The 54,256-nt window shown below is 55.5% G+C and carries 61 protein-coding genes and 5 pseudogenes (1 of these 66 cut by a window edge); 40 read left to right on the forward strand and 26 right to left on the reverse strand.

Features of this window, described 5'->3' with window-relative positions:
* The 5 genes and pseudogenes from ACN1C3_RS23645 to ACN1C3_RS23665 all read left to right on the forward strand — a co-directional run.
* A pseudogene (locus ACN1C3_RS23645) lies at window positions 1–218 on the forward strand (urocanate hydratase); the annotation flags it as partial.
* Window positions 219–419: 201 nt separating this feature from the next.
* Window positions 420–1,277, forward strand: a complete 858-nt coding sequence (locus ACN1C3_RS23650; RefSeq protein WP_419118168.1) for a transporter substrate-binding domain-containing protein — start codon at window positions 420–422, stop codon at window positions 1,275–1,277.
* A gap of 67 nt (window positions 1,278–1,344) precedes the next feature.
* The gene (locus ACN1C3_RS23655) at window positions 1,345–2,061 is read left to right on the forward strand and encodes an ABC transporter permease (protein WP_419118169.1); all 717 of its coding nucleotides are present in this window, start codon (window positions 1,345–1,347) and stop codon (window positions 2,059–2,061) included.
* Window positions 2,062–2,082: 21 nt separating this feature from the next.
* The gene (locus ACN1C3_RS23660; RefSeq protein WP_419118170.1) at window positions 2,083–2,820 is read left to right on the forward strand and encodes an ABC transporter permease; all 738 of its coding nucleotides are present in this window, start codon (window positions 2,083–2,085) and stop codon (window positions 2,818–2,820) included.
* An 18-nt stretch (window positions 2,821–2,838) separates the two neighbouring features.
* Window positions 2,839–3,630 carry an ABC transporter ATP-binding protein gene (locus ACN1C3_RS23665; RefSeq protein ID WP_419118171.1) on the forward strand — a complete coding sequence of 264 codons (792 nt, stop codon included), beginning with the start codon at window positions 2,839–2,841 and terminating at the stop codon, window positions 3,628–3,630.
* A gap of 222 nt (window positions 3,631–3,852) precedes the next feature.
* Here ACN1C3_RS23665 and galU read toward each other — a convergent pair whose 3' ends face one another.
* Window positions 3,853–4,692 carry a UTP--glucose-1-phosphate uridylyltransferase GalU gene (galU, locus tag ACN1C3_RS23670; RefSeq protein ID WP_123424852.1) on the reverse strand — a complete coding sequence of 280 codons (840 nt, stop codon included), beginning with the start codon at window positions 4,690–4,692 and terminating at the stop codon, window positions 3,853–3,855.
* Window positions 4,693–4,985: 293 nt separating this feature from the next.
* Here galU and ACN1C3_RS23675 point away from each other — a divergent pair, with 293 nt between their 5' ends.
* The gene (locus ACN1C3_RS23675; protein WP_419118172.1) at window positions 4,986–5,174 is read left to right on the forward strand and encodes a hypothetical protein; all 189 of its coding nucleotides are present in this window, start codon (window positions 4,986–4,988) and stop codon (window positions 5,172–5,174) included.
* A gap of 128 nt (window positions 5,175–5,302) precedes the next feature.
* Window positions 5,303–5,587, forward strand: a complete 285-nt coding sequence (locus tag ACN1C3_RS23680) for a hypothetical protein (RefSeq protein WP_419118173.1) — start codon at window positions 5,303–5,305, stop codon at window positions 5,585–5,587.
* Window positions 5,588–5,610: 23 nt separating this feature from the next.
* Here the strand turns inward: ACN1C3_RS23680 and ACN1C3_RS23685 are convergent, their stop codons facing one another.
* Both ACN1C3_RS23685 and ACN1C3_RS23690 read right to left on the reverse strand, forming a co-directional pair.
* Window positions 5,611–5,841, reverse strand: a complete 231-nt coding sequence (locus ACN1C3_RS23685; protein WP_419118174.1) for a hypothetical protein — start codon at window positions 5,839–5,841, stop codon at window positions 5,611–5,613.
* A gap of 192 nt (window positions 5,842–6,033) precedes the next feature.
* Window positions 6,034–6,384 (reverse strand): hypothetical protein, encoded by a 351-nt coding sequence (locus ACN1C3_RS23690; RefSeq protein WP_419118175.1) that lies wholly within the window; start codon window positions 6,382–6,384, stop codon window positions 6,034–6,036.
* 209 nt (window positions 6,385–6,593) lie between these two features.
* Here ACN1C3_RS23690 and ACN1C3_RS23695 point away from each other — a divergent pair, with 209 nt between their 5' ends.
* The 5 genes from ACN1C3_RS23695 to ada all read left to right on the forward strand — a co-directional run bounded on the left by ACN1C3_RS23695 (window position 6,594) and on the right by ada (window position 9,883).
* A complete protein-coding gene (locus ACN1C3_RS23695; protein WP_419118176.1) occupies window positions 6,594–6,896 on the forward strand; it encodes a DUF1883 domain-containing protein in 303 nt (100 codons plus the stop codon).
* A 52-nt stretch (window positions 6,897–6,948) separates the two neighbouring features.
* Complete coding sequence (locus ACN1C3_RS23700) at window positions 6,949–7,119, forward strand: hypothetical protein (protein ID WP_419118177.1); 171 nt, start codon at window positions 6,949–6,951, stop codon at window positions 7,117–7,119.
* Window positions 7,120–7,339: 220 nt separating this feature from the next.
* The gene (locus ACN1C3_RS23705; protein WP_419118178.1) at window positions 7,340–8,056 is read left to right on the forward strand and encodes a 2OG-Fe(II) oxygenase; all 717 of its coding nucleotides are present in this window, start codon (window positions 7,340–7,342) and stop codon (window positions 8,054–8,056) included.
* A complete protein-coding gene (alkB, locus tag ACN1C3_RS23710; RefSeq protein WP_419118179.1) occupies window positions 8,046–8,726 on the forward strand; it encodes a DNA oxidative demethylase AlkB in 681 nt (226 codons plus the stop codon). Before ACN1C3_RS23705 ends, alkB begins: the two co-directional genes overlap by 11 nt.
* A gap of 89 nt (window positions 8,727–8,815) precedes the next feature.
* Entirely contained in the window at window positions 8,816–9,883 is a 1,068-nt protein-coding gene (ada, locus tag ACN1C3_RS23715; protein WP_419118180.1) for a bifunctional DNA-binding transcriptional regulator/O6-methylguanine-DNA methyltransferase Ada, read from the forward strand.
* On the opposite strand, the gene ACN1C3_RS23720 is transcribed toward ada, so the two are convergent.
* The gene (locus ACN1C3_RS23720) at window positions 9,880–10,338 is read right to left on the reverse strand and encodes a GyrI-like domain-containing protein (protein WP_419118181.1); all 459 of its coding nucleotides are present in this window, start codon (window positions 10,336–10,338) and stop codon (window positions 9,880–9,882) included. The two genes, ada and ACN1C3_RS23720, sit on opposite strands and share 4 nt — an antisense overlap.
* An 18-nt stretch (window positions 10,339–10,356) precedes the next feature.
* Window positions 10,357–11,340, reverse strand: coding sequence for an MDR family oxidoreductase (locus ACN1C3_RS23725; RefSeq protein ID WP_419118182.1), 984 nt, complete (start codon window positions 11,338–11,340; stop codon window positions 10,357–10,359).
* A gap of 209 nt (window positions 11,341–11,549) precedes the next feature.
* Here ACN1C3_RS23725 and ACN1C3_RS23730 point away from each other — a divergent pair, with 209 nt between their 5' ends.
* From ACN1C3_RS23730 to ACN1C3_RS23765, 8 genes are all read left to right on the forward strand, one after another.
* Complete coding sequence (locus tag ACN1C3_RS23730; RefSeq protein WP_419118183.1) at window positions 11,550–12,614, forward strand: NAD(P)H-dependent flavin oxidoreductase; 1,065 nt, start codon at window positions 11,550–11,552, stop codon at window positions 12,612–12,614.
* Window positions 12,615–12,809: 195 nt separating this feature from the next.
* A complete protein-coding gene (gene modA / locus ACN1C3_RS23735) occupies window positions 12,810–13,577 on the forward strand; it encodes a molybdate ABC transporter substrate-binding protein (RefSeq protein ID WP_419118184.1) in 768 nt (255 codons plus the stop codon).
* A complete protein-coding gene (modB, locus tag ACN1C3_RS23740; RefSeq protein WP_419118185.1) occupies window positions 13,578–14,258 on the forward strand; it encodes a molybdate ABC transporter permease subunit in 681 nt (226 codons plus the stop codon). It abuts the gene before it with no gap.
* A gap of 3 nt (window positions 14,259–14,261) precedes the next feature.
* A complete protein-coding gene (modC, locus tag ACN1C3_RS23745) occupies window positions 14,262–15,350 on the forward strand; it encodes a molybdenum ABC transporter ATP-binding protein (protein WP_419118186.1) in 1,089 nt (362 codons plus the stop codon).
* Between the two features lie 64 nt (window positions 15,351–15,414).
* A complete protein-coding gene (locus ACN1C3_RS23750; protein ID WP_419118187.1) occupies window positions 15,415–16,458 on the forward strand; it encodes a DNA topoisomerase IB in 1,044 nt (347 codons plus the stop codon).
* Window positions 16,459–16,647: 189 nt separating this feature from the next.
* Window positions 16,648–18,294: an ABC-F family ATP-binding cassette domain-containing protein gene (locus tag ACN1C3_RS23755; protein WP_419118188.1), complete on the forward strand. Its 1,647-nt coding sequence runs from the start codon at window positions 16,648–16,650 to the stop codon at window positions 18,292–18,294.
* 106 nt (window positions 18,295–18,400) lie between these two features.
* A complete protein-coding gene (locus tag ACN1C3_RS23760) occupies window positions 18,401–18,616 on the forward strand; it encodes a hypothetical protein (protein WP_419118189.1) in 216 nt (71 codons plus the stop codon).
* A gap of 153 nt (window positions 18,617–18,769) precedes the next feature.
* Window positions 18,770–19,000: a hypothetical protein gene (locus ACN1C3_RS23765; RefSeq protein WP_419118190.1), complete on the forward strand. Its 231-nt coding sequence runs from the start codon at window positions 18,770–18,772 to the stop codon at window positions 18,998–19,000.
* Window positions 19,001–19,153: 153 nt separating this feature from the next.
* Here the strand turns inward: ACN1C3_RS23765 and ACN1C3_RS23770 are convergent, their stop codons facing one another.
* The 5 genes from ACN1C3_RS23770 to ACN1C3_RS23790 form a co-directional block, all read right to left on the reverse strand.
* On the reverse strand, window positions 19,154–19,504 hold the full coding sequence (locus tag ACN1C3_RS23770) for a hypothetical protein (protein WP_419118191.1): 351 nt from the start codon (window positions 19,502–19,504) through the stop codon (window positions 19,154–19,156).
* A 147-nt stretch (window positions 19,505–19,651) separates the two neighbouring features.
* Window positions 19,652–20,467 carry a class I SAM-dependent methyltransferase gene (locus tag ACN1C3_RS23775; RefSeq protein WP_419118192.1) on the reverse strand — a complete coding sequence of 272 codons (816 nt, stop codon included), beginning with the start codon at window positions 20,465–20,467 and terminating at the stop codon, window positions 19,652–19,654.
* A 487-nt stretch (window positions 20,468–20,954) separates the two neighbouring features.
* Window positions 20,955–21,197, reverse strand: a complete 243-nt coding sequence (locus ACN1C3_RS23780) for a hypothetical protein (protein WP_419118193.1) — start codon at window positions 21,195–21,197, stop codon at window positions 20,955–20,957.
* Window positions 21,198–21,352: 155 nt separating this feature from the next.
* The gene (locus ACN1C3_RS23785; protein WP_419118194.1) at window positions 21,353–21,565 is read right to left on the reverse strand and encodes a DUF6021 family protein; all 213 of its coding nucleotides are present in this window, start codon (window positions 21,563–21,565) and stop codon (window positions 21,353–21,355) included.
* A gap of 118 nt (window positions 21,566–21,683) precedes the next feature.
* Window positions 21,684–21,920, reverse strand: a complete 237-nt coding sequence (locus ACN1C3_RS23790; protein ID WP_419118195.1) for a hypothetical protein — start codon at window positions 21,918–21,920, stop codon at window positions 21,684–21,686.
* Between the two features lie 214 nt (window positions 21,921–22,134).
* Here ACN1C3_RS23790 and ACN1C3_RS23795 point away from each other — a divergent pair, with 214 nt between their 5' ends.
* Both ACN1C3_RS23795 and ACN1C3_RS23800 read left to right on the forward strand, forming a co-directional pair.
* Window positions 22,135–22,548 (forward strand): DoxX family protein, encoded by a 414-nt coding sequence (locus ACN1C3_RS23795; RefSeq protein ID WP_419118196.1) that lies wholly within the window; start codon window positions 22,135–22,137, stop codon window positions 22,546–22,548.
* 231 nt (window positions 22,549–22,779) lie between these two features.
* Window positions 22,780–23,496, forward strand: coding sequence for a class I SAM-dependent methyltransferase (locus ACN1C3_RS23800; protein ID WP_419118197.1), 717 nt, complete (start codon window positions 22,780–22,782; stop codon window positions 23,494–23,496).
* A gap of 834 nt (window positions 23,497–24,330) precedes the next feature.
* On the opposite strand, the gene ACN1C3_RS23805 is transcribed toward ACN1C3_RS23800, so the two are convergent.
* A complete protein-coding gene (locus ACN1C3_RS23805) occupies window positions 24,331–24,636 on the reverse strand; it encodes a hypothetical protein (protein WP_419118198.1) in 306 nt (101 codons plus the stop codon).
* Between the two features lie 53 nt (window positions 24,637–24,689).
* Complete coding sequence (locus ACN1C3_RS23810) at window positions 24,690–24,917, reverse strand: hypothetical protein (protein WP_419118199.1); 228 nt, start codon at window positions 24,915–24,917, stop codon at window positions 24,690–24,692.
* Between the two features lie 198 nt (window positions 24,918–25,115).
* Here ACN1C3_RS23810 and ACN1C3_RS23815 point away from each other — a divergent pair.
* From ACN1C3_RS23815 to ACN1C3_RS23825, 3 genes and pseudogenes are all read left to right on the forward strand, one after another.
* A pseudogene (locus ACN1C3_RS23815) lies at window positions 25,116–25,196 on the forward strand (integrase); the annotation flags it as partial.
* A 490-nt stretch (window positions 25,197–25,686) separates the two neighbouring features.
* The gene (locus tag ACN1C3_RS23820; protein ID WP_419118200.1) at window positions 25,687–26,700 is read left to right on the forward strand and encodes an efflux RND transporter permease subunit; all 1,014 of its coding nucleotides are present in this window, start codon (window positions 25,687–25,689) and stop codon (window positions 26,698–26,700) included.
* A gap of 11 nt (window positions 26,701–26,711) precedes the next feature.
* Complete coding sequence (locus tag ACN1C3_RS23825; protein WP_419118201.1) at window positions 26,712–27,020, forward strand: hypothetical protein; 309 nt, start codon at window positions 26,712–26,714, stop codon at window positions 27,018–27,020.
* A 3-nt stretch (window positions 27,021–27,023) separates the two neighbouring features.
* Here ACN1C3_RS23825 and ACN1C3_RS23830 read toward each other — a convergent pair whose 3' ends face one another.
* The gene (locus ACN1C3_RS23830; RefSeq protein ID WP_419118202.1) at window positions 27,024–27,731 is read right to left on the reverse strand and encodes a hypothetical protein; all 708 of its coding nucleotides are present in this window, start codon (window positions 27,729–27,731) and stop codon (window positions 27,024–27,026) included.
* Between the two features lie 562 nt (window positions 27,732–28,293).
* Between ACN1C3_RS23830 and ACN1C3_RS23835 the strand changes: the two genes are divergently transcribed.
* Window positions 28,294–29,073, forward strand: a complete 780-nt coding sequence (locus ACN1C3_RS23835) for a DUF2786 domain-containing protein (protein ID WP_419118203.1) — start codon at window positions 28,294–28,296, stop codon at window positions 29,071–29,073.
* An 11-nt stretch (window positions 29,074–29,084) separates the two neighbouring features.
* Here ACN1C3_RS23835 and ACN1C3_RS23840 read toward each other — a convergent pair whose 3' ends face one another.
* Window positions 29,085–29,327, reverse strand: a complete 243-nt coding sequence (locus ACN1C3_RS23840; protein ID WP_419118204.1) for a hypothetical protein — start codon at window positions 29,325–29,327, stop codon at window positions 29,085–29,087.
* 85 nt (window positions 29,328–29,412) lie between these two features.
* Here ACN1C3_RS23840 and ACN1C3_RS23845 point away from each other — a divergent pair.
* Window positions 29,413–30,337 (forward strand): annotated as a pseudogene (locus tag ACN1C3_RS23845) (DNA cytosine methyltransferase).
* Here the strand turns inward: ACN1C3_RS23845 and ACN1C3_RS23850 are convergent.
* Entirely contained in the window at window positions 30,338–31,039 is a 702-nt protein-coding gene (locus ACN1C3_RS23850) for a hypothetical protein (RefSeq protein ID WP_419118205.1), read from the reverse strand.
* Between the two features lie 98 nt (window positions 31,040–31,137).
* Here ACN1C3_RS23850 and ACN1C3_RS23855 point away from each other — a divergent pair, with 98 nt between their 5' ends.
* Window positions 31,138–31,572 carry a hypothetical protein gene (locus ACN1C3_RS23855; protein ID WP_419118206.1) on the forward strand — a complete coding sequence of 145 codons (435 nt, stop codon included), beginning with the start codon at window positions 31,138–31,140 and terminating at the stop codon, window positions 31,570–31,572.
* Between the two features lie 36 nt (window positions 31,573–31,608).
* Here ACN1C3_RS23855 and ACN1C3_RS23860 read toward each other — a convergent pair whose 3' ends face one another.
* Window positions 31,609–32,220, reverse strand: coding sequence for a hypothetical protein (locus ACN1C3_RS23860; protein WP_419118207.1), 612 nt, complete (start codon window positions 32,218–32,220; stop codon window positions 31,609–31,611).
* Between the two features lie 119 nt (window positions 32,221–32,339).
* Between ACN1C3_RS23860 and ACN1C3_RS23865 the strand changes: the two genes are divergently transcribed.
* From ACN1C3_RS23865 to ACN1C3_RS23875, 3 genes are all read left to right on the forward strand, one after another.
* Window positions 32,340–32,720 (forward strand): hypothetical protein, encoded by a 381-nt coding sequence (locus ACN1C3_RS23865; protein WP_419118208.1) that lies wholly within the window; start codon window positions 32,340–32,342, stop codon window positions 32,718–32,720.
* Between the two features lie 44 nt (window positions 32,721–32,764).
* Window positions 32,765–33,007: a DUF4224 domain-containing protein gene (locus tag ACN1C3_RS23870; RefSeq protein ID WP_419118209.1), complete on the forward strand. Its 243-nt coding sequence runs from the start codon at window positions 32,765–32,767 to the stop codon at window positions 33,005–33,007.
* 679 nt (window positions 33,008–33,686) lie between these two features.
* Window positions 33,687–34,337, forward strand: coding sequence for a hypothetical protein (locus ACN1C3_RS23875; protein WP_419118210.1), 651 nt, complete (start codon window positions 33,687–33,689; stop codon window positions 34,335–34,337).
* A gap of 37 nt (window positions 34,338–34,374) precedes the next feature.
* Here the strand turns inward: ACN1C3_RS23875 and ACN1C3_RS23880 are convergent, their stop codons facing one another.
* From ACN1C3_RS23880 to ACN1C3_RS23890, 3 genes are read right to left on the reverse strand one after another with little or no spacing between them, the layout of a single operon-like run.
* A complete protein-coding gene (locus tag ACN1C3_RS23880) occupies window positions 34,375–35,541 on the reverse strand; it encodes a hypothetical protein (RefSeq protein ID WP_419118211.1) in 1,167 nt (388 codons plus the stop codon).
* Window positions 35,542–35,549: 8 nt separating this feature from the next.
* Window positions 35,550–37,139: an MAC/perforin domain-containing protein gene (locus ACN1C3_RS23885; protein WP_419118212.1), complete on the reverse strand. Its 1,590-nt coding sequence runs from the start codon at window positions 37,137–37,139 to the stop codon at window positions 35,550–35,552.
* Between the two features lie 4 nt (window positions 37,140–37,143).
* Window positions 37,144–37,638 (reverse strand): hypothetical protein, encoded by a 495-nt coding sequence (locus tag ACN1C3_RS23890; RefSeq protein WP_419118213.1) that lies wholly within the window; start codon window positions 37,636–37,638, stop codon window positions 37,144–37,146.
* 518 nt (window positions 37,639–38,156) lie between these two features.
* On the opposite strand from ACN1C3_RS23890, the gene ACN1C3_RS23895 reads away from it, so the two are divergent.
* The 5 genes and pseudogenes from ACN1C3_RS23895 (at window position 38,157) to ACN1C3_RS23915 (ending at window position 41,695) form a co-directional block, all read left to right on the forward strand.
* Window positions 38,157–38,342 carry a hypothetical protein gene (locus ACN1C3_RS23895; protein WP_419118214.1) on the forward strand — a complete coding sequence of 62 codons (186 nt, stop codon included), beginning with the start codon at window positions 38,157–38,159 and terminating at the stop codon, window positions 38,340–38,342.
* 274 nt (window positions 38,343–38,616) lie between these two features.
* Window positions 38,617–39,836: pseudogene (locus tag ACN1C3_RS23900) on the forward strand (IS3 family transposase).
* A 173-nt stretch (window positions 39,837–40,009) separates the two neighbouring features.
* The gene (locus tag ACN1C3_RS23905; RefSeq protein WP_419118215.1) at window positions 40,010–40,231 is read left to right on the forward strand and encodes a hypothetical protein; all 222 of its coding nucleotides are present in this window, start codon (window positions 40,010–40,012) and stop codon (window positions 40,229–40,231) included.
* Between the two features lie 14 nt (window positions 40,232–40,245).
* Window positions 40,246–41,013 (forward strand): DUF4238 domain-containing protein, encoded by a 768-nt coding sequence (locus ACN1C3_RS23910; protein WP_419118216.1) that lies wholly within the window; start codon window positions 40,246–40,248, stop codon window positions 41,011–41,013.
* 190 nt (window positions 41,014–41,203) lie between these two features.
* A complete protein-coding gene (locus ACN1C3_RS23915; RefSeq protein ID WP_419118217.1) occupies window positions 41,204–41,695 on the forward strand; it encodes a hypothetical protein in 492 nt (163 codons plus the stop codon).
* A 590-nt stretch (window positions 41,696–42,285) separates the two neighbouring features.
* Here the strand turns inward: ACN1C3_RS23915 and ACN1C3_RS23920 are convergent.
* Window positions 42,286–44,589: a hypothetical protein gene (locus tag ACN1C3_RS23920; protein WP_419118218.1), complete on the reverse strand. Its 2,304-nt coding sequence runs from the start codon at window positions 44,587–44,589 to the stop codon at window positions 42,286–42,288.
* A 163-nt stretch (window positions 44,590–44,752) separates the two neighbouring features.
* A complete protein-coding gene (locus ACN1C3_RS23925; protein ID WP_419118288.1) occupies window positions 44,753–45,112 on the reverse strand; it encodes a histone-like nucleoid-structuring protein, MvaT/MvaU family in 360 nt (119 codons plus the stop codon).
* Between the two features lie 275 nt (window positions 45,113–45,387).
* Between ACN1C3_RS23925 and ACN1C3_RS23930 the strand changes: the two genes are divergently transcribed.
* The 3 genes from ACN1C3_RS23930 to ACN1C3_RS23940 all read left to right on the forward strand — a co-directional run bounded on the left by ACN1C3_RS23930 (window position 45,388) and on the right by ACN1C3_RS23940 (window position 46,258).
* Window positions 45,388–45,621 (forward strand): hypothetical protein, encoded by a 234-nt coding sequence (locus ACN1C3_RS23930; protein ID WP_419118219.1) that lies wholly within the window; start codon window positions 45,388–45,390, stop codon window positions 45,619–45,621.
* Window positions 45,622–45,800: 179 nt separating this feature from the next.
* Window positions 45,801–46,019: a hypothetical protein gene (locus ACN1C3_RS23935; protein WP_419118220.1), complete on the forward strand. Its 219-nt coding sequence runs from the start codon at window positions 45,801–45,803 to the stop codon at window positions 46,017–46,019.
* Window positions 46,019–46,258 carry a hypothetical protein gene (locus ACN1C3_RS23940; protein WP_419118221.1) on the forward strand — a complete coding sequence of 80 codons (240 nt, stop codon included), beginning with the start codon at window positions 46,019–46,021 and terminating at the stop codon, window positions 46,256–46,258. The genes ACN1C3_RS23935 and ACN1C3_RS23940 overlap by 1 nt, the downstream gene beginning before the upstream one ends.
* A gap of 572 nt (window positions 46,259–46,830) precedes the next feature.
* Here ACN1C3_RS23940 and ACN1C3_RS23945 read toward each other — a convergent pair.
* Both ACN1C3_RS23945 and ACN1C3_RS23950 read right to left on the reverse strand, forming a co-directional pair.
* Window positions 46,831–50,697, reverse strand: a complete 3,867-nt coding sequence (locus ACN1C3_RS23945; RefSeq protein ID WP_419118222.1) for a hypothetical protein — start codon at window positions 50,695–50,697, stop codon at window positions 46,831–46,833.
* Between the two features lie 143 nt (window positions 50,698–50,840).
* Complete coding sequence (locus tag ACN1C3_RS23950) at window positions 50,841–51,458, reverse strand: recombinase family protein (protein WP_419118223.1); 618 nt, start codon at window positions 51,456–51,458, stop codon at window positions 50,841–50,843.
* A gap of 172 nt (window positions 51,459–51,630) precedes the next feature.
* Between ACN1C3_RS23950 and ACN1C3_RS23955 the strand changes: the two genes are divergently transcribed.
* Window positions 51,631–52,287 carry a DUF4145 domain-containing protein gene (locus ACN1C3_RS23955; RefSeq protein WP_419118224.1) on the forward strand — a complete coding sequence of 219 codons (657 nt, stop codon included), beginning with the start codon at window positions 51,631–51,633 and terminating at the stop codon, window positions 52,285–52,287.
* Window positions 52,288–52,470: 183 nt separating this feature from the next.
* On the opposite strand, the gene ACN1C3_RS23960 is transcribed toward ACN1C3_RS23955, so the two are convergent.
* The 3 genes and pseudogenes from ACN1C3_RS23960 to tnpC form a co-directional block, all read right to left on the reverse strand.
* Complete coding sequence (locus ACN1C3_RS23960; protein ID WP_419118225.1) at window positions 52,471–52,899, reverse strand: hypothetical protein; 429 nt, start codon at window positions 52,897–52,899, stop codon at window positions 52,471–52,473.
* A gap of 69 nt (window positions 52,900–52,968) precedes the next feature.
* Window positions 52,969–53,091: pseudogene (locus ACN1C3_RS23965) on the reverse strand (tail assembly protein); the annotation flags it as partial.
* 281 nt (window positions 53,092–53,372) lie between these two features.
* Window positions 53,373–54,256, reverse strand: the end of a protein-coding gene (gene tnpC / locus ACN1C3_RS23970) for an IS66 family transposase (protein ID WP_419118226.1). It continues 916 nt past the right edge of the window; the window shows 884 of its 1,800 coding nt (coding positions 917–1,800); the start codon falls outside the window, past its right edge; it ends in the stop codon at window positions 53,373–53,375.

Here is a 54,256-nt window from a genome sequence, read left to right on the forward strand (position 1 = left end):
TTTCCCTGCACCACGGCGGCGGCGTCGGCATGGGCTTCTCCCAGCATTCGGGCATGGTGATTGTCTGCGACGGTACTGACGAAGCGGCCGAGCGTATCGCTCGCGTGCTGCACAACGACCCGGCCACCGGCGTCATGCGTCACGCCGATGCGGGTTATCAGATCGCGATCGACTGCGCCAACGAGCAAGGCCTCAACCTGCCGATGATCACCGGTTGATCTGTCGGTCAGGGGCACATGGAGATGGGGAAGCTGTCCAGGCTGAAGCCATTATGGGTGCGAATTAACCGGCTTAACTGACGGTTGGCTTTTATGGTTTTGTCTTGTGTGCACAAAAATAGTTGCGCGCACAGACATTGGAGATTCGGCCTGAGCCGGATCAGTTCGCAACACTCCATTGATTAGGCAGGAAGTATCAAGATGTCGAAGAAATCAAGCTGGTTGGGTTCTGTAGCGCTCAGTGCAATGGTTCTGGCCTGTGCTCCGGCACTGCAGGCCAAAGAGTGGACCTCGGTGAATATTGCAACAGAGGGCGCCTATGAGCCCTGGAACCTGACGCTCCCGGGTGGAAAAATCGGCGGCTTCGAACCGGAGCTGATGGATGTCATCTGTCCGCGCATGCAGCTCAAGTGCAACATCGTCGTACAGAACTGGGACGGGATGATCGCCAGCCTCAATGCTGGTAAATTCGACGTGCTGATGGACGCCATTGTCATCAACGACGAACGCCAGAAGGTCATGGCCTTCTCGACGCCTTACGCCCAGACACCGGCCAGTTTCGTCGCGCTGAAAGCCGATCTGTTGCCGGGCAAAACCGGTGCCGACGCCGCCATCACGCTGGGTACCGATGCCAAGGAAGTACGCACCGGCGTTGAAGAGCTGCGCAAGGCACTCAAGGGCAAAACCATTGGTATCGCCTCGGGCACGATTTACACGTCATTCATTGATCAGAACTTCAAGGATGTGGCGACCATTCGTGAGTACGGCAGCTCAGCCGAAGCCATTCTCGATCTGCTTGCCGGCCGTATCGACGTAGCATTCGATGACGTAACGTTCTTCAACTCGGTCATGGACAAGCCCGAGAACAAACCGCTGGTCTTTACCGGTCCGGTCATCAAAGGCCCGATCTGGGGTGAAGGCGAAGCGCTGGGCTTCCGTCAGAAAGACCCTGAGCTGAAAGCCAAGTTCGACATAGCCCTCAAGGAAGCCATGGCTGACGGTACGATCAAGAAACTGAGCGAGAAGTGGTTCAAGGCAGACCTTACCCCTAAGCAATGATTCTGAATGGCCCGACACTGTAAAGGTTGCCGGGCCTGCTTAAACCTTTTCATAAGTGGGACCCTCTATGAACCTCTTGCAGCTACTCAGTTTCGGTGACTCAGGCTGGGGAATGGCGTTGCTCAAGGCAGCGGGCATGACCGTGATATTGACCCTGGCAGCCCTGCTGGTGGGTGCGGTATTTGGCAGCCTGGTCGCTGCCGCCAAGCTATCCCGTCAGCGCAGTTTGCGCTGGCTGGGGGATCTGTATTCGATACTGTTCAGGGGGATCCCCGAGTTGCTGGTGATCTACCTGTTCTACTTTGGCGGTGCCAGTGTGGTTACGGCGGTTGGCCACTGGTTCGGTGGCGAAGGCTATATCGACGTGCCGCCTTTTCTAGTCGGCGCATTGGCGGTCGGGCTGATTTCCGGCTCCTATCAGGCTGAAGTCTACCGTGGCGCTTTTCTCGCGGTATCGCGGGGCGAACTGGAAGCTGGACTGGCCATCGGCATGACCCGTGCGATGCGCTTCAAACGTATTCTGGTCCCCCAGGTGCTGCGATTTGCGCTGCCCGGGCTGGGCAATGTCTGGCAAATGAGCCTGAAAGACTCCGCGCTGATTTCAGTCATCGGCCTGGTGGAATTGATGCGTGCCAGTCAGGTTGCTGCCGGGTCGACGCGTCAATATTTCACGTTCTACATCATCGGGGGCATCGTGTACCTCATTCTCACTGGCCTGTCCGGTCGGCTTTTCCACATCGCTGAGGCTCGCGTGCGTCGCACGCGGCAACGCAGCCCAGTCTAGTTCGAGTCGGGAGCGCCACTTATGATCGATTTTCCGTTCCTCGCTGACACCATGCTCAAGCTTTTGGCAGCGTTACCCACAACGCTGACGCTATTTTTCAGCTCATTGGTGATCGGCCTTACCCTGTCCGTAGGCATTGTCAGCCTGCGGGTCAGCCGCTGGTGGTTTTTCAGCTATCCGGCGCGGTTCTACATCATGTTGTTTCGCGGTACGCCGCTGCTGATTCAAATGTTCCTGATTTACTACGGGCTGGGCCAGTTCCCGGCTATTCGCGACAGCTTCGCCTGGGTACTGCTCAAGTCGCCGTATGGCTGCGCGGTAGTCTCACTTGCCTTGTGTACTGCTGGTTATACCGCCGAAATTATTCGTGGAGGGCTGCTTAGCGTGCCATCGGGGCAGATCGAGGCGGGCAAGGCCGTAGGCATGTCGCCTTGGGAACTACTGCGACGGATCATCGCTCCGATCACCCTGCGCCAGGCCCTGCCGGCCTACTCCACCGAAGCCATTTTGCTGGTCAAGTCCACGGCGCTGGCCAGCCTGGTGACTGTCTGGGACGTCACTGGCGTCGCGCAACAGATCATCCAGCGCACCTATCGCACGATGGAAGTGTTCATTTGCGCGGCCTTGATCTACCTGGTGCTGAATTTCCTGGTCGTCCGTGCGGTCGCTTGGCTCGAGCATCGTCTGTCGCCGCACTTGCGTGAACGGCCAGTCGACGCCATCAAAAAAGGCAGCCCCTCGCTGCCTACCCATTCCTGATTTGATACGGAGCATGCCATGAGCACTCAGCCCGCTTCAGCCTTGTCGGTAACTAACATTCAGAAGTCCTTCGGTAGCGCACATGTCCTCAAGGGCATTTCACTGGAAGCCCACAAGGGCGACGTGATCTCGATCCTCGGTGCCAGTGGATCCGGCAAAAGTACCTTCCTGCGTTGCATCAACCTTCTGGAAACGCCCGATCAAGGCATCATCAGCGTCAATGGCGAAACGATCGAAATGAAGCAGCATGCCGACGGCCGCCAGACCCCGAGCAACAGCCGCCAGGTCGAGCGCATGCGCAGTTGCCTGGGTATGGTGTTCCAGAGCTTCAATCTCTGGTCGCACATGACGGTGCTGCAAAACGTCATTGAAGGCCCGATGCGGGTGCTCAAACGTTCCCGCGCCGAATGTGTCGAGGAAGCCGAGGCCCTGCTGCACAAGGTCGGTCTGTACGATCGCCGCGACTATTACCCCGCACACCTGTCCGGTGGCCAGCAGCAACGCGTAGCAATAGCCCGCGCGCTGGCGATGAATCCACAAGTCATGTTGTTCGACGAACCAACCTCGGCACTTGATCCTGAACTCGTTGGAGAGGTGTTGCGGGTGATGCGCTCTCTGGCCGAGGAAGGCCGCACCATGCTTGTCGTCACGCACGAGATGGGCTTTGCCCGGCACGTGTCAAATCGGGTGGTGTTCATGCACGGTGGCCTGATCGATGCCCAGGGCACGCCAGCAGAACTATTCGAAGGTTTGCCCACCGAACGCTTTCGGCAATTCGTCTCTAGCCATCATGAGAGAAGTACCGAATAAGCATCGCCCAGGATGCGCGCCTTGGCGCGCACCCTGCCTGTGCGCTTCAGACCGGGCGAAGAGCGAAAGCGCGGACGATTACCGCCTGGAGCAAGTCACTGGTCAACCCCATCTCCGAGTCAGCTTACGGCGAGACTTTCACCCGCAAGATTGCGCCCATGCTGGGCGCACATGAAAAAGCCACCCGAGGGTGGCTTTTCAGTACAGAACGGTGAAGCGCTATCAGTAAGCCTTGCCCGTCTTGTAGAAGTGTTCGAAGCAGAAGTTGGTTGCTTCGATGTAGCCTTCAGCACCACCGCAGTCGAAACGCGTGCCTTTGAACTTATAGGCAATCACACAACCGTCCTGCGCCTGCTTCATCAGGGCGTCGGTGATCTGGATCTCGCCACCTTTGCCCGGGTCGGTTTCTTCGATCAACTTGAAGATGTCCGGGGTCAGGATGTAACGACCGATGATCGCCAGGTTGGACGGGGCATCTTCAGGTTTTGGCTTCTCGACCATGTTACGTACGCGATACAGGTCATCACCGATCAAATCGCCGGCGATCACGCCGTATTTGTGGGTTTCCTGTGGGTCGACTTCCTGGATCGCTACGATCGTGCAACGGTATTGTTTGTACAGTTTGACCATCTGGGTCAGTACACCGTCGCCTTCCAGGTTGACGCACAAGTCGTCCGCCAGCACTACCGCGAACGGTTCGTCACCGATCAGCGGGCGGCCAGTCAGAATCGCGTGGCCCAGGCCCTTCATTTCAGTCTGACGAGTGTAGGAGAACGAGCACTCATCAAGCAGCTTACGGATGCCGACCAGGTACTTTTCCTTGTCGGTACCTTTGATCTGGTTTTCCAGCTCGTAGCTGATGTCGAAGTGGTCTTCCAGGGCACGCTTGCCACGACCAGTAACAATGGAGATTTCTGTCAAGCCAGCGTCCAGCGCTTCTTCTACGCCGTACTGGATCAGTGGCTTGTTCACCACCGGCAGCATTTCTTTAGGCATGGCCTTGGTCGCTGGCAGGAAGCGAGTACCGTAACCGGCTGCTGGGAACAAGCATTTCTTGATCATATGAGTCCTTAAAAGGGCTGTACGTACGAATTTTGGCGCAGTCTAATCAGGCGGCGAGCACCTTTCAATGCCCGACACGGGTTAACCGATGCCATCATAGAGAAATATTAGGTGCGATAGTTCCGCAGCATCTTATATATCGAGCCTGCCGTAAATCACCTTCTCACCGTCAGGCCCTGTTTTAAAAGGGATGCGCAGGTTCCCGGGGACCCGCTGACCTGACCGACAGCTGTGCTTCCAAACCCCGTTTGGCGCTATCATTGCGCACTTGACCCAGCCAGCGAGGCAGATAGATGTCGGCAGTAAAAAGCGTGAACGGTTACCTGATCAATCAGGCAAAAGATGGCCAGTGGTGGGTAGACAGTGTCGGTGGCGAAAACGTTGCCGGGCCTTTCCCGACAGAAGCGTTGGCCATTGAAGTTGCAGAGGTACTGCAGGATCAGCCGGCGCCTCCTGCCCGGCGACGCAACGCCAAACCCTGAGACAGTGGCCCTGCCTTTGTGCAGGGCTTTCTGGTGTTTGCCTGTACCAAAATGGCCTTTCGCTATAATCTCTCGTCACGCTTGGCTGTACCCCGCTCTACATCAACACTTTGACGACGATAAACGACATGAAAAAAGTTCTGGTAATCAGCGCGATACTGGCAGCTCTCAGCGGCTGTGCCACCGCCGAAAAAACTTATCTGAACAACGGCCAACAAGGGCTGGCCATTGACTGTTCCGGAGAGGCCAACTCGTGGGCCACTTGCTACGAAAAAGCCGATGCCTCATGCGCCGGCACCGGCTATAACATCATTGGTACCGACGGTACGCCTTCACCCAAGGAAAGCGAGAAAACCCTGGGGGTCGACGTTGGTAACTTCAAGAGCCGCAGCGTGGTGGTGACCTGCAAGTAAGCGTGCGACCCGCCTCGACGTGATTACATATGAATTTCAGCGAATTTGATCCCGAGCCCGCGAATGGTCTCGATCAGGTCATCCAGCCGTCCGAAAGATTCAACCTCGTCGCTGTCATCCACCAGGAAAAAGCTGCGCCCTGCACTTTTCTTGAAAAACACAATCCACTCGCCCGAATTGGCCGGATTTTGAATCACATGGGTCGCCGAAATATTACCCTCAGCATGCTTCTCCCTTACCTGCTCACGCTTCATCACTGACTCCAAAAATGACAATGCTGCCGAAATGCAAGCGTCGACAGCATCTGTATCGATTGGCCACAGTTTATCGGATGCCAGAGCCGGCTATCTCACAGAAACCAAAAAAGCCCGAAAAAGTACAAACATCAGGTGTTCGTACCTCCTTGGGCTTTAAAAATAGCGGATCGTTATCAGGTCACGTCGCAATCAGCCGGAAATACACTCCTCGGCCGCATTGCGTACATCCCGGGGGCGCATCGGCACATTGGACATCCGTTCAAACAGCTTGATGCTGCTGCCACTGGATCGATCTTCAATATCGAACACTGCGGCCGGCCCCGAAGAAAATTTTTGCGGGACGATAACCCTCACGCCATCCTTGTGCGGCTCGATCTGCAAGGCACCACGGCTACTGGCCAGTTTTTCGGTCACACAGGTGGCGTAGTCCTGCGGACTTTTTCCGGAGATCACGACCATGGTTGGCGGCGTCTGCTTGATGTCCGCGACCGTGGCACAACCACTCATAGCCAAGGCCAGAATCCATACAGCCCACTTCATAAAAAACCTCCGATAAAGACGGTCCGACAGCGCAAATGCGGTTTTTCTCCGGGACGCAGGGGTTTATCGCTCATAAAATCCCAAATAACTGTTTTTAATTGTCAAAGCCGTCCACCTCAGTCCGATAATAAACCCTTTGGGCTGATAAACTGCGCCATTGCCCATGCTATCGTTTTGATTTTGTAGAAAAAGCCCTTCTGGAGGCGCCCATGAAATTTATCCACCAGCGCGAGCACCTCAATGAAGACGATATCGTCGTCATCGAATGCTCCCAGGTTTGCAACATTCGGCTGATGAACGACGCCAACTTCCGCAGCTTCAAAAATGGCGGTCGTCATACCTATCACGGCGGCGCGTTCGACAAGTTCCCGGCGAAGATCACTGCACCCAGCACCGGTTTCTGGAACATCACCATCGATACGGTCAGCAACAGAGCGATCAGCGTAACCCGCAAACCGACCCTGACCCATTCGATCAAGATCATCCGCCGCTCCAGCTCGAAACTGCGCTGAAACCGGCTCCCGCATTGCCCCGCCCCACGACTGAAAAGGAACAGGAACGACCGTGACCCAAACGACCAAGTACGTCATCAAATACAAACTCAATGGCGAACGTCGTTTCGAATTCGCTCAGCTTGAGTCCGGCACCGTTGAAGAAGCCAAAGCCGCACTGGCGGTCATTCATGGCCAGACCGACGACATCATCAGCGATGTCAACGTGAGTAAGGCACTGTAACGCGACGCAAGCACACAGGAGCAACATGGACGTCACGCTCCCCGTGTCTTGATTGACTACCCTGCGCACCTCATCGGAATTCGACCGCAAGCACCGGAGTGTCAGCAGTATCAACGCTCCCTAGACTGGCAAACCTAAACCTCTGGTTCAGGAGTCAGACCATGCCCCTCGCACACCCCTCAACGAATCACCTTCCAACTGTTCGCCGTGGGGCACAAAGATGAGCCAGCAGGTTCTTGGCCAGCATCTCGCCGCTCTGGACTGGGCTGCTATCGAGCAAAGTCTTGACCAGAACGGCAGCGCCATCCTTACCGGACTCCTCGACGCAACCGACTGCGACAACCTGAGCGCCTTGTATGACCATCAAGCGCTGTTCCGCTCCCACGTGCTGATGGCCCGGCACGGCTTCGGTCGAGGCGAATACAAATATTTCAGATATCCGCTACCGAGCATCGTTGCCCAATTACGGGGTGCGCTGTATCCAAAACTGGTTGCGCTGGCCAACCGCTGGAATGAACACATGAACCTGCCCGTTCGCTATCCGGTAGAGCATGAGGACTTCCTCCAGCTCTGCCACGAAGCCGGCCAGCAGCGACCGACACCCTTGTTGCTGCAATATGGACCCGAGGACTACAACTGCCTTCATCAGGATCTGTACGGCGAGCACGTATTCCCACTGCAGGTGGCGATTTTGCTGTCCGAGCCCGGAGAAGACTTTACCGGTGGTGAGTTCGTCATCACCGAACAGCGCCCCCGCATGCAGTCACGACCGCAGGTTATTGGTCTGAAGAAAGGTGATGCGGTTATTTTTGCCGTGCATCACCGGCCGGTACAAGGCGTTCGTGGCTTCTACAGAGTCACCTTGCGTCACGGTGTGAGTCGCCTGCTCACAGGTAAACGGCATACGCTTGGAGTCATATTTCACGATGCGCAGTGATGACATGAGCTCGACAACCGATGATTTGTTTGCTGACGCAGACGTTCAACAACCTGCCAAAACCGAACGGATCGGCGAACAATCCTTCGTGCTCAGAGGTTTTGCCCTGCCGTGGACAGATCGATTGTTGCCTGCGCTGGAAAGGGTTCTGCAGGTAGCACCGTTTCGGCAAATGATTACGCCCGGCGGCTTTACCATGTCGGTCGGCTTGAGCAGTTGTGGCACGCTCGGCTGGACCACTGATCGAAACGGCTACCGCTACACCCGCATCGATCCACAAACCGGTCAGCCATGGCCCGACATGCCTGCCGTGTTCCTGGAACTGGCTCAGGCAGCTGCACTGGAAGCCGGATTCAACGATTTCATACCGGACTCCTGCCTGATTAACCATTACCTCCCGGGGGCCAAAATGTCCTTGCATCAAGACAAGAACGAACGCTCTTACAGTGCGCCGATCGTTTCGGTATCCCTTGGTTTACCGGCCATGTTTTTGTTCGGCGGTCATGTACGCAGTGATAAAAGCCAACGGGTGCCGCTGCTTCATGGGGACATCGTGGTGTGGGGCGGAGTGGATCGCTTGCGTTATCACGGCATACTGCCGCTGAAGGACGGCGTGCATCCGCAACTGGGTGCCCAACGCATCAATTTCACCTTTCGCACCGCTGACTGATGAAAAACGGAATTTGACCGCAAGACCCGGAGTGCCCTCGCCCTGCTTGCTCGCTAATCTGACCTGAACCTGTAAACGAGTTGAACCCCATGACATCCGTCTGCGCAAAAACCACGACAGAGAACGATCCCCGCTGGTCAGCGGTGCTGGCACGAGATCCACGCGCGGACAGTCAGTTTGTCTATGCGGTGAAAACCACCGGAATCTATTGCCGGCCGAGCAGCCTGGCGCGCCTTCCAAAACCTGAAAACGTCGAATTTTTCGACACCGCCGAACAGGCCCAGGCCGCCGGTTATCGCCCGAGCAAACGCGCCGCGGCTGACCAGACGGATATCGCCGCGCAGCACTCAGCGCTGGTCGCAACAGCCTGTCGCCAGATTGAATCCGCCGAGACCCTGCCCAGCCTGAAAGAATTGGCACAGGTGGCGGGTATGAGCGCCTTTCATTTTCACCGGGTCTTCAAAGCCGTTACCGGCCTGACACCCAAGGGCTATGCCACCGGTCACCGCTCGCGCAAAGTCCGTGAGCGGCTCGAAGATGGTAATTCGGTGACAGACGCGCTGTATGACGCCGGCTTCAATTCCAACAGTCGCTTCTACGAGTCAGCCGATAACCTGCTCGGCATGAAACCCAGTGACTACCGCGCCGGCGGGCTGAACGCCGACATCCGTTTTGCTGTTGGCCAATGCTCACTGGGCGCGATATTGGTGGCACAAAGCAATCGCGGGGTCTGCGCGATTCTGCTGGGGGACGATCCCGATGCCCTCCTCCATGACCTGCAGGACAAATTCCCCCGCGCCAATCTGATTGGCGCCGATCATGATTTTGAGCAATTGATTGCCAAGGTGGTGGGTTTTATCGAAGCGCCAGCCATTGGCCTGGATTTGCCCCTGGATTTGCGCGGCACGGCTTTTCAAGAACGAGTATGGATGGCGCTGCGGGAGATTCCGGTGGGCAGCACCGCCAGCTACGCCGAAATCGCACAGCGCATCGGCGCACCGAAATCGTTCCGCGCCGTGGCACAAGCCTGTGGTGCCAACAGTCTGGCGGTGGCGATCCCCTGCCATCGGGTGGTCCGCAGCGACGGCAACCTCTCGGGCTATCGCTGGGGTGTAGAGCGCAAACGCCAGTTGCTGGAGCGTGAGACCCAAGCTTAGAAAATCCCGATATGGACCGCCACGCTGTCAGGACCGGTATAAGCCTCAAAGTCCGTAGCGAATTTGCGTTTAGTCTGCGGATTTTCGTTGAACCAGGCCCATATCTGTCCCCAGGCCTCGATCACACAACCCGGCATGGGGCCCTTGGCTTCGAAGACCAGGTATTGGCCGCCCTGCACCTCGATGGTTTCGAATTCGGCCGCGGGTGCTGCCACTGCAACCCCTGCGGTAACATCAAACGGGCCCGAGGCATCGGACTCATAGTTGGAGTACACGCCATAAACCAGTGACTCCGGTTGCTTGTGGGCAATTTTTTCGAACAGGCCCTCGGCAAAAAAACGCCCCCACATCGGGCCAATTCTGGCGGTACCTGCCTGCTGTTCGGCGCTGTTGAACGTACGCACACGCAGGCCCGACACGGTAAAAGGTGACACTTCCAGCTGTTTGATTTCCATTGAGCAAAAACTCCCTGATTAACGATTCACATCCACCACAACCCGACCACGCAACTGACCGGCGAGTAACCGCGGTGCAGCTTCTATAGCTTCACTCAAACCAATTTCATGGCTGATCAGCGGCAGCAAAGCGAAGTCCAGATCCTTGGCCAGGCGATCCCAGGCAACGATACGATTGGCCTTGAGTTGGGTCACGCTATTAATCCCGGCCAATGTAACACCACGTAAAATGAAGGGTGCCACAGACGCCGGAAAGTCCATGCCTTGCGCCAGTCCACAGGCCGCCACGGTGCCATTGGCTCGGGTGCTGGCGCAGGCATTGGCCAGGGTGTGACTGCCGACTGAGTCAATCACCGCCGCCCAGCGTTCTTTAGCCAACGGTTTGCCAGGTTCGGACAGACTGGCCCGGTCGATGATTTCGCTGGCCCCCAACTGGTGCAAATAGGCGTGCTCTGAGGTGCGACCTGTGGACGCCACCACTCGATAACCGAGTTTGGCCAACAAGGCGATGGCAAAACTGCCAACCCCGCCGTTAGCGCCAGTCACCAGCACCTCGCCCTGATCCGGTCTCACGCCATTACGCTCCAGCGCCAGGATACTCAGCATCGCCGTGTAACCCGCAGTGCCGATCGCCATGGCCTGGGCCGGAGTAAACGCCGCCGGCAACGGAATCAACCAGTCGCCGTCAAGCCGTGCCTTCTGCGCCAGCCCGCCCCAATGGCCTTCGCCTACGCCCCAGCCATTAAGCAGGACTTTGTCCCCCGCCTTGTAGTCTGGATGGCTGCTGACTTCGACAGTCCCGGCCAGATCAATCCCCGGCACCATGGGAAATTTACGCACTACCGGGTTGCTGCCAGTGATGGCCAGTCCATCCTTGAAGTTCAAGGTGCTATACGCCACGCGGACTGTGACATTCCCCTCCGGCAACTGGTCTTCGCTGATTTGAGTCAAATTGGCCCGATAACCACTTTCATCTTTCTCGATCAAAATAGCCTTGAACATAGCGCCTCCTGGTAGGGCGGTGGTGGGAGAGGAACGCGTTGGCTGACGTGGCGTTCATCGTCATGACTGGGACATTAGACTTCTCGTCCCTCAAGTCAATCAGCCGAAGGTAGAACCCGGCTGAAAGTCGACTGGCCTTGTGGCAGTCACTCCTGATACAAACGTCCCGTTGCCGTCCTTATCTTTTTTGACGTCGGAGAAGACCCAAAATGAGCCAATGGCCTGATACCCGCATTCTTGACCTGCTTGGCATCGAACTGCCGATCATTCAAGCGCCCATGGCCGGTGCGACTACTTCAGCGATGGTCATCGCCGCCAGCAACGCCGGAGGTCTGGGCTCCTTGCCTGCCGCCATGTTGAGCATCGAGCAGCTGCGCGAGGAGTTGAAGGTTATCCGCCAACACAGTCAGCGCCCGCTGAACGTGAATTTCTTCTGCCATCAAACACCGGTCGCCGATGCAGATCGCGAACGTGACTGGAAGAACCTGCTGGAACCCTATTACCGCGAACTGGGTGCTGATTTCGATGCGCCTACGCCTGTCTCCAACCGCGCGCCGTTCGATAACGCTGCCTGCGAAGTGGTCGAAGAGTTTCGCCCGGAAGTGGTCAGCTTCCACTTCGGCTTGCCTGAAAGGTCGCTGCTGGACCGCGTCAAAGCGACCGGCGCAAAAATCCTTTCCTCGGCAACCACTGTCGATGAAGCCATCTGGCTGGAGCAGCACGGCTGCGATGCAATCATCGCCATGGGTTACGAAGCGGGCGGACATCGTGGGATTTTTCTAAGCGATGACCTCAACAGCCAGGTCGGGACCATGGCCCTGGTGCCGCAAATCGTCGATGCCGTCAGCGTCCCGGTCATCGCAGCGGGTGGGATTGGCGACGCCCGAGGAATCGCCGCAGCGTTCCTCCTCGGCGCCTCAGCGGTTCAGTTGGGGACGGCCTATTTGTTCACGCCAGAAGCGAAAGTTACGGCGTCTCATCACAAGGCTTTACGCACCGCCAAAGAGAGCGAGACGGCACTGACCAATGTCTTCACCGGTCGCCCGGCTCGGGGGATTCTCAACCGGGTCATGCGCGAACTCGGCCCGATCAGCGCAGCGGCGCCGGCCTTCCCTCTCGCTGGCGGCGCCTTGATGCCCCTGCGCGCCAAAGACGAGGCCGACTTCAGCAACCTCTGGTCCGGACAGGCAATACGTCTGGGCGTCGAACTGTCGACCGCTGAGCTGACTACACGCCTGGCCGCACAGGCGCTGGCTAAATTGACTGCGCATTAACACGCACAAGGCCGCGATCCAGATCGCGGCCTTCCTTACTTGATCCCCGCTGCAAAATCCTTGCGTCAACACCTCCAGTTCCGTTCGTCGCCGATTCGCTATATATTCGACTATATAGCGTTTAACCCCCAAGCCTCGGCGCAGTCCACTTCCAATAACAAACTGCCCACCGCACTCGACCCACGGAGCCGCTACATGTCTATTCGTGTCCCACGTTTTGCCCCTACCTGCCTGGCATCCTTGCTCGCAGTCTTCGCTTTCGGATCGGCTCAGGCCGATGAGGTCCAGGTGGCGGTCGCGGCCAACTTCACCGCACCGATTCAGGTGATCGCCGCCAATTTCGAAAAGGACACTGGCCACAAGCTGGTCGCCTCTTTTGGTGCTACTGGGCAGTTCTATACCCAGATCAAAAATGGCGCGCCGTTCGAAGTGTTCCTCTCCGCCGATGACAGCACCCCGCAGAAACTCGAAACCGAAGGCGACACCGTCAAGGGCTCGCGCTTTACCTACGCGATCGGCACCCTTGCACTGTGGTCGGCCAAGGACGGTTACGTCGATGCCAAGGGCAAAGTGCTTAACGACAACCAGTATCAGCACCTGTCCATTGCCAACCCGAAAGCGGCACCTTACGGCCTCGCCGCCACTCAGGTGTTGGCCAAACTGGGCCTGACTGACAAGGTCAAAGACAAGATCGTCGAAGGCCAGAACATCACCCAGGCCTATCAGTTCGTTTCCACCGGCAACGCCGAATTGGGCTTTGTTGCCTTGTCGCAGATCTATAAAGACGGCAAAGTCACCAGCGGCTCAGCCTGGATCGTTCCGGCCGCCATGCACGACCCGATCAAACAAGACGCGGTGATCCTCACTAAAGGCAAGGACAACCCGGCCGCCAAGGCACTGGTTGACTACCTCAAAGGTCCGAAAGCCGCTGCCGTCATCAAATCCTACGGTTACCAACTCTAAATGCCGCTATCGAGTGCCGATTTATCCGCCATTTGGCTGACCCTGAAACTGGCATCCCTGGTCACGCTCATCCTGCTGATTATCGGCACTCCGATTGCGTTATGGCTGTCGCGCACCCGCTCATGGCTGCGCGGCCCGGTCGGTGCGATCGTCGCCCTGCCGTTGGTGCTGCCGCCGACGGTTATCGGCTTTTACTTGCTGCTCGCCCTCGGCCCTCACGGGTTTGTCGGTCAATTTACCCAGTCTCTCGGGCTGGGCACCCTGACCTTTAGCTTCAGCGGTTTGGTGATCGGCTCGGTCATCTATTCGATGCCCTTTGTCGTGCAACCGTTGCAGAATGCATTTTCAGCCATCGGCCCCCGTCCACTGGAAGTCGCCGCGACATTGCGCGCCAATCCTTGGGACACCTTTTTCAGTGTCATCCTGCCGTTGGCCAGACCCGGCTTCATTACTGCGGCGATTCTCGGCTTCGCTCATACCGTCGGCGAGTTCGGCGTGGTGCTGATGATCGGCGGCAATATCCCGGAGAAAACCCGCGTGGTGTCGGTACAAATCTATGACCACGTCGAAGCCACGGAATATTTACAGGCACACTGGCTCGCGGGCGCCATGCTGGTGTTCTCGTTCCTGATACTGCTCGCGCTCTACTCGAGCCGCAAAACCAAAGCTGCCTGGAGCTGATTGATGACCTCGTTGATTCATGCTCGCTTGCAACTGAACTATCCCGGTTTCTCGCTGGACCTTGACCTGCAACTGCCTGGGCGCGGCGTCACTGCGCTGTATGGCCATTCTGGCTCGGGTAAAACCACCTGTTTGCGCTGTATCGCCGGCCTTGAGAAAGCCGAGCAAGGCTTTATCCAGATCAACGACGAGGTCTGGCAAGACAGCCGTAAAAAGCTTTTCGTCGCCCCCCATAAACGGGCGCTGGGCTACGTCTTTCAAGAGGCCAGTCTGTTTCCCCATCTGTCGGTGCTGGCCAACCTCGAATTCGGCCTGCGGCGCATTGCGCGTCAGCAACGGCGAGTCGATATGGCCCATGCCACCGAACTGCTGGGGATCGGCCACTTGCTCGATCGCCATCCACTGAATTTGTCGGGGGGTGAGCGTCAACGCGTCGGCATTGCTCGCGCCCTGTTGACCAGCCCCAGGCTATTGCTGATGGATGAGCCATTGGCAGCGCTGGACACCCAACGCAAAAACGAAATCCTGCCCTACCTCGAGCGCCTGCATGACGAACTGGACATCCCGGTGCTGTATGTCAGTCACTCGCAGGATGAGGTTGCGCGCCTGGCTGACCACATCGTCCTGCTCAGCGAAGGTAAGGCCTTAGCCAGCGGCCCCATCGGCGAAACCCTGGCTCGGCTCGACCTGCCAATGGCACTGGGCGACGATGCCGGCGTGGTGATCGAAGGCAAGGTCAGCGCCTATGACGCGCCCTATCAGCTCCTCACCCTACAACTGCCGGAAAGCCTGCTGAGCGTGCGGGTCGCACATTCTCCATTGGCGAACGGAAAGACCCTACGTTTCAAAGTCCAGGCTCGCGACGTCAGCCTGAGCCTGCAAGACACCGAACACAGCAGTATCCTCAATCGCTTGCCGGTCACGGTGATCAGCGAAGTTCCCGCCGATAACGCGGCCCATGTACTGATACGCCTTGATGCCGCGGGCACCGCGTTGCTGGCGCGGATCACCCGTTACTCTCGAGATCAGTTGAACCTGCATCCTGGCCAGCAACTCTGGGCACAGATCAAAGCGGTGGCAGTCCTGGCTTAAAAATCGGGCACGACCGCAATGGCTCGCGGTCAATGGCAATACAGGCCCTGATTCATTGAACGGAATGACCGCCATGCCAGAGATGCTGCCACCCGATCTCCCTCGTGACCTGCACTATGTCGATGACACCCAGCCCGGTATTCGCCGAAAACTGCAACGGGGAAAATTCAGTTACTTCGACGTGCACGGCCAGCGCATCCGCGACCCGAAAGAAATCAAACGCATCAACGCATTGGCCGTGCCGCCGGCCTACACCGATGTCTGGATCTGCGCCGACCCGCGTGGCCACCTTCAAGCCACCGGACGCGACGCTCGCGGCCGCAAACAATACCGCTACCACCCGCGCTGGCGTGAAGTGCGTGACGCCGACAAATATTCACGCTTGCTCGAGTTCGGCATGGCCTTGCCGAAACTGCGCAAACAGCTTGAAACTCTGTTGGCTGCTCCGGGTTTTAGTCGCGACAAGGTCATGGCCACGGTCATCACCTTGCTCGATGCCACGCTGATTCGCGTCGGCAACACTCAGTATGCCCGCGACAACCGCTCATACGGGCTGACGACCCTGCGCAACAAACATGTCGAAATCAACGGCAGCGCCGTTCTTTTCCAGTTCCGCGGCAAGAGCGGCGTCGAGCACCAGATCACTGTAAAAGACCCGCGTCTGGCGCGGATCATCAAGCGATGCCTGGAACTGCCGGGGCAAAATCTGTTTCAGTATCTGGACGAACAAGGCGAACGGCATAACGTCAGCTCATCCGACGTTAATGCTTACCTGCAGGCTCTTACCGGCGCTGAGTTCACCGCCAAGGACTACCGCACCTGGGCCGGCAGCGCGCAGGCATTGGCGGTACTGCGAGAACTGCATTGGCAACCCGAATCCGACGCAAAAAAACATATTGTCGAGATGGTCAAAAGCGTCGCTCAACAACTCGGCAACACTTCGGCGGTCTGCCGAAAATGCTACATCCACCCGGCACTGCTGGAAGGATTCGTGCTCGGCGCACTGGCCGATTTACCCAAACCCCGGGCACGCAAAGGCTTGAAAACAGAGGAAGTCGGGCTGGCGATGTTTCTGGAACAGTTGGCTGAAAAAACACCGAATACCTGAAGATCGAGAAATCATGCATCTCTAGAAATGTCATGAGTCCTTGTACGAAAAAAGCATCATGGGCTAGGCTAGCCATCTTCCCCTTACGCTGGACGACCGCAGAAGTGAACAACTAAGCCTTCCAAAATGTATTCGCAACAAGCCGCCATTGGCGCTTGTTGGCCTTTCCGACATTTTTTGGAGGTGCTGATGACTCACGTCACCCGGCTACCCGCGCTCGTATCCTTGAATCAGGTGTGTTTCCAGTTCGCCGATGGCGAGACACTGCTCGACTCACTCACTCTCAGTTTCGATCATTGCCCCACCGGTATTGTCGGCCGCAACGGCATGGGCAAAAGCGTACTTGCTCGCCTGATTGCAGGCCGGCTCAACCCATCACTCGGAAAAATCACTCGCTTTGGCGATGTCGCTTACGTGGCTCAAGATCACTTTGCCCTGACCGGGCAAACTGTGGCCCGGGCCCTCGGAGTCGCCGATGCGCTCGACGCGTTGAAACGCTTGGCAGCGGGCACGGCCTCGGCCGAGGATCTGGAGCGGGTGAATGATCGTTGGGACTTACCCGAACGATTGCGCAAGCTTTTGAACGAAGCCGGGCTGCCCGGCGTTGATCCGGAACATCAGACAGACTCACTCAGCGGCGGCCAACTGGCGCGGGTCGCGTTGATGGGTGCGTTCCTGACAACCGCCTCCCTGCTGGTTTTGGATGAACCCACCAACCATATGGATACCGAAGGTCGCATCTGGCTGCTTAACGCACTGAAGAAGTGGCATGGCGGTTTGATCGTCGTCAGCCATGATCGACAGTTGCTCAATAGCATGCAACGAATCGTCGAGCTTACCGCCCTCGGCCCTCGAGTCTATGGCGGTAGCTATGAGGCCTTCCATGCCCAGCGGCAGATCGAGCATGCGGCCGCCCAGGCGGCCCTCGAACAAGCCCGCACCGAGCGCACGCGGGAGCAAAAACGTCAGCAGCGCGAACACGACACCCTCCAGCGACGCGCAGCCGTTTCACGTAAAAAAGCCGACACCGCCAACGTCTCGCGATTCGAACGTGCCGACATGAAAGGCACTGCAACAGAAGTAATGGGGCATGTCCGTCAGACCCATCAGACGCACAAGGCCGAACTCGATGTGCATGTACGTGAAGCCAATGCGCGAGTGCTGTCGAAAAGTCCGACCTTAGTATCACTGCCGGGAACAAACGTGCCCGCGAGTCGACAGGTATTCACCCTGATTGATGCACAACTGCCTTGGTTACCCGCCAACGTCCCGACGACCTACTTGACCTGCTCGGCTATCGGACCGATGCGCATCGCCGTCAGTGGTCCCAACGGATGCGGAAAATCAACCCTGCTCAAAATGCTTGCCGGTGGCGTAGCGTGGGTACCTCTGAGTGGCACCTGCGCAACTCACGTACCGTGCGCCTATCTGGATCAACACCTTGAACTGCTTGATGATGAACGCTCCATCGTCGAACAACTGAACCTGCTCGACACGCCACTGACCGAAGGTGAACTGCGCAGCCGGCTGGCCATGCTGCAACTCGACACCCGGAGTGTCGTTCTGCCCAGCCGCCAGCTGAGCGGCGGCGAACGTCTCAAAGCGGCCATTGCGGTAGCCCTCTGGAAAGCAACTCCCGCGCAGTTGCTGTTGCTCGACGAACCGACCAATCACCTGGATTTAGAGTCGGTAAAAGCCTTCGAGAGCGCATTGCGAGACTTTCCGGGGACTATTGTGGTGGTTTCCCATGATGCGGACTTTCTGGCGGCGCTAGAACCCACACACGGCTTGAAGTGGGAGGTGACAGGATGGTGTTTCCAGCGTTTGAGTGACTAGTCAGGCCTTTTTCAGCGTTTCTATCAAAAGACCGCTTGGCGCAGTTTTTTGCACGTTTCAAACTTGCTTCTATAGTTGTTCTGACACGAGTCATACCGGTGACGCCATGGAAGACATTTTCGTTGTGAAGCGCTGCAACAAGATCATCATCCAGGGCCGCAGAGCGGGAGAGGCTTCTCACCTCGTTCCAGCAGCCGACTGGTACCGGATCGCCGATACCCGCACAGGCGGTTTTATCGGGGACGGTTATGATCACGAAGAGGACGCAGGCCGTGAATGCGGGCGGCTTAATGCGGTCAGCAAGCGCGCTTCATCTCGTTAGCATTGACCGATGCCACTCTCATTTACCGGGTCTATACTGATTTCAGCTGAAGGATCAGCAGCCCCATTGGCAGAAATCGAGCGTCGAGCGGCTGCTCCTCGCGGGCTTTTTGCTGCGTCCTGTCAGATTCCTTCTCTCATGGAGGTGTTCCAAATGTCCGAAAAAGAATCCATCACCACACTACTGACACTCCTCGACTCTCGTCAGGTCCGACTGGCCGCTGCCTGCAAAGAAATCGCAGACTGGGTCGACCACCAAGGTGGCCATCCCACAGCGCTCAGGATACGAGACCGTCTCAGAGAGATAGAGACCGAAGCTCCACTCGTTAGAAGTGCCCTAACGTCATTGAAACCTATTGAGCGCCCTCTTCCCCGGTTCAGGTAGCCAGGTATCTACCTGGTGCGCAAGGTTTGCATTCTCGGTGACGGGTGCAGCATGAGACAGAAGGAATCAACGTGACGCAGACAGAAAATACCGTTTGTGAGAAACACGAAAGGCTTGAGTGAGACACTTCACCCAAGCCTTTCGTTTTAAGGGTTACAGGCAGGTTGCCAGCGCGGCAAGTCTGCGCTTGGCGACCCAGCTGTCCGATGCCGCGTAATAGTTTGTGGTCGTGCCCGATGCAGTGCTCTGCACGTCGACGAAGTATTGCGCTCCGGTCGTGTAAACCGTATAGCCACCGGGCTCACCCGGTTGCATAAATGCCCCGGCATCGACACCAAACACCGACTCATCCTGCCACGCGAACTGGATGCACTGGGCCACAACTTTTTCCGGTTTGTTCGAAGAAAGCGTCTTGTACGGGCTTTTTGAGCGCGCCTCGTTCATCGCGGGCGTCGTGCACCCTGCCAGCAGAACCATCGCAACAGCCCCTATCAAAATCCGCATGACCTTCCCTCATTATAAAAAGGCGACTGTATCATTGGGCAGGCACAGATGAGAGGTTTGCAGCAATCTCTGGCAGGCATAGCCTCCCGGATTCCCGGGCGCCATAAATGAAAATGCCCCGCACATGGCGAGGCTTGTTGGCGACACTCAGCCTTGACGCTTGATTGCCGTCAGCGTGAAACACAGAGGTAGCTGCGCTTGCTGATTCTCGTAGAGGTCGTATTTTTCCTCACGATTGGAGTGCGGATACTCCTTCAAGTGTGCGATCTGAAGCCCGGCCTCGATTGAGCCCGTGACGATGTCACCCAGCCGATGGACAAACCAATAGAACGGAGAAATCTTCGCCTCGGTTTTGCCCTCATAGACAATCGCGTCGTCTTCGACAAAGGGCTCCACACGAAAGTAGGAGCTGTCTACTCGATAGGGATCAGGCGAATCAGGATCGAACATCTCGAGGAACGGATGCGTCTCATAAACCACCAGAGTGCCACCCACTTTGAGCGTCTTCGCGACATGAGACAGGAAGTCTGCAATATCGGGCATCCAGTTCAATACACCAATCGTAATCAATGCAACATCGAAACGACTGTGTAGTGCAGGCGACAAGCAATGAATGTCGGCCTCTATGAACTCGGGTTCATGGGGGGAATGAGATGCCAGCTCGCGCGCCTGATCAAGAAAGGCGCTTGATTGATCGATTCCAACCACCGAGCGGGCGCCAAGCGCAAAAAGCGAAAGGCTCTCTCGACCATTGTTACAGCCCAACTGCACGACATCTTTGCCATCAACGCCAACACTGAGAAGCAAGGACGTAATGGTCTGATCCAGACACGAGAAATCCGCGCGACCAACCGCGCTTAGGTGTGCCCGCCATTGATCAGTATTCTTATGATGTTTTGCAGAGTCATTCCATGCATCCCTATTGCTTGCAATCGCATTTTTAGTTGTTGCTTGCATTTCCATTGCGCTCTCCGATCCTGACCAGACATGACGTTCGCTGAATATTCACTGCGAGCCAAGTGCTGATTTCCCCCGCATTGATACAGCTGGCAGGAGTCTACCTCACAGCTCACGAAAAACTGAACCCACACAAACTGGCTCGTATCCGGTCACGGAGGGAGGCGCATAGACAGAGAGTGCGAAATTTACAGGAAGGAAAAGAAAAGGGATCAATGAGCCCTATGCACAGGTGCGCGAGCAGTTGGCCAGATGCGCAGCGATTTACCCGAAGGTTGGCGGTCAGACTCATTGATCATTGCCCAACTCAATGTTGGACGGTTTCCATTTAGATAAATGGAGGTCTTGCTACCCGCTCTCACCCTTACCTGTTTCCTTCAGGGTGGGCGCCAGGTAGTTACAGTTCTAACAAAGCCCACCCTGATGGTCTAATAACATTTTGTCCTGGCTTTATGACCTCAGGAAATAACCGCAACGCCAAACAACTGGGCAATCAGTGCAGTCGACCCAGCCATTGATTGGCTAAAGCAATACCGAACCGCAGAGCCTCGCCATACGTGCGCCATTCACCCATCTCCTCACCGAGCTTGACCCTGTCTTTCCCGGTCTTGAGCCAGATAGTTACTCCGGTAGGTGACAGGCTTTTGGGATCACCCCACATGAAATCGATCTGTGCTTGCGATCCGTTTGGATGGATGTAATCCACGGGATAAGGTCTTTCCACAACCAAATGCATGGAGATCTCCCTGAACCGGCCCCGCGCCGGAATATTAGAAATAGACCATTCATTCAACTCATGCCAGTTGCCGGGCTCTGCCCCATGCAACAGAAAACCGAAAGCCCGCCTACATTCAGGGTTTAAAAAGCCCGACTCAGTGGCCGGGCTTCAGATTACATTTTCAAATTACCAAGTGGATCATAGGGCTTCGGCACGGGCTTCTGCCTGTCAGCGCCGTGATCTTTACCAGGAATTTTAGCCGGACCTATAGGATCGACTTGAGGGTCGGAGACATCCGGCGAATCAGGATCAAAACCCAACTCTTCTTCGGCCGATAAGGGGGCAGGTAGTGGTGGGTCATTGAGAGTATTCGGATTGTTAGCCATAGCCACCTCGTGGTCGCGGTCCAGACGGCTGCTCCTCATAGTTTAGAAACCGACCGGACTTCAAAGTGCAAAGCCGCTGACGAATGGCATACAAGCCCCCGGCGTAAAGGCTCGAACCTTACTGAGGTTGGTGGCCGTTACCCACGCTTCGAGCAGTCACGATCCCCCACTCAAGAGCGGCCTCCATGTCCAGCTGATTGGGTGCTGGATTGTTGTTCTCAACGATAACAGTGCCGTCAGGCCTGTACACGCCTACGAACATCTGCAACGAACCGTCCCTCAGTATTTTGGCTTTTACCTCAATCTTGCAGCCGTTCGATAGGGTTTCTACGTGATTCAAATGGCGCTCAGTCATTGCGGCGTCCCTTCTGAATATGAAGCCTGAGTAAGGCACATATCACTGCATCACGCTAGCGGCTCTTTCCCAATACCCTACCGATGAACGATTGGAAAAGCTGGTGGCAAATTTGATCCCGATTGAAAACGATAAACCCCGTGTTTTGGCCCGCCCCGGCGAACTTGCTGGCAGCTGCTAATGTAAAACTGCCCACCATAAAAGGAAGGTCGCCATGAGATACAACCTGTTCGAAAACCAGAGAAACGAAATCATCCTGCTCGCCCGCATAATTATGATGATTCTTTTCATCATGTCCGGTTGGAGCAAGCTGACAAACTTCGGCGGTACCGTTGCCTACCTGACTTCACTCGGCGCCCCCATGCCCATGGTTGCCGCCGGGATTGCGGTGGTAATGGAGTTCTTCGTTGCTATAGCGATTATCGTGGGTTTCTACACCCGCCCGCTCGCCTTTCTATTTGCCTTGTTCGTGCTCGGCACCGCCCTAATCGCGCATCACTTCTGGACGATGGCTGACCCGGAGCGCGCGGCCAACACGATCCAGTACTTCAAGAACCTCAGCATCATGGGCGGCTTTCTGCTTCTGGGAATTACAGGTCCGGGCAAGTATTCGATTGATGGCCGATAGCGGCGCGCACATCAATCGATCCACACTGTTGCCTCTTTCCCTGGTTCAGCTCGCCATGATCGGTGGCTGCATCAGTGCGTAACCGTGCTGCTCGTCGACAAGGAAGACTTATGGAGGTCCCGCGACGGGCACGCAACATTCCTTCAAGGAATGCATTCTATTAATTATATGAATTTCATTTATTCGTAAGTAAGCGCTAGGGTTACTGCACGTCCCCGGAAGAGAAATCCAATGCCCTCCTCACGCTCCAGTTCCGCGCAAAAGTTCGATGCCTCTCGTGCTGGCGAATACGCTCAGCAAAGTCGCATTGCATTAGCAGGTTATGAGGCATGCCATGAGTTAGTTGCGTGCATGCTCGCCGCGAGCCTTGGTGCGGAGAAAACCGCGCGTATTCTGGTGGTGGGTGCAGGTGGTACTGCACAGGAAATCCTGAGCGCGGCGGCGCTGGAGCCGACATGGCGCTTCACAGCGGTTGATCCTTCCCCCTCGATGCTTGATCTGGCCGTTGCGCAACTGCAAGCAAGCGGATTTCTGGAGCGTACCGAGGTTCATCTGGGTACCGTCGAAGACCTGCCACCCAGTGATCTCTACGACGCTGCAACATTGATTGGGGTACTGCATCACCTACCCAGTGATGAGGCTAAGCAAAACATTCTCCAATCCATTGCCAGGCGCATCAAACCAGGGGCTCCGTTAGTATTGGCGGGAAACCATCATGCCTATTCCAGCCAACCACTCTTGTTGGCCGCCTGGGCTGAGCGCTGGCGACAGCAAGGCGCAAGTGCGGACGAAGTGCACGCCAAGCTCGGTAAAATTCTACAGGGCGCCGATCCTCCGCATTCGGAAGCGGCAGTACAGCAATTGCTCCACGACACCGGATTCGGTGATGCAACCCGGTTCTTTTCCAGCCTTTTCTGGGGAGCCTGGTTAGCTCGAAAACAAGTCTGAATTGGCGGATCAGTCGATTGAGCTTCCCGCCCCTATGCAACCGGAGAGGAAGGATCGCCAACGACGTCCATGCGAAGCAACGCTGTCATTACGGAGCAAACAAAAGGGCCTGCATGAGGTATCTCATGCAGGCCCTTGATATGTATGGCTGAAGCCGGAATCGAACCGGCACGTCAATTGAACTGCCGAGATTTGAGCCTAAAAACTGACGACTGGATCTATCCCGGCTCTGCTTCAGTGATGTTACTGGCGATACTCTTGCCCCCTATGATCACCACTGTAGTAACGCCCGTGATCACGTCCGTGCCCATCATGGTCATGCCAATACGGCCAGCACCCACCGAGCAATAGCGCTACTGACATCACTAAAATCAAAGTAGTTGTGCGTTTCATTTGATCGTCTCCTGGCAGGCAAAGCCTGACGCTATGTTCGTTTGAACCCCTCAAATTGAGGAGGTTCAAAACGCCAGATCACCTGATTCCCCTAGCGCCTGAATCAAATGAAGAGTCGCGAGAGAACAGATCGCCACCAAGATCAATCTGGGCGAACGGCTGTTGTAGCGGGAAGAGTCGTAATGACAGTCGATTGCAGTTCCAGGCAGCAGCAAATTTCAGGCAAAAAAAAGCCCAAGCAGCTGATGGACGCTTGGGGCTAAAAATGCATAAACCGTGGTGGTGAACGCAGAGCAATATTAACTGATTTCGAGAACTTGTAACAAGACATTTACATCCGTCCGTCCGATTAAAAATCGCCTAACCCCTTCAATAACCACACTTTTTTCAAGGCCGCGCCTCGGTGCGGTGGGAGAACAGCTGTGTCCGATTAGTCACGATTTAAAACCTTGGCAGGTTAATGATCATTCTGCCTGGATTAGCACGCTCTTCGGTTACGGTCACCTCACCACTTGGCAAGTGACCCTCCAGAAGCTTTCCACCTGACACCGTCCCGATGCCCGCTTCGAATGTCATCTCAACAACGTCGCCATCGCGAATAGCCGCAATGATGTCCTCCATCGAAGCTATATGCGGCTTTTCAAGAAATATTCCCCTGCTGACGCTGGGGTCAACCTTTGCCCACATGAAGAGCTCTATTTCGTCATCATCGTTGATGCGAACGGCTGTAACCACATAATGCGCCATAGGCTCACCTTGAAGGATTTACCTTCTCGATCTACTCAAACCTCACCCCTCACCTATTGCGCTGAAGGCAGAGGCAGGCGCGCAATGTCAGCCTGGGCCATTTCAATCTCGGCGATGGCATTCTGAACATGGTCCGCCTTCACCCACTTCATGGCTGGGTCACCGATTATTGCGCCAATTGACTGTCTGCACAGTTCATCCGCATCAAACCCTTGATTTCTGGCGATAGCCATCACCGTTTTCAGTGCTATTTCAAGCGCAACCACTCGATCTTCGCTCATGACACATACCTCTCTGTGGAACGTTAAGCGTAGTTCAACCCTTCACTTCAACGAATCACGCCAACCGCCGAGAGATCAAACACGTCTTGTCGCATCCAGTCACAGAGGGCGGCGCCTGACTGGAGATTCACTATGAGAATGATCGTTGAGATCGAGGATGGCTTGGCGCAAGCGCTGGCCGATGCTCACCCAGGGCTTCGATTTGGGCATACGACGGTTGTTATGACCGAACAGTACATACGCAACCGGAAAGGAAAAAAAGTATCGCCAACAAAGTGAATTGCGGACCAGAAACGAACAAGGGCCTGCATGAGGTATCTCACGCAAACCCTTGATATATATGGTGCCCGAAGCCGGGGTCGAACAACCTACCTAAAGACCCATATATCACTGGTTTCCACTAATATCATATTCGTCACATATACCTAAACGTATACCTAAAACGGGAAGTACCCTGGTCTTCTTCGTCTCCAGCCGGTCGCCTATCGTGCAGACGCCCTCCCCCGTTTTGCCGTCGCCGGGTGGCGCTTGTGATCATCATTGCTCTCCCCGTTTAGGGATGGTGATTACGTGCAAGGCCACAACGCGGTGTGGATCTGCCGGCGCGAAGAGATTGCCAGGCACTGGATAGCCCAATTCCCCGCCTGAGTGGTAAATGGTTCGGAACGGCCTGAGCCACGCTGGCGTATCAACATCACCCGTTCTGCATCAGGCGCTCAGCTCCTCCTCGAATATCGCCAAGGCATCCTTCAGGCAATCGATACCACGCATGGACCGCGTGAAGGCGGCCGCTTTCTCCTATCAATCCACCGCCATGCCGCGCCTGACCGGCGCACTCATCACCGTCGTGGGCTTCCTGCCGATCGGCCTCTCGAAGTCCACCACCGGCGAGTACGCGGGTGGCATTTTCTGGATCGTCGGCGCCGCGGTGCTGTTCTCGTGGACCTGCTCCGGCATCTTCACGCCGTACCTGGCGGTCAAGATGCTGCCCAACGACTTGGGCAAGCACCAGCATGGTGATCCGTACGACACGAAGTTCTACCGCAGCCTGCGCCGCCTGATCGACGTCGCCATCGAGCGCCGCTGGGTGGTCATCGGTGCGACGTTTGGCGCCCTGGTGCTTGCTCTGGCCTGTATCAAGCTAGTGCCGCAGCAATTCTTCCCCAACAGTTCGCGTCCTGAACTGGTCATTGACCTGCGCTTGAAAGAGGGTTCGTCCATCGCGGCGACCACCGAGCAGGTCAAGCACATGGAGGAGATTCTGGCGAAGGACGAGGACGTGCGTTTCTATACCGCCTACACCGGTGCCGACGCACCGCGCTTCTATCTCTCGCTCAACCCCGAGCTGCCGAATCCGGGATTTGCCCAGCTCGTTGTGATGACCAAGGACCTGGATGCACGCGAGCGGGTACGTGCGCGGCTGGTGACCTCGGCTGACCAACAATTCCCGCAGGCGTGGGTGCGCGTGACCCGGCTCGAGTTGGGGCCGTCCGTCGGCTACCCGGTGCAGTTCCGCGTCGTGGGGCCCGATACCCAGGAGGTGCGCAAAATCGCCCACGAGGTGGAGAAGGTGGTCGCGTTGAACTCGAAGGTGCGCGACCTCCAGCTCGACTGGAACGACCCGGTTCGCGCGCTGAAAGTGGAGCTCGATCAGGACAAGCCAAGCGCGCCCGCCTCATCGCCCGTGAAAACGGCTTCAAGTTCACATCATGAGGCGCCTCAGCAACCAGGTGCGTCAGCGCCGACGACAGGCATGGCTGGATCTACCGGCCCACGGAATTGAGGAGGCAGGCCATGGCCAAAGACAATGCGCAAATTCAGCGGGAAAAGCGCGCCAAGGAGAAAGCCCTGCTGGACCGGATCGGCACCGAGAAGCGCACGCTGATTGTGTCGAAAGCACTCGCTGATGCACTTCAGGTGCTGGGCGAGCGCCACGACTTCGAGGAATGGCAGGAGACGGTGTCGACGTTCTTGATCAACCTGGCCGCTGCGCCCACCGAAGAGTCAGCCCGATTCGTCACCCTGTCGCGACCTGAATTTGTAGTTTCAGAAAAACAGTCGCGACAGCTTGAAGAGTTCGCAAAGACTGGTGTTGAGGCGTAAAAACTAAAGGTACGATCTAAGCTTGTGACCAACTAGCTCCTGCCCTGTGTATATTTTGTACGCTGACTTCACAGCGGCGATTGCCTTATCCAGAGTATCGTTTCCATAGTCACCAAGCCCGCTAATCATATGTCTTGGCATTTCAAACTCTGAAAAGTCGATGATACTTTCACGAACGTGCTTTACTTCAGCTAGCAACGAATAAACATCGGTAGCGGATCGAAAGAGCTTCGAGTTAGATACAGCCAAATCAGTCATTATTTTTTCAAAAGCGGCTGTATGAATTTTCCAAAAAAAGGTGACGTGCTCATTCTCTGTCGTCCGCACGATAGCTCGCTCGGTCCCAGAAGCCGATTTTTTGTACTCGATTTCTCTCAACGTCGGATCTTGAAGCTCTGAACAAAGCCGCTTCAAGGCCTTCAATGACCATGCATTCTTTAATAACTCCTCAGCAATAAGCGCCTTGTACGCAGATATCTTCCTAGACTTCTCTCTAGTCTTTTTAATTAGCTCAACGATTTCTTTGACAACAAAGAGAATTATTGCTGCAACTACAGTAATTGGAAACGCATTACTCAACACTAACAATTGAGCAGCTATGCTTACTACACTTTTAGCGACGGCGTAAGCATCACTCCCAGAAGGCATACCACCTAGGTTCGAGCTGCCAGCCAGAAGTAAAGCAATGATTGAAATCAACAAAAACCGCATTTGTAACGCCCCATGCACAAAGAGTGAACAGCAGCAAAAACACACCTGCTATAGAAAGCGCATGCTTTCCTTAATACGAGTGTAGGCATCCGAGTAACTGCCAAGCCAACCCTCATAGCCAGGGACGTCATACGCTATTCGGAAATCCGCACTCGCATCTGATTCGACGGGCTCCCACGTTTTCAAGAAGTCATCACCAGAAGCAATCAAAACATCCGGTTGCTGGTACCCCTCAAATTGGCTTCCAGTTATGTCGATCCACAGCTCACCAAGCGCAAGCCACGCATGACTACCTAGCTCACCGCGATCCCCACCTGCATCTCCTTCAATCATTCGTGAGCCCGGAAAACCATTGTCAGCGAGGTGGGCCGCGAGAAGTCTCGATACGTCTTTGCAAGCGCCTTTTGGAAATCTCGGTGTGAGCTCCAAGCCCTCAGGGAACCCTACAAGACACTCTCTTGCAACGGCAACTCTGAAAGCGTTTACCAATTCGAAAAGCTTCACTCGCTCCATTTTCACACTCTCTCAACTCAATAAATAACTATACCGGCGAGGATCCTCTATGTCCGCACAACAGATCGACGAAAAGAAGCTCGAACGGGCGATCCGCAAAATCAAACACTGCTTGGCACTCGCGCAAAGCTCGAATGAGAACGAAGCAGCCACAGCGCTTCGCCAGGCGCAGGCTTTGATGCGTGAGTACCGGCTTACTGAGATGGATGTGAAGCTCAGCGACGTAGGTGAAGTTGAATCCCAATTCTCCCGACTGGACCGCCTACCAGCCTGGGAACGAAATTTAAGCGCGGCCGTGGCACAGGTGTTCGGATGCACGTCGTTGCGCAACCGCCAGTGGTGCAAGGTCAAAGATCGGATCGTTGAGCGCGCTGCCTTCGTCGGCGTTACACCGGCCCAACACATTGCCCTCTATGCCTTTGAGGCTTTGCTGACCAAGCTGAAATTGGCGCGAAAGGAATACGCAGCAGGTGTTCGATCAGGTAAGCACCGCAGCTCCTACTCCGCGGACACAGCCGCCGACCACTTCGCCATTACGTGGGTCGGTGAAGTGTACGGGAAGCTCCAAGCCTTAGTGCCGAAAGGCGAAGAGGACGCTCCGGCAGCGCATAGCGACGGCCGCGACATTGTGGCCGTGGAAGCCCAGGACAAGGCGCTTATCGCCGAATACCTCGCCAACAACGGCGTGGGTAAAGCCCGTAAAGCGCGCGAGACCGAGCTCGACATGAATGCACAAATCGCCGGCATGCTTGCTGGGCGAAAAGTAGACCTGCATGCCGGCCTTGCGCGAGCTGGCGACGACTTGCTCGCGCTCTCAGTCGTCGCCTGATCCTTACCCGCTTATTTGACTTCCGACTGGAACGCCGAACGCGACCGACTTGGAAAAGGGCGATAGCTCGCGATATTCCTGTTTAGAAAAGCGGCAACTTCCTCTGCGTCTTCCATTGTCGCGCCAGGCTTTAGGTCAAACACAGGCGGATAGTCCGGCAACCCTGGAATAGCGTCATGAAATTCCATGGTCAGGTACGGGTGCCCATCGCCTGTTTCCTTGATTGTGAAAACAACTCTGGTTTTGTCGCTCATCGCTTTTCACCTCGAACCGGCCCTATGCCGGGACAAACAGAAATACTCCACCCCGCTGGATCCGACCAGCCCAGAAGGATCGACAATGACTTCAGCAATTGACCTGTTCGCCGGACTTGGCGGATGGACCACGGGCGGCAAGGCTGCTGGCCTAGACGTGCTTTGGGCAGCCAACCATTGGCCATCTGCTGTCGAGTGGCACAGCGCCAACCACCCCGACACGCAGCACGTTTGCCAGGATCTCCACCAGGCTGACTGGTCGCAGGTGCCAAAGCACGACGTGATGCTGGCCTCCCCTTGCTGCCAAGGTCACGCCAAAGCTCGCGGCAAAGCAGCCGGCAACCCTCAGCACGACAACTCACGCTCGACCGCTTGGGCGCCAGTGGCGAATGCAGAGGTGAACCGGCCTGAATTCGCCGTAATCGAGAATGTTCCTGAGTTCATGGACTGGATTCTATACCCGGCCTGGGCAGATGCGATGAGGCGTTTGGGTTATCAACTTGCGCCGCATATCGTTGACTGCGCCGACCTTGGCGTTCCTCAGCACCGGGTGCGGTTGTTCATGGTCTGCTCCCGCAGCAAGGCTGCCATTGCACTTGCAGCTGCCCCGCTACCAACACGTGCCAGCCAGCGAGATTATCGACTTCGATGCGGGCAACTGGTCGCCAATCGAGAAGCCAGGCCGAGCGGCCTCGACGTTGCTCAGGGTGGAGAACGGACGGAAGCGCTTCGGCGACCGGTTCGTGATGCCCTATTACGGGTCCGGATCTGGCCTAACCGGCCGAAGCCTTGATCGCCCGATAGGCACCATCACAACGCTTGACCGCTGGGCAATAGTTGAAGGCGACCGGATGCGCATGATCACCGCCAACGAGGCAATGGCCGCTCAGTCATTCCCAGCCGACACCCTTCGCCCGGACAACCACCGACTGACCATGCACATGGCCGGCAATGCAGTACCGCCACTGGCTGGTCAGCGAATCATTGAGGCGTTAAAGGCTGCGGCGTGATTACCAAGGGCGAACAGGTGAGCGACCGTACTTCGTCATCCAAGTTAAGAACTCGTTTCCGGTTGGGGTGATTCGAATAGAGTCATCAGTCTTGACTATTAGATCCTTCGCAATAAGAAACGCAAGGAATCCGTCCATATCCCACTCGTCAAGGTTTGGCTTAAAACGATCTTTGTAAGCGGCCCATTCACGACCAGCCTCAACCATTGACATCCCGGTAACCGAGAGCTGATTCAAAAGCTGAAGCAATTGAATTTGACCACCGAAAATATGGGAATAAATATTCTCAAAATAACAGAGTACTCTCCACCCCGCGTTATCGCGAATTAGAAACTGCTGCACTTCTCCCGGGTCCTTGCCCTCAATCTGCTTCTTAACCAATTCAAGAACGATACCGAATGAATGAGGGAATTCTCCAGTCGGCACGTTCTGCAGTTCGCTGTCATTTGTTGATTGCTGAATTTGGGGTAATGGCGACTCAAGTTCAAACCCGTCCGCCCCGACTTTTTTGATTCTCGGAAGAATGCTTCGAATCTCATTTTTGAAGTAACCGACTGCAACGCAAAACATTATCAGGACGGCGTGAGGCCAGCCTAATCCGCTCCACAGCGCCGCGAATAGGCGCTCGAACCACTCCCATGTTTCTACCACGCCTGCGATAAATCCTGACCAATCGTTACTGGAAGCAGCTGCACCGTTCAATATTTCAACTCCTACCGGCCTCGTGTCGGGCTTTCAACCAATAGCCCACAAATCCAAATCACGCCACCGCCCGGGCATGACCCGGCATAGGACGCCCCATGCCCAAAGAAAACAAACTCGCTCTGAAGCGCGAGCGCGCCGAGCAGGTAAACCAAGCAATCCGGATCATCGCCGACCATGGCCGCCGGTTCTTCTACAGCCAGGCCGTGAGCCGCTACGCGAGCATGGAAGTCGATTCACACGGCAAGGTCCGGTTCATCGACGACTACACCGGCAAGCGCATCTTCACGCACGAAACGGTGTGGGGTGCCCGGTGGCGCGGATTCAGTCATGGCGGCACGCTGCGCGCCGTGGTCGAGGCCTTTCGCGATTTCATCCGCACCGGCGAACCCATGCACCCTGGCTATCTCGGACCTGAACGGTTCAATGACAGCAACATCTGGGGTTACGACGAGGCAGGCATGAAGGCCGTGCGCGAGCAAGCCGGCGCCCTTCCCGTCTTCCACCAACCTCTGGAGCGCAATAGGATATGAATGGGAATCGAATCTCTTGGGTCTGGCTCAGTGAGTTCAAGTAGGTGACAGGATCCTAGCTTCGACTGCCGTGAGCTCTATCTTTGCCATCGTGGCGAGATGCTCGATACTTTCTTTAACGTCGCTGCACTCTTGATCTATACGATAGAAGTCATCGTTTATTTGGATGGATCTAGCGAGGAAATCATGGAGACGTAAAAGCTGCTGACGCATTTCAAACACAAGAGTCAACTTGTTTGTGACTGGGCCTACGTCCAGTTTTGCCAGCCGTGACAATAAATCGTTAAGACCGAACTCAAGCTGGGCGAAATCCGGTTTTTTTAACTCTTTAACCTGACCCGAGATTCGGATCATTAGAAACTGGAGTTCATAGGCTATCTGAAAGACGCTTCGGGCGTAATTGAGGGCGAGGTGATGTTTCTGTTCAATTGCTTGCTGATTCGATATCAGACTCGATTCCGCTTCGTGTTTCTGCTGAGAAAGGCTGATCGAAATGGCAACAAGTATCGCGCCTATCGAGCCATATGCTTGCACCCAAGCAGGTAGATCATCGGTTCTTAACACCCCAAAATAAACAAATCCAAGCCCTAGCGCAGCACCAACCAACACCGAGTAAGCCAGCCAATTCCGCTTCAGATTCTGCAACATACCAAGTCAACCCATTCAAGTTAGCCTTCGATCATACCTCGACGGCGTTCACTCGATATTCGAATACTTTTCTCCGTACTTTTTAAGCCTGCCGGGGAACGGCGGGGCGAGGAATTCTTATGCCTGCAATCAAGTGCCACCTTGGCCACGAACAAAGCATCAGCACCGATGACTGGGTGGCAACGCTGACGCTCGATCAGCTCCGCTATGCGCGCACCGCCATGGACGACAAGATCAAAGCAGCCGAGGCACAACCCAAACGCACCGTTTGGCGTGTATGCCGCGGCGGGGTTTGCGTCGCCAACTACCGGGAAGACCAGTACGAGGCGGCCGCTGACCACCTGCTTCGGATCTACAAAGAGCGTTTCATGCCTGAGGCAGCGGAGTGGCTCAAGAAGCCTTACGGCTACCTGACCTTCGAACGACAGCTGCCAAACATCACGCCAGAGTTGGTGAGTCAGTTCGAATACGACACCGAGTGGTTCCCCGAAAAACCATAACCCCTCCCCACCTTCTGCCGCCACGCGCGGCATGGAGCATCACAATGGAAAATGAAATTCTCTCCGACGAAGAGCTGGCGGATCTCACTGGCTACAAGGCTCGGGCATATCAGCTGCGCTGGCTGACAGATCGCCACTGGGTGTTTGTCGAAAGCCGAGGTAAGCGTCCATTGGTTGGTCGGATGTACGCCCGCATGAAGCTGGGAATGATCTCCCCGACCTTCACAGACCCCAACCCACCGCCGGCGGCTCCGGCATGGACGCCCGATTTTTCGCGAGTGAACTGACATGCACCCAAAGCGGCGTACTGCGGTCTCTGTTTTGCCCTAAACTTTGCGCTGCCCCCCCGACACCCTGCCTAGTCCAAATGATGGATTGGAGCTACTAGAAGCTCAGCCCCCGGAAAAAAAGGCGCCCAACCTTCCTCGCTTTCTTCCGTACCAGTTATGTACCACCTCTCCCTCCTTGCGCACTTCACAACTCCTGCCTTCAGCCTTTGCGCTGCTATGCTCTCGATTTTCCGAACGGAGTCGAAGCCTTGTCCGGCCAGAGCGCCTTTCACGATGTTCTAACAAGAATTTACGAGAACCAGCTCGCTCTTGAGGCTGCAATCATGGAGCTGGTTTTGTCAGCTGTCAGCAGATGTGGGATGGTAAATCTCACTACCCCGACCTAGTACGTTTGGTTGTTCCGAAAGACCAGGCTGTTGCCTTGGCACAAAAAATTCTCCGCGCTTAAGAATTGGCTGGGCCGGACGAAACCCATCTGAGCGAAATCCCGCTCTACGGTGAACTGGCGGTGCTGGAAGACGAATAGTTCAAGGAAAGCCGCCCAGATCCACCCAAAGCCCCGAATCATCGTGGGGCCGAGGTCGTAAGCGGACGCCCATTTTCGCGTCCGCCAAATAGTTAGGGAATCACACAAGGGTGAGTTATGGGAGTAATGTTTAGTTTAGGAGTCACACCTATGCGTCAAAATCGGCGTCAACTCTTGGCATTGGTGATGGGGGTGGCCCTGCTCATTCTTGCCATCACGTTGAACAGGGCTCTGACTTTCACCCCGTTCCATTTGATCGGACTGAGCCGCGAGTGGTGGGTTGGTCCCCGAGAGATTGCCCATATGATTGGCCTGACCGGTTTCACGGTCGCGGCGTGGTACTTCATCAGTTCGTTTGCTTCCAGGCGGCTAATCGCGACGAACATAGCGATAACGGTGGCAGTTGTAGTCGGTTTGGCATCATCTTGGCCTGAAGATGGCTGGCTGTACGATGTTTTTGGGGTCACGACCTTCGAGCTAGCTGTCAGCCTATCCCCTATCTACCTCGGGGCTTGGGCGCTATTCGGTCTCATCGCTTGGAAGACTCCCAGCTTGCTTCGCCCGAAGCCGGCACTCATGAGTTCGTGTCTTGTTCTGGTCATGACGACAGCGCTCTGGGAGTTGTACATCCAGCCATTCGACAACGTATATGGAGGCCCGCCCAGAGGCTGGATTGAGATGGCTCAGGTGCTTTGTGATCTGGTGGGCATCTTGTTTGGTGCTCTAATCGTTCAAAGGATTGCCGGTTGGCCAGAGCCCCAAAATGAGGCGGTGTTTAGAAAACCGAGAGACTGCATCTGACAGCGAATGAACTGAAACAAATAGCTAACGGAAAAAATCACTGCCATGTGCCCAGGGCCGTCGATATAAGCTGTGTCCATTGCGTGCCCACTTGCTCCCAGCCATAAGCGGGCTGATTGATGCAGTCGTAGCAGTTATTGGCCACGCGGGATGCCTGGTCCGGGTGCTCAAGCAGAGTCCTCAACCCTTGCTCCAGTGCACCTTCCTCCGGAAGTTGGCCGCAGAACACCTCATCCAGTCGAACGGCATCTCTGACGGGCGCCCACAGCGGTGCATCTGTCCATATTTCCCGTAAGTTGGCATGCCCTGGCAACACTTGTGCGCCCCCCTGAAGAGCGTGCTCGCACGGCACCAGGCCCCAGCCTTCACCGAGCGTGCTGTTAATGCCTATTTCGCAACAGGCATAGAGTTGTGTAAGCCGGTCCGCCGACAGCGGTGACGCTTCAAATTCGCTGGTGATCAAGACCTGGCGCCGCAGCCCCAGCCGATCCCGCTCGATGCACAAATCGACGTCACGGCGTCGAGATTGACAGTGCAGGATCAAGGTCGCGTTGCCGTGACGTTGCGCAACCGAGGCAAAGGCCCTGAGGGCGATCTCCGGGCGTTTGCGCTGATCATTGCGATTGGCATTCAATACCCAGGTCCCTTCCTGGCGATGCGCAGCACCGGGGAACAGTGCCGCCCGCAGCGCTGCTTTCGACTCAACCTTCAGAGTGGTACCTGTTTCGACAGCATGAGCGATTGTCGAGATATGCGGTAACGATACACCAGTGTCGAGGGACCGCAAGGCGTCAATGAGAACCTGCGCGCTTGCCTGGGTATAAGTCACCAGGTGGTCAGCACGCAGCAGACCTTCAAGGGGTGCTGCGTTGTACACGGCGCCCTCAATGGGGACGTAACCCATGATGAGGCCCGCGTAACCCTCGGAGCGGAGTCCGGATATCTGCCATGACTGGAGCTGGCCCTGTCCTAGCAGCAAAATGACATCTGGAGCAGCACGCTGCCGAACGATAGAAAGTATTGACCTTCGGGTCGGATCAAGTTCGCTGTGGGGGTGCCCCGTCCACGCTTCAGACGCATGTGCGGGGCCAACACCAATAACATCGACCGTATGTTCACGAGCCAACGCGTTGGCGATGCCGCAGGCAATATGACCAAAGCCGGTGGCTCGTCCGGTTTGACTACTGATAATAATGCCTGCCATTTGAGGCCTTATTCAGCGGAGATGAACAGCGGAAAACTGGAATCGACGACTTGTTCCCATTCGGAATACTCCATATTGGGGTTATCGTAGGCGGGATAGTTCTCCACCTCGAACTGACCGGCAAAGCTGGAGTCGTTGCTCTTGCCAACAGCAGTCAATTGGACCGGCCAGTTGGGGTAGCCCGTCCATGCAGGGACCTTGACGCCGCACGACCTCAGCCACAACAAGCCCTTTTCATTCATCGGTTGAGGCGGAACAGTGACATACACGACCGCTGTCCACCACGCGTTCCCGCCTGATTCGTTATAAGCGTTATCCACCAATGCATCAAAGTCGTCCGGATTGTTGGACGTAATATTTTGGTTAAATTTCACCACGCCCTGCTCGTCAGCCATTACGATCCAGGCAATGGCATGGTTACCGGGAGACGGTACATTAGGCGGTTGAACATTAGTATTAAAAACGGTAATGGTGCAGTCGCCCCCGTGGAGACCGATCGTTTCCGAAAAGGTAAGCGAGCTGTGCGCCGACACACTACCGTTCAGATAGACCTGTAAGGCTTGATTTAAGACGTGGAATTGCGCCACCGGTGCCACATTGGAAATGGCGGTCAGTTGGCGCCCGGTGAGCTTTATATTTTCGGGCAGGGAGAGCGAGTCAGCCCAGGAGGTAACGAGGTCATTATAGTTGACTGGATCGTCGGGATTGTTGGGAGGGATAGCCTTGCTTAATACGCCGGGACTGCCGCCGATCGCCGACAGTTCCGCATTTCGGCTGGAAAACCATGAGGTATTGATCTGCTTCCAGGCTGCTTGTGCTTTCAGGCTGGCATCGGCGAACACAGCATCGTATTCCAGCGACAGGTTAGCCTTTGCGTCTGCTTCGTCGAATGTTGAAGCACTCAGCACGGTGACGGCGTACTGGAGATTTCCACCCACCTCGGCGCTGCTCACGATATGCGTGCCGTATTTATTGAAGAAATCAAAGAAATGCTGCTGCGTGCTCAGGTCGAACTTCGGGGGCAGCTGTGCGAGTTCTTGTTTAAACTCGGGTACCAATTCAAGGCCTTGCAGCGACTTCAAGGACAGGCCCCACAGCTCTACACAGTCCTCTATCGTCCCGTAATTTGATATTTGATCTCCTTCGGAAAGACTTGAAAAATCGGCATCGAACTCACTGGAGAATCCCCATGCCGACACGGAAACATCAGCACTCGCCGACATCTGCTCCATGTAGTCGGTGCGTGAGGCGTACAAAGAGACTTTTATTTTGCTGGCGGGCGTGGGGACCGTGCCGAGCGTGACGTTGTTAGGGAGCCAAAAATTATTGGCCCCGATGGTGACGATTGCTCCATTCGCTTCATCAATGGACACAATACTCGTGGTGACACTGGAGGGGCCGGAAGAGGTGGCGATATTGACGCCAAAACCAAGGGCTGATGCACCAGGGATCAAATTGGGGTTTGAAGACATTTGAAGAAGCTCCAGAGTTTTAAGTGGCCCTGTCTTTAGGTAAGGGCGCACGAATACTGAGCAGAGGAAGTCCAGACAAGAGGATTCGACCTTCGCCGCCGCGGCAATAAATGATTGAACGACCATTAGGTCATTCGTTGGCGGCAACCGACATACGCTGGGCCCAGGCCAGGGCCTGCGTAAACGCTTTATAGGTGAACGATAAATCAAACTCCTCGGTGGGTACGATGCGCAAATGTTCCAGAAGTTGGACGACCGTGTCGCTTTCGCCCTGCTGAGCAAGAAAGCGACTCAATGCTTGCATTTCAGGGTTATTAAAAGGGCCGACAACCAGTTTCCCCGTGAACTGCGTGGCGACATAGAAGTTGTACACGCTGCCATCTTCCTGCGCATCACTGTGAACCAGATAGAGGCCGCCTGCGGCCAGACTCAAGAGCCCGTCACTCTCTTCGCTCATTTCACGAGTGATCGTCACTCGGTCCGATTCACCGAGGTTTTTAGTCCCCCCAAAGAATTGCGGCATGCCGCCGAATGTTTGATCCTGGCGTTTAATAGGAAAATACATCCAGCCATCACCTTCTTCCTCATTGGCCTGGTAGAGAACGGCATACGCTTTATTGGGCATATAAAAATTCCATTTTAAAGGATGAGAAGTTGCTGTCGGCGCCACGAGTCAAGTGGAGCGGGCGCTCGGCATCTCCCATTAAAGCTGGGGGTGATAGGAATACAAGGAGGACTGAAAAATAAACATCGCGGTGAGGGGGACAAAGGGATGCCTCTAGCCTTGAGCGTGCGCGCAAGCAATTTGCCAAAGTCAGTGCCGCCGAGAGTGTTGAATTCTGGCAGAAGATACTGCGATTGCCCGCTGCTCGATCAGGCTGGATACGAGGCGTTGGATGCGGCGGTGCAGGCTTGGGGCGAGGCGGAAATCAGCTCGTGAATGATAGCAAGCCAGCTTTGGACCATGTGTTATCTGACTAAGTTGCTAAGCAGTCTAGATAGCACGGGAAAAAACCGTGAAAATCCAACCCAGCGAGACTTATCGTTTCACGGAGAGCGGCAATCTTGTCCGTGCAGTTGAGTCCACCACTTTCGCCGGAGAGGGTAGCTGGATCGTTGCCCGCGTTGATAGGAAAGTCAACCATGACACGTTTGACCGGCAAGCAGCTTCACGATATTGCGGACTGGTGCCGCGAGCGGCAGATGCTCCCCGACCGAATCACTGGCTCGGATGTATCAGCCGCGTGCCGGTCGCTGGGTATCGCCCAGGATGGCGAGTTTGACCTGTACGAAATCAAAGAAATCGGCTCGCTTTGCGAAGCCGAGTAGCCACGGAAAAGCCCAGGTAATGCCCAAACCCCGCCACTGGGGCCGTGGCCGTAGGAGAGGGGCACTTTCTGCCCTACGGATCGAGCAGGCAAACGGAGATAGCACATGAAGCCCCGCTGTGGTTATGGCATTCCATCCATCGCGCTTCGGGATGCCCTGGTGGTCTTCTACGGCCCCCCTCCTTTCGATGTTGAAATCGTCGACTGAACGAGCCCCATGAAAGACAGGACACCGTTTCCCCCTTACGATAAGGGATAGGCAAACGGTTATGTTTATGACTAACAGCAATGATAAGAGTGGGGAGCTTTTGGGCCAGGAGCGGCGGCGCCGCTGGAGCCCGGAGCAAAAGCTGGCCATGGTTCGCGAGAGCCTTGAGCCAGGGCAAAGTGTGTCTGTCGTCGCTCGGCGCAGCGGCATCAATGCCAACCAGTTATTCCTGTGGCGCAAGCTGTATCAGGACGGCAGCCTGTAGGCGGTCAGCGCGGGCGAAGCCGTGGTGCCGGCCTCCGAGCTGAGCGATGCGCTCAAGCAGATCCGTGAACTGCAACGGATGTTGGGCAAGAAAACGATGGAAGCGGAAATCCTCAAAGAAGCCGTGGAGATCGCCCGGTCGCGAAAATGGATTGCGCACTCACCCTTGTTGCCGGGGGACGACCAGTGAAGCTGGTCAGCGAATGTCTCGGTGTGGCGCGCTCGCAATTAACGGTTCGAATCAAGCAATCGGTATCGCCCAAGACACGGCGAAGCAGGCCTGTGAACGACGCTGAGTTGGTGGCCGAAATCCAGCAACAGGTCAGCGAACTGCCCAGCTATGGCTACCGTCGAGTCTGGGGATTGCTGCGTCGCGCCCGTGAAACCCAGTTGCTACCCGCGATCAACGTGAAGCGGGTTTACCGGGTGATGCGTGATCACAACCTGCTGCTTGAACGCCGGATCAAACAACCCGGCGTGCCGCGTCGGCACGAAGGCCGTATTGCGGTGCAAACCAGCGATACGCGTTGGTGCTCGGACGGCTTTGAATTCCGTTGCGAGGACGGCGCTAAACTGAGCGTGACCTTCGCCCTGGACTGCTGTGATCGCGAAGCCATCGGCTGGGTCGCCAGCCCAACCGGGTACAGCGGCGATGATATCCGCGACTTGATGTTGGAAAGCGTGGAGAAGCGCTTCGGTGATCAACTGCCTGCAACGCCGGTGCAGTGGCTCAGCGATAACGGTTCGGCCTACACCGCCGAACAGACGCGCCTGTTTGCTCGACAGATCGGCTTGCAGCCGGTGACCACACCGGTGCGTAGCCCACAGAGTAATGGCATGGCAGAGAGCTTCGTGAAGACGATCAAGCGTGATTACGTGGCGCACATACCCAAGCCGGATCGAGAAACGGCGCTGCGTAACCTGGCAATTGCCTTCGAACATTACAACGAGCAGCATCCGCACAGCGCCTTGAACTACCGTTCACCGAGGGAGTTCAGGCGCTTGGCAGTGGCATCAATTTAACGGGGAGTTGGTGTCCGGTTTTGAAGGGGCAAGTCGATCGACCTTCGTCCCGAGGATGAACGCGCTCAACGACCCTATGGGTTGAAATCACCTCGTTGAAGGAAAATCGACCCAGCCTCGCGTTCGCGGGGCCGAGTCAGTAGAGGCACCCCACCAGCGATAAAGGATCCGTAATGACAGATCATCAAGAAAAAATGAATGCTGTGTTTTTCGCTTACGAAAAACTCATCCAGAACATTTGTGACCTTCGGCCTGGGCTTGATCCTGGCCTGATCAAAGAGCGTATCTCCCGTTTGGAACGTGAGACTCCAATTAACCATCATGCTTGGGCTGTAGAAGCGCTGTCCCGTGTTCAAGCTGGAAAGCCACTCCCCTGGGAGCAAGATGCCGACTGACAGGAAAAGACGCCATGACATTTGAAGCTCCCCAGAAAGGCAATCCCCACAGATTAACGGTGAACCAGCACACGTTTCCCAGCGCAAGCATCGCCCGTTTTGCTGGTGCCGGGGGAAGCGTCCAGGTTTTCCATAAGCCATCTCACAAGGTTTTCACGGTGAAGCCATCGGAGAAGTTTTTCTGCGCCCAACGGGTGTGGGATCAGCAAGCTGAGTCGGGGTTCATGAAGGGGATCGAGGATGCATTCCAAGAGCTGGCAGGTGAGATTCTCTCTGGGCAAATCCACCGGCTTGGAGCGAGCGAAGCTGAAGTGATCAACGAGTTCTACTGCCTATGGAACATCCGTGCGCGCAACAAGCAATCCCGCGCCGCTGATCAAAGCCTGGCAGACTACGGTGCGCTGGCGGTCGCACGCGAGTACACGAAGGACGAGCAAGAGATCCTGGAGCTCGCGGGTGTTGGATTTATCCGCCCCGATCTTACGATAGCGAGTCGTTTGCTGGTGACCCCCAGCATTAGACTCAATCTAAGCCAGGCGGTCCAGATGATACGCGGTGCACAGTGGCAAGTGTTACGGGCCACCGAGGGCGAGTTCATCGTGCCAGATAACTTCTACAGCCTCTGGGCGGTGCCGCTATCACCCACGGTGTGTCTATGGGCCCATAGCGAAGAAACCTATGAGTTGCTTGATTGTGAAGCGCTAGCGGCGATCAACCGAGTTGCTGTCGAAACAAGCGTTGAATACTACTTCGCACGCGACCTGTCTCAATGCCCAATCTAGCCCTCCACGGCTCTCCCACATCTGCATCCAGGTATTGATTCGATGGCTTCCTATCAAGAACCTAAAAGGGTGTCGCGCAAGCGGCACCCTTGAATTCAAGGAAAGTCCCTGTAAAACCCCAAGCCTCGCCATGCGGGGCCAAGGACGTAGAAGGACGCCCATTTTCGCGTCCGAAAACAGGCAAAGAATTATGCATGGAAAATACAGTCCTTCTATACTTTTGCCGGCACTGCGCTTATTCATCGAAGCGAGAAACAAGGCTATTGCTACCGGTTTCACTGATAATGGTGGGGCCATTCATTCCGTAGAACGAATACTCGACCTGCTTTGTCAACGCGTTAAATATCCATCCCTCAGGCATATCAACAATCTGAAGAAAGATCTGAATGCAGAATGCAGTGTGGATGCTCATCAGGCCCGACAGCGTGGTGATAGCGTCTTGATTGAGCACGTCCTGCCAAAAAGAGCTTTTACAAAAGAAGTGATCCAGATTGTTGGCAACGGTGCCACAAATGACGAAATCCTTTCCTATATCCAAAAAAATTATCGACTGGTGCTTTTGACCCATCAGGAAACAGCAGTTCTGAATAAATTGAACAGGTCGAATATTTCGCCAGATAGATTGAGCGATGCAGGAATTTTTTTGGCCACGGTCGAGGCCCAGGTCAACAAGTCCGAATAGAAAGGAAAAGCTGATCAAAGCCAATTGGGATGCCCAACAATGGGCAGAAGACTGACCAAGGAAAACGTGATGAACGCAGACAAGCCAGATTCAGCCCAGGTTGATGAACGGTACGTTGCGGGGCTTCGCTACCTTGCATCAGGGCGGTCTGAGGCCGATGGTCATGAAGACGACACGCAGGCTCCCTACTAGGGGTCATGCCGAGATAAGGGGAAAATTCACTCACTTCCCTTCTATCTATCTGACTTCACTGATGATTTTAAATTCTGCATTGCGCAAGCGAGGAGCAACTGGGGCATCAGGGGGCGGCGTTGGACGCCGTGCTTTCCGGGTAGCTGGGGCCGCGGGTTGGCGCAGTAGTTTCAACGCCGTCGTAGCCTCAGCAAGGCTTACTTGTAAGCTTTTATAACAATTACTTACTAACCAAATGAATGAAATTTCCCCTTATCTCGGCGTGACCCCAAATACTCTCAATGTGCGGCAAGGCGCTGGAAATCAAAGCCGCTTCTCTACCCAGTAAAAATCGTCTCGCACGTAAACCCAGGCCCTATCCATGTTCGATTCTGATTATCCCTGCGGGGGCGTCTGGCTTACTCCTGCAGGGTTTTGAACATCTCTCGCACGTCATTCTCAGTGACATGATCGGCAGGCAGCGGATCGGATCTGTGTGAGAAGCCACCACCACCCTCTTCTTCATCAATCCGACCGTTTTGTTCGCGATCCTCTATGTCGGATTCGATTGATGCAATGGTCATGGTGAAGTCGACGCCGAAGCGTTCATTTAGCTCTACTAGAGACGCACGTAAGTCGTTTAGCTCAGCCACGTCAGTGCAATGTTCGAGGTCCCTATTAACCCCTTCGTTGCGAAAATATTCGACACCGAGAGTCAGTTTAGAATCGTCTGTATCACTCCATTCCGGTGCAGAGGCCTTGAAATCAAGCAGTCTTTTCCATTCAGAGGCCAAAGCCTTCTTGACAAGGTCGAGATCTAACATTCCGTCAAGGACAATTCGATAAATCGAACTTCCACCGTGGCTCCAGAACCACGTGCTTGCGTTCATGGCATTCAGTGTTCGGACGGTAGGCGTGTACAAGATAAATCTTTTGCGCCAGTGTGTGAGGAGGAATGCTGCATACGTGTTGGCGAGATCCACGAAGGCTGCATCACGAGACTCTTCGGCGAGTGTGATTATTGTGTCCAGGCGTGTTTCTTCGCCCATGTCCAACATGCGTTCAATGTGGAAACCAAACGGTCCCATTTCCGTCTGGATCGAATTGACGCACATGAGGCGTTCAACATGGGTTCGCAGCAGCGGTGTATTTGCAACCAGCGTGGCCAAGAGCGGCTGATATTTCCGCTCTGTGGCTAGACTCCATAGGTTTCTGATCTGCTTGAAACGAATTGCATCTGCGAGAATATCTAGAGCAATCGCTGGGGTCCTGCAGAGCACGTTAGCTGTGAAATCGCGAATCGATGGGTTGATGAATGTCGCAACCCCCTTGCGATAGCTCAGGAACGCGCCGTCAAGTTCCTGGAGCGCTGAACGAAAATCTCCGGCGCTTCGAGGACGGTTGTATCGCTTACAAGCCCCGCTGTGAATTGCTTCAAACGCAGACTCAAGGTCTTTCACCTTTTCCGAGGCGCCCAGAGAATAGAGCGTTAGCAAAAGGTCTCGGGCTTCATCGGAAATTTGTGTTTCGAATGCATGTGACCAAATTTTATCTGGAGACTGCAGTAGCTCTGTAATGCGCTGTTTGTAAAGGTCTACTGGTGGTGAGCTCATCCGGGTGAGAGATGTGAGCCACTCAATAAGGCGCGGGTTGAAGTGCTCATGCTTGATGATGTCGAGGAAGAAGTCATCATCGAGCACGATGTTTTTGTACGCTTGCGACAGCTCGCTAAAGTAAAGGTGGTTGTAGAGAATCCGCGCACGTTGACCAAACGAGTAATCATTGAGCTCTAAAACGCACTTATGGTCGAACATAGTGCTGTGTAGGAAGCGTTCGGAGCCCTGAAAGGCTTGTTGCAAGATGTGCTCTCGAGTCGTCAGCACAAACCGACTATCGGGCGTGCCTCGCACCATTTCCATAAACGAAAGCAGTACCGCATCCTGGTTTCTGCCGAGGTAGAAACCCTGGTCACCCAGGAAGGTCTGGCCCAAGAAATCGTCGAAGTAGAAAATTTGTTTCCTTGAGGAGCGAAATAGGCTCTTGCCCTCACTGATGTCGCCTTTCACGACGACCGGTTCGTAGCCATCATCGAGGTGCGCGTAGAGAAGCATTTCGGCGAGGGTTGTTTTGCCAATTCCTGGAGCACCAGAAATGATTACCACACGTTGTTCGTCGAGGATCTGTCGAGCACGAGGGTAGGCATTGTTCTGCACGAAGACAGGGAGCTTCCTGCGAATGCGGTCAACTTCGAACTCTGCCTGGCAAATCTCAGCATTGTGAAGAATACGCTCTATGACTTCGGTGCCCGTGAACCAGAGCTTGAAGTTCGCCCGCTCAATCTCTGGATGCCGTGCGAGCAAGCCGTTCAGGTCATCAGCGCCCAGGACATCCGAGGCCGAACGTATAAATGGATCCATCGCCTCGACGATTTTGTCTTTTTCGGGGGGCGAAAGGCCGAGAGATGTCACTACCACGTATCGTTTTGGCTTCAGGCGCTGAACCTTTGGCAACTCCTCATTGCGGAGTTTCGATAGCAGGGTGCTGAAGGTAGACGAAGAGAAGTGCTTGCACTGAACGATCGTGGATTGGTATCGCAGGTCAATACCCTGGTCACGACCGGTTTTGAATGCCTCTATGGGCACATCCCACTCCGCCTGGAGGAGACCTCGGGCGAGCTCTTCAAAGTCCATGTGAGACAGCGACTTGAAGTCATAGCGAGCCATATTTTCGATATCCTAGGCGGGTTATTGCGGAATGGGTGAAATTTAACAGATCAACGTCTCCTCGGCTTGATGAGGAGAAGCATAGAGTGGCTTGTGTCGGCCTAGGTTGGACCAGTGTTGACGGAGACGTTGTTGCCGAGGTTGAACCTGCTAGCGGCAGCTATCACCGCTCGAGCCAGCCTTCCACCGTCTCGTCGCCGTATTCCTGTTTCCAGGCTTTAAGCTGCCGGTGATTGCCACCTTTGGTCTGTACGACTTCGCCAGATTCGGGATTACGGTAGACCTTAACTATTCGCGCTTTACGACGTTGGATTGGGGCGGTGTCGACTTTTTTGGAGGCCGCGGGGTCAAGAATCAGGATAATATCCCGAAGGCTTTTCCCATACTGATACATCAGGCTTCGTAGTTTTTCCTCAAACTCCATTTCCTCAAGCAAGCGCTCGTTGTTACTGAGCGCATCGAGTTTTGCCTGAAGCTCTTTGATGGCGTCTTCAGTGGCGCGGTATTCATTCATCAGGGATATGTCTACTCCGTGCTTTATCAATAACAGCGGTTGCACAACTGGACGTGCACAGCATCCAGATCGGTGTAGCCAGTAGCTCAGCGCCCTGCCCCCCTTTCCTCAGTGTGGCAGTGGTGCTAGCTCGCGATGGGGCGAATACTGAGAAAAATTTGCTATTTGCTATTGCCAATTAGCAATTATCAATAGCCCCTTAGCTTAGCTTCAAGCGCCCATATAGACCGAAAGGGGGAAAGTCACTGCCGCACCACTGCCCCGTAACGAAAGGAACCCCCACCATGCCCCTGATGATCAATGCAGACCAACTCAAGCCCTATTTGGCGACCATGAAGGCGGCCCGGCAAGCGTGGCAGGACGCCAGCGATGCCCAGCTGGCCACCATAGCGGCGTTTGACCAAGCCCACGCCGCCGCTGAGACCGCCCAGGAGGCCTACCGCGTCGCCGCGCTCGATGTGGCGCTGTTCGTCAAGGTGTTGGTTGATGAGGCCGAGCGCGAAGCCGCCGAAGGGTAGGCGGCGCACTGCGCATAACGGCGTTAATGTTCAATCGGTCCCTACAGCAAAGCCCACGCCGGTGGGCTTTTTTGCGCCTGGCGGTCACCAGTCCCCGGGGGACTGGCCTACCATCCTTGGAGTGAGTGGTTTTACGCGCACTCAGCCCCTGTCGTTCCTCGCCAAAGGCCTGCTTTTTAATGTCCGTGACCTACCTGCCGCTGCAAGCCTGGAACAAACACTGGACCCTCGATGGCTCGCGGGTGCGCTGCCGGATCTGTGGGGTTTCCCAGGACCTCACGGCCGCCGGCGCTTTTCAGCATGCCCTCGGCTGTAAAGCCCGCACCCCGCAAGCGCAATACCCCAGTCGCGAGCTGGCTGCGCTCCTGCAGCAGAAAATCCACGCGGGATTGTTCTGATGCGCGCCGGGATTCAGGAAGACGCGCTGCGCGTGATGCTCGAGGGCGGCGCGGTGCGTGAAGTGCTGGTCAGCCGGCACGGCGAAAAATGGGGCTTGGCCATTCGTCTGGGCGGTGCCGGTAGTCGCTGGCTGCCGGTGCGCTCGCGGCGTGAAGCGCTGCGCACCTGGGCCAGTTTGACCGCGGTGGGCCGGTTTGCCGAAGGCTTGGGGATCAGGGGCTTTGTCGTCGAGCTATGACCTAACGCTCAAGTACGCATAGCTAATGGAGACAAATTTTGGCCAATAAGTGGGGAATCCCAAAGGATGTTGAGGTCGCGGTCTTAGCGAGAGATACCCAATGTATCTACTGCGGCGTTGAGTTTGGCTCTAATCGAGCCTCGTCTAAGTCATGGGAACACATCATCAATGATATCAATATCGCCACAATCGAGAACATTGCCCTGTGCTGTGTGGGCTGCAATGCCTCTAAAGGGGCAAAACTACTGAGAGACTGGCTTGAGTCTCCCAGTGCCAAACGCCGTGGCATCACTCCTTCGACGCTCTCACCACTAGTACTTCGAGCGCTTACAAGGGATCATGCCCCCTCCTAAGGGGAAGGTTGGCAGTTCGAACCTGCCCTGGGACACCATATAATTCGAGCCTCTCAAGACTTTTCCCTGGTAGATCGGTTCAGCTGTGACAGCAGGGTGGCAGCAGCAGGCAAAAGGAAGCCCCGCCGGGCCATGCTCGAGCGGGGCTTTTTATTCCAATCACCTTCGGTATCTTAGCCGCGAGAACTGACCAAGTCCTCGTGAAGCGAAGCATCGGCCTCAATACTCGCTTTCCCGGAGTTCCCGCTCCACCTCCTGTTCGATTAGATGTTCAAGCTGTTGGCGATGCTCCTTTAGCCACATGCGGACGTTGTCGTCGGTTTCGACATCGAAGTTGGCGTCCAGAGCTACGAGCTTTTGACGGTAGTGATCGCTAGCAGGCCCGCTCCAGCTCTCAGAGAAATTGTTAGCGTGCAAGCCGCGCCGAACCTGCTCAATTGCACCGTAACGCTCAAGCATTTTTCGCGCGAAGGTGGCCCGCTCGTCCGGTCTAGCGATGATCGGTGGGCAACGCTCGGCAAGAAGCGGTGCGCGATGTAAGGCGTCGACATCCACCCATTCAAAGACCAAAGACGCCGGGATGGCCTCAAGGGTCGCCTCGTCGGTGTCATATATCGATAGGCCACCTCGAAGCCAGCTCAACAGACGCCAAGTCCCTGCATCATTTCGTTGCATTTCTAGCCGCAACGCAATCGCTCGCCAGATGATGGAAGGCTTTGCCTGTGCAGCCCTAGACAGGAACTTCCATGGATCTGGGTGGTAGCCAGCGGTAATGCTGTTGACATTAGCGAAATTAGCAATGCACCTCACCGCTAGCCTCGCTCCAGCATCGGGATTGAAGTCAAGCAGGCGGTTCGCGAGCTCCTTCCAGCGGAACTGCAGCATGGTGTTCGGAAGCTTACTTGTCGCTCCTTCAACGAACACTGCCGAGCTCAGCACTCGCTCGATGCGGGTCGAAAGGACGCTGAGTTCGTTGGCGTGACCTCGCAGCCGTGAATCAAGAAAATCCAGCGCCACATCGAGCGCATTCGGGTCATCGCTCTCCAGTAGCAGATCGACAATGCTTTCAAATACATCTCGTGGCAGTTGGTTGACGATACCGCCATAGACGAACAAGCGAAAAGCCTTCGGGTCGATATCGCCTTGTTTTCCCATTGCCAGGAGGAACCTAGCGATCCTGTCGCTCATCCCCGAGCGCCAGACGAGACCAAGCGCGGAACCGCGAAGCTCAGCGTTCTCAAACAGCGTCTCGACGGTGTGTTCCCACCAGTCAATGTTCTTGACGTGCCATGCGGAGAGATAGCCACCAATGAAGAAGTCGGATCGCTGTTCGCCAGCTTTGATCCATGCCGAAACAATGGAGGGCCATAATTGAAGGTTATCGGTTTGACCGAGAAGCTGCCCAAATTGGAATCCGTTCTTTGCCTCCTCCGTGATAAGCCATGCCAGCTCGGGAGCCAACAACTCAGGGTTTGCTACAACGTCGGCGGCAAGCTGCATTAGCTCCGCCCCCGCTGCATCGGAGTACTCGCCCTCAGAGTCGAAGTTGTCTTCGATCAGCTTCATACCTGCATGGCGGCGAAGCTTGGTCGAGAAAGATGACTCAGTAAGGTCATGCCGGATAGCGTGGAGCTCAGATCTAACCGCTTCAGACAACGCTGTGCCTTCGTAGTGAAGTGTGGCCACGATGGTCTCGATGCACTGCTCGCGCAAGCCTGATATCACTGCGGCTCTGCGCAGAAAGGCGAGGATCGTTTCGGTAAGCGGGACGATCAAGATAAGGCTTCTGACGTGGCTCAAGATCGCCGTCGCTGCCTCAGTGGCTTCTGCAGCTGGCAGGTGGTCGAAAGCCTCTTCCAGCAGCCTTACATGGGCTGCATACGCATCGTACAGCTCGCCGTAGGTCTCCGGCGTCCAGCGGTCTGGCAGACGTCTCAACCCGATCACTTCATCGATGCTCATCCGGCTCATGAAAGGGTCGAGGCTTTTGCCCAAGGCCTGAACGGCAATACCCCTTCGGAACGGCACCTCGCTGTGCACCAGCTTGCGCAGGTAGTCGATCTTGTCGACGGGCGACAGTTCAGAAGCGGCAACAAGGCCATATCCAAGGCTGAACAGTGAGATGAACACGCCGGTCGAGTTGTTGGACCAACTCTCGTTTTCAGACTCGGCCAGCAGCAGCAAGCATTCCGCGGCTTCGAAGAACGTTTCAGCGGGGATTGTAAGTTGCTCGAGCCGGTGGACTGCGGTGCGTCGCGCATCTCCGATGAGCTTATGGCGACTTTCAACTGTTTCAGAACCCAAGGCAGCAGCAAAACGGCGCAGGGCTACCTTGGGTTTAGCCTGCGCTATCGCGAAAAAAAGACTGGCGCCACTGGCGGTTTTGTATCCCGAAAGAGACGTAAATATTCCGCCCTCTCCCAACAGACGATCCGCCCATGCTGTCGCTGCCTTTGACTCCCTGGCGAACTCAAGCATGGCATCGAAATGCTGCTGCATACGGACATCGAGCCCCTCTCGCAGTTGCAAGACATCTACCATGTGGGCGTACTGCTCAAACCAGCTCTTCCACATGGCAACGTGGAGGAGTTTCGGAGATATCAGCAGCGTTCGAGGCCCCTGTAGCACCCGTCGTCTTCGCAGCGCTAAGACAGAGAGTGACAGCCTGTGCTGAGAAAACCCCGGGTCTAGATACTTCAACGCGGCCAACACCGCAGTCTGCACCGCCGGCCCTTCTGCAGTATCCCATGCAACCTGCCGGAACAGCGCCAGCGTCCGGATCACTGCCAGTCTGTCTTGCCCCTCGGAGGAATCAATGTGGTGGGGTGCACACACGATACGGTCCCAGAGTCCATCCAGGTGAGCTAGTTGCTGAGCTGGATGCTGATCAGGGTTATTCTGAATATATTGGCCAAGCCGGTGAGCCGCCCGAGGCGAACCCTCGCACAAGCTTGCTAACCAACTTGCGCTGTCCGGGGGGATGCCATATCCCTGGAAAATATCTGCGACCACAGGTTGCTCGAGTCGCGGCACATCGATGACCTGCGTGTTCACATGAGCACTGGCAGGCTCAGCCACATTGTCTGCTGTCACGAGCAGCATCTTGATCGCCAGCTTCTTGAACAACGCCGTCAACCCTTCTGCCGTTTCCAGGTCGCATTCATCCGCGACAAGGATGATGGCGGTATTCCGCGCCATCTGCCGCAAAGCCATCATGGGCCCGCTAGTCAAGGCTTCCTCTGGATCTCGGCAGTACAGGACGCAGCCACTGAGTTGCGAAGCACTGAGTGCACGATACATAAGGTGCGTCTTACCGGCCCCCGCGTCTCCAAGCACACGCACGTGCTCGAATCCCTTGACACTGTCGGCAGCTCGCTTTATTTGCTCAGCAGCTCTGTCAAGTTCCTCCGTCTGCTGATAAACGCTGATCTCGAGGTCGCAGGAGTCAGCCATGAAAGACAGGTCATGGAAGACGGCGTCGTCGTAGCCGTGCACACGGTTCAGTCGCATGGCAATACCGGGCGCCAGTACTTTGATCGCCGAGCACAGCTGGTTCGCGCGGATAATACGCACTGCGACATTCGCGAACGACGGATCAACTGCCGTCATGAACTCGCTGACTTGAGTCTCGCCATGATTGTCTGCGGTACCGACCAGATCGGAGCCGAAAAGCACCACCACGAAGGTCCCGCCGTTCTCGAAACAGCTAAGCACTCGAGGCTGAAGCTCGTCCTTTGTACGCTGGTGGTCGCCTTTGGCGAACTTAGGCTGGACGAGCAGCGATCGAATATCAGACGGCGTCGAGGCAGAGAAGCTTCCGGTCTTGATTTGGTAGCGGGTCAGACCTTCGGAAATTAGGCCGGCTGGCAGCACAGCTCCGTACAGGCTGGCGACCTCGGCGTCGATTCCGCCGTCGGCAACGTTGATTGCTGCCGGGACATCGACGCCGGTAATAGGAATGCCAGCCTTGAGGGCCTCGATTACAAGAAGTTGTCGGAACAGTTCGACGGCTTGGCCGGCTTCGATCTGGGTCAGGTCATCAGTCCTGACGTCAAACGGTCCTAGGGTGTCTGTCGGTAGAGCCATCGCTGATCCTCAGGAGAAGCATAAAGTATCCCACAGGGCCTTGTACGCTGCACGAAGCCCTGCAACAGGTGCAATAGCGGATCAACGCAACTACCGGGTTCAACCAGGAGAGCCGAAGCGTGCCGGCTCCTGGACAAGTGCTTTCAGGCGTTGGCCAAGTCCCTGATCCTGAGGACTGTGGTAGTTGAGCAGTTGGCGTGCCTTGCTGTTGCGCGGATGCCAAGGCCGGCACCGAGCAGTTCCGTAACGCGTTTGTGCAGATCTTCATCGATCGGTCGGCCCTGATACTTGCCGGCAGCTTTGGCCTTCTCGATACCCTGGGCCTGGCGCTCGCGGCGTTGCTCGTAATCCTTGTGGGCAATGGCGGCCATCATTTCCACCAGCATCGAGTTGATAGCGCCCAGCATCCGCCCGGTGAATTCGTCACCCTTCGTGTCCTGCATTCCCTGGTGACTGGTCGGCAGATCGAGCGCGACGATGCGCAGGCCCTTGGAATCAATCGTGGCCTTGAGCTTTTGCCAGTCCTCCACCGGCAAGCGGGAGAGCCGGTCTATCGACTCCACCAGTAGCACGTCACCCTTGCGCGCATCTTTGAGCAGGCGCAGTAACTCGGGCCGGTCTGCGGAGGCGCCGCTGGCATTCTCCAGATACACGCTCGCGATGACCTTGGTATGGTCGCTGGCGAACTGCTCAAGCGAGGCCTGGGCGCGGCTGGCGTCTTGCTCTTCGGTTGATGCTCGGAGATATGCGCGGATGAACATGATGTGCCTTCCGTATCAGTTAGGGTGTTCTACTAATACTGTTGCACTATGGGTGTCACTTATCAAGCGGAAAGGGCAAATAAATTCGAATATGCCCGTATCAGCTAAGGCATACCTTAACGTCGCGCCTTTCTTAGTGGATGATGTCATTTTTGCATTCGGAAAGTTGTTCATGGAACAGAACTACATTGCTCCGGCATACAGGCTTGCAGCTTTCACCTGCGTTCATTGTGGCGTGCTGTCGCAAATGCACTGGGCGGAACTAGGTGTCATCGCCCGAGGTGGGATCATGGGGGTGTCGTGGACACTTAATACCTGCCAGCATTGCCAGTTCGACACGATATGGAAAGTCAACAAGCAAAACGTGCGAGACGTCTTTATGGCTTATCCCCACCAAGTCAACGCTCCAGCAATCCATCAGGACCTCCCCGAGGCCTGTAGAGCCGATTTTGAAGAGGCAAGACTTATATGCGGGATGTCTCCACGCGGCGCGGCAGCCCTGTTGCGGCTATGCCTGGAGAAGCTTCTCGGGCACTTAGGTGGTACCGGAAAGGACATCAACAAAGATATCGCAGCGCTAGTGCAATCCGGTCTCGATCCGCACATTCAGCAGGCGCTTGATGTGATCCGTGTAACTGGAAACAACGCTGTACACCCACTGGATATGCCCCACGAAGACCTGGTGAGCAATGTCCCTGTTATGTTTGAAATGATCAATCTGATTGTGGATGAGCGCATCGCGCGACAGCGGAAGATGGCGGAGCGGTTCGCAAACCTGCCTGAGAAGGCTAGGCAGGCAATTGAAAGACGAGATAAGCCCACGGCGTAATGTGAGTAGCTTTGCTCACATAAGATGCGCTCAAACTGAGCGCGTCTTCGATGGCGAAAATTTGCGCCATTTGGATTGCAAAGTGGTGAAAACGCCACAGTGTGGAGGTTTCAACACACTGTGTAGATTTCGATACTCAGCGAGGCTGACACAGCCTGACTGCGGGTCACCTTGGCGCCTTGTTTAGAAAGCAGTAGGCGAGAGGTCCATGCTCATGCTTGTGTCGATCGATATCCGATATTTCTTGGTGCTGCCAGACTCCATAACAAGAGAGCGCTCCTTCAATCCGCCCCCACACATTGACGTTGAATTGGCACCGATGATTCTTTCGCCTGTTGGGAGGTAGAATTTTGCCGTTTCGCCTGAGCCAATTTCTGCCGATTTTTTTCCGTCGATATACAAAACGGTGTTGCAAGCCGAGCCTGTGAACCCACTATCACGAGTGACAATCAGCGTTCCATATTGGCCAGCAGGCTTACCTTGGAAAGATAGTAGTCTGCTTGCCGGAACAGGATTTGCCTGGTCTGAAGATATCGGAGAGGTTGAGCAACCAGTCAGTAGTATCGAAGAGAGCGTTAGTAGCCCAATTAAACGCATATTCTCGTTATCCATTCACCACCCAAAATAGGAGAGCTGAATCTACCACGCCCCTATTGAGGTTTTAAATGCTGGATTGTGATTTTACATCTGGTCCTCGGCGTAAATCCCGCAACTGATTATTGCGCCACCCCAGCGTCGCTCGCCGATGCAGAGCGGGACCGGTTTGCCAGAAGCCATGGTGTTCTTGGCGCTGCCGAATGCGAAATTGCACTCCACTTGACCACCCGCTTGCTTTCGACCTAACCAGTCATTTGCATTCGTTCTGACCACCGATTGCATCGGATTTGACCAGCACGCTTTGTAACCATGATCGGCAGAGAACGGCCGATTCTGTTGAAAAAGTCGGATTTTCAGTTCGCCTGAACTCAAACACGGCTACCACCGGAGAACCTACTCACCACATTGAGTGGTTTCTCGGCCCATCGTTGACCTTTGCTGCTCTGTTAGTGGGTTAGTTTGAGGTTTTTTGCTTCGTGCAGGCGCACCTATCCCGTAGAAGGTGGCCCTTGAGATGCAAGTTTGGCCAGACGTCGCAGGTTCTGTACCGCGGCCGCCAGCGTGAACTCATCAGTCGCGCCACTCAGGCCACGTAGTCGCAAGCGATCCAGTTTCAGGATGCGCTTGAGGTGGGCAAACAACATTTCGACCTTCTTACGTTCGTGGCGAGAGCGCACGTACTCCGGCGTCGCTGCGATGCGTCGAGCCACATCACGAGCGGCTTCATGGACGCTGCGGACGATCTTGCGAATCGAAGTGTTCGGGCAGCACTTGGCTTTCATCGGACATGTCGCGCAGTCGGACTGTCTGGATCGGAAGATGATGGTGTTGGCTTTGGTGACGTGCGAACGCTCGTTTTTGAAGGCTCGCCATTCGCTGCGTAATACGTTGCCGGCCGGGCAGCGGTATTCCTCGGCCTCTTCATTCCAGTGAAAATCGTTGCTCGAGAAACTGTCGTTCTTGCGCTCGGTTTTGTCCCACACCGGCACATGCGGCTCGATGTCTTTTTCCTCCACCATCCAGGCCAGCATCGGCGCGGTACCGTAGTTTACCTGCTTCAGGGCTTGACCGTTTGCGGCTGATCCGTTGGGCAAAAGATCCCGTTGGGCCAACATCCAATCGTGCAGTACCTTGGCTAATGGCGCCGCCTTTTCTTGCCGTACTTGCAGGCGCTCTGCATCGCTCATGTCGCGTGCCAAGCGTTCAACTTCGTACAAGCCGCCAATCGAGTGCAGAGCCTGTTCGGCTAGCTGGCTTTTATTCGCCACGTGCAGATCGAAAAACTTGCGTCGGGCATGCGTCATGCAGCCAATTTCGGTCATGCCCTTTTCGAAGCCTGCCTTGTAGCCAGCAAAGTCATCACACACAAGCT

Origin of the sequence: Pseudomonas sp. H11T01 (assembly GCF_048515765.1) — a bacterium.
Classification (GTDB): Bacteria; Pseudomonadota; Gammaproteobacteria; order Pseudomonadales; family Pseudomonadaceae; genus Aquipseudomonas.

Bases quoted from the DNA above. Each gene is read 5' to 3' on its own strand.
- ACN1C3_RS23650 (WP_419118168.1), top strand. From the start codon at position 420: ATGTCGAAGAAATCAAGCTGGTTGGGTTCTGTAGCGCTCAGTGCAATG.
- ACN1C3_RS23655 (WP_419118169.1), top strand. From the start codon at position 1,345: ATGAACCTCTTGCAGCTACTCAGTTTCGGTGACTCAGGCTGGGGAATG.
- ACN1C3_RS23660 (WP_419118170.1), top strand. From the start codon at position 2,083: ATGATCGATTTTCCGTTCCTCGCTGACACCATGCTCAAGCTTTTGGCA.
- ACN1C3_RS23665 (WP_419118171.1), top strand. From the start codon at position 2,839: ATGAGCACTCAGCCCGCTTCAGCCTTGTCGGTAACTAACATTCAGAAG.
- galU (WP_123424852.1), bottom strand. From the start codon at position 4,692: ATGATCAAGAAATGCTTGTTCCCAGCAGCCGGTTACGGTACTCGCTTC.
- ACN1C3_RS23675 (WP_419118172.1), top strand. From the start codon at position 4,986: ATGTCGGCAGTAAAAAGCGTGAACGGTTACCTGATCAATCAGGCAAAA.
- ACN1C3_RS23680 (WP_419118173.1), top strand. From the start codon at position 5,303: ATGAAAAAAGTTCTGGTAATCAGCGCGATACTGGCAGCTCTCAGCGGC.
- ACN1C3_RS23685 (WP_419118174.1), bottom strand. From the start codon at position 5,841: ATGAAGCGTGAGCAGGTAAGGGAGAAGCATGCTGAGGGTAATATTTCG.
- ACN1C3_RS23690 (WP_419118175.1), bottom strand. From the start codon at position 6,384: ATGAAGTGGGCTGTATGGATTCTGGCCTTGGCTATGAGTGGTTGTGCC.
- ACN1C3_RS23695 (WP_419118176.1), top strand. From the start codon at position 6,594: ATGAAATTTATCCACCAGCGCGAGCACCTCAATGAAGACGATATCGTC.
- ACN1C3_RS23705 (WP_419118178.1), top strand. From the start codon at position 7,340: ATGAGCCAGCAGGTTCTTGGCCAGCATCTCGCCGCTCTGGACTGGGCT.
- alkB (WP_419118179.1), top strand. From the start codon at position 8,046: ATGCGCAGTGATGACATGAGCTCGACAACCGATGATTTGTTTGCTGAC.
- ada (WP_419118180.1), top strand. From the start codon at position 8,816: ATGACATCCGTCTGCGCAAAAACCACGACAGAGAACGATCCCCGCTGG.
- ACN1C3_RS23720 (WP_419118181.1), bottom strand. From the start codon at position 10,338: ATGGAAATCAAACAGCTGGAAGTGTCACCTTTTACCGTGTCGGGCCTG.
- ACN1C3_RS23725 (WP_419118182.1), bottom strand. From the start codon at position 11,340: ATGTTCAAGGCTATTTTGATCGAGAAAGATGAAAGTGGTTATCGGGCC.
- ACN1C3_RS23730 (WP_419118183.1), top strand. From the start codon at position 11,550: ATGAGCCAATGGCCTGATACCCGCATTCTTGACCTGCTTGGCATCGAA.
- modA (WP_419118184.1), top strand. From the start codon at position 12,810: ATGTCTATTCGTGTCCCACGTTTTGCCCCTACCTGCCTGGCATCCTTG.
- modB (WP_419118185.1), top strand. From the start codon at position 13,578: ATGCCGCTATCGAGTGCCGATTTATCCGCCATTTGGCTGACCCTGAAA.
- modC (WP_419118186.1), top strand. From the start codon at position 14,262: ATGACCTCGTTGATTCATGCTCGCTTGCAACTGAACTATCCCGGTTTC.
- ACN1C3_RS23750 (WP_419118187.1), top strand. From the start codon at position 15,415: ATGACCGCCATGCCAGAGATGCTGCCACCCGATCTCCCTCGTGACCTG.
- ACN1C3_RS23755 (WP_419118188.1), top strand. From the start codon at position 16,648: ATGACTCACGTCACCCGGCTACCCGCGCTCGTATCCTTGAATCAGGTG.
- ACN1C3_RS23760 (WP_419118189.1), top strand. From the start codon at position 18,401: ATGGAAGACATTTTCGTTGTGAAGCGCTGCAACAAGATCATCATCCAG.
- ACN1C3_RS23765 (WP_419118190.1), top strand. From the start codon at position 18,770: ATGTCCGAAAAAGAATCCATCACCACACTACTGACACTCCTCGACTCT.
- ACN1C3_RS23770 (WP_419118191.1), bottom strand. From the start codon at position 19,504: ATGCGGATTTTGATAGGGGCTGTTGCGATGGTTCTGCTGGCAGGGTGC.
- ACN1C3_RS23775 (WP_419118192.1), bottom strand. From the start codon at position 20,467: ATGGAAATGCAAGCAACAACTAAAAATGCGATTGCAAGCAATAGGGAT.
- ACN1C3_RS23780 (WP_419118193.1), bottom strand. From the start codon at position 21,197: ATGCATTTGGTTGTGGAAAGACCTTATCCCGTGGATTACATCCATCCA.
- ACN1C3_RS23785 (WP_419118194.1), bottom strand. From the start codon at position 21,565: ATGGCTAACAATCCGAATACTCTCAATGACCCACCACTACCTGCCCCC.
- ACN1C3_RS23790 (WP_419118195.1), bottom strand. From the start codon at position 21,920: ATGACTGAGCGCCATTTGAATCACGTAGAAACCCTATCGAACGGCTGC.
- ACN1C3_RS23795 (WP_419118196.1), top strand. From the start codon at position 22,135: ATGAGATACAACCTGTTCGAAAACCAGAGAAACGAAATCATCCTGCTC.
- ACN1C3_RS23800 (WP_419118197.1), top strand. From the start codon at position 22,780: ATGCCCTCCTCACGCTCCAGTTCCGCGCAAAAGTTCGATGCCTCTCGT.
- ACN1C3_RS23805 (WP_419118198.1), bottom strand. From the start codon at position 24,636: ATGGCGCATTATGTGGTTACAGCCGTTCGCATCAACGATGATGACGAA.
- ACN1C3_RS23810 (WP_419118199.1), bottom strand. From the start codon at position 24,917: ATGAGCGAAGATCGAGTGGTTGCGCTTGAAATAGCACTGAAAACGGTG.
- ACN1C3_RS23820 (WP_419118200.1), top strand. From the start codon at position 25,687: ATGGACCGCGTGAAGGCGGCCGCTTTCTCCTATCAATCCACCGCCATG.
- ACN1C3_RS23825 (WP_419118201.1), top strand. From the start codon at position 26,712: ATGGCCAAAGACAATGCGCAAATTCAGCGGGAAAAGCGCGCCAAGGAG.
- ACN1C3_RS23830 (WP_419118202.1), bottom strand. From the start codon at position 27,731: ATGCGGTTTTTGTTGATTTCAATCATTGCTTTACTTCTGGCTGGCAGC.
- ACN1C3_RS23835 (WP_419118203.1), top strand. From the start codon at position 28,294: ATGTCCGCACAACAGATCGACGAAAAGAAGCTCGAACGGGCGATCCGC.
- ACN1C3_RS23840 (WP_419118204.1), bottom strand. From the start codon at position 29,327: ATGAGCGACAAAACCAGAGTTGTTTTCACAATCAAGGAAACAGGCGAT.
- ACN1C3_RS23855 (WP_419118206.1), top strand. From the start codon at position 31,138: ATGCCCAAAGAAAACAAACTCGCTCTGAAGCGCGAGCGCGCCGAGCAG.
- ACN1C3_RS23860 (WP_419118207.1), bottom strand. From the start codon at position 32,220: ATGTTGCAGAATCTGAAGCGGAATTGGCTGGCTTACTCGGTGTTGGTT.
- ACN1C3_RS23865 (WP_419118208.1), top strand. From the start codon at position 32,340: ATGCCTGCAATCAAGTGCCACCTTGGCCACGAACAAAGCATCAGCACC.
- ACN1C3_RS23870 (WP_419118209.1), top strand. From the start codon at position 32,765: ATGGAAAATGAAATTCTCTCCGACGAAGAGCTGGCGGATCTCACTGGC.
- ACN1C3_RS23875 (WP_419118210.1), top strand. From the start codon at position 33,687: ATGCGTCAAAATCGGCGTCAACTCTTGGCATTGGTGATGGGGGTGGCC.
- ACN1C3_RS23880 (WP_419118211.1), bottom strand. From the start codon at position 35,541: ATGGCAGGCATTATTATCAGTAGTCAAACCGGACGAGCCACCGGCTTT.
- ACN1C3_RS23885 (WP_419118212.1), bottom strand. From the start codon at position 37,139: ATGGTCGTTCAATCATTTATTGCCGCGGCGGCGAAGGTCGAATCCTCT.
- ACN1C3_RS23890 (WP_419118213.1), bottom strand. From the start codon at position 37,638: ATGCCCAATAAAGCGTATGCCGTTCTCTACCAGGCCAATGAGGAAGAA.
- ACN1C3_RS23895 (WP_419118214.1), top strand. From the start codon at position 38,157: ATGACACGTTTGACCGGCAAGCAGCTTCACGATATTGCGGACTGGTGC.
- ACN1C3_RS23905 (WP_419118215.1), top strand. From the start codon at position 40,010: ATGACAGATCATCAAGAAAAAATGAATGCTGTGTTTTTCGCTTACGAA.
- ACN1C3_RS23910 (WP_419118216.1), top strand. From the start codon at position 40,246: ATGACATTTGAAGCTCCCCAGAAAGGCAATCCCCACAGATTAACGGTG.
- ACN1C3_RS23915 (WP_419118217.1), top strand. From the start codon at position 41,204: ATGCATGGAAAATACAGTCCTTCTATACTTTTGCCGGCACTGCGCTTA.
- ACN1C3_RS23920 (WP_419118218.1), bottom strand. From the start codon at position 44,589: ATGGCTCGCTATGACTTCAAGTCGCTGTCTCACATGGACTTTGAAGAG.
- ACN1C3_RS23930 (WP_419118219.1), top strand. From the start codon at position 45,388: ATGCCCCTGATGATCAATGCAGACCAACTCAAGCCCTATTTGGCGACC.
- ACN1C3_RS23935 (WP_419118220.1), top strand. From the start codon at position 45,801: ATGTCCGTGACCTACCTGCCGCTGCAAGCCTGGAACAAACACTGGACC.
- ACN1C3_RS23940 (WP_419118221.1), top strand. From the start codon at position 46,019: ATGCGCGCCGGGATTCAGGAAGACGCGCTGCGCGTGATGCTCGAGGGC.
- ACN1C3_RS23945 (WP_419118222.1), bottom strand. From the start codon at position 50,697: ATGGCTCTACCGACAGACACCCTAGGACCGTTTGACGTCAGGACTGAT.
- ACN1C3_RS23950 (WP_419118223.1), bottom strand. From the start codon at position 51,458: ATGTTCATCCGCGCATATCTCCGAGCATCAACCGAAGAGCAAGACGCC.
- ACN1C3_RS23955 (WP_419118224.1), top strand. From the start codon at position 51,631: ATGGAACAGAACTACATTGCTCCGGCATACAGGCTTGCAGCTTTCACC.
- ACN1C3_RS23960 (WP_419118225.1), bottom strand. From the start codon at position 52,899: ATGGATAACGAGAATATGCGTTTAATTGGGCTACTAACGCTCTCTTCG.